Source organism: Dyadobacter flavalbus, from assembly GCF_006149045.1.
Classification (GTDB): Bacteria; Bacteroidota; Bacteroidia; order Cytophagales; family Spirosomataceae; genus Dyadobacter; species Dyadobacter flavalbus.
In genome coordinates, this window is the sequence record NZ_VBSN01000069.1 from 115,343 (window position 1) to 173,013 (window position 57,671).

Annotated in this window: 45 protein-coding genes and 1 other RNA gene (1 of these 46 cut by a window edge); 18 read left to right on the plus strand and 28 right to left on the minus strand. The window is 45.1% G+C overall.

Features of this window, described 5'->3' with window-relative positions:
• From FEM33_RS22370 to FEM33_RS22390, 5 genes are all read right to left on the minus strand, one after another.
• On the minus strand, positions 1–2,683 hold the 5' portion of the coding sequence (locus FEM33_RS22370; protein ID WP_139014203.1) for a SusC/RagA family TonB-linked outer membrane protein. The gene continues 476 nt to the left of window position 1, outside the view; 2,683 of the gene's 3,159 nt are visible here — the first part of the coding sequence; the start codon lies at positions 2,681–2,683; the stop codon falls past the left edge of the window.
• 768 nt (positions 2,684–3,451) lie between these two features.
• Complete coding sequence (locus FEM33_RS22375; protein WP_139014204.1) at positions 3,452–4,351, minus strand: carbon-nitrogen hydrolase; 900 nt, start codon at positions 4,349–4,351, stop codon at positions 3,452–3,454.
• 54 nt (positions 4,352–4,405) lie between these two features.
• A complete protein-coding gene (locus tag FEM33_RS22380) occupies positions 4,406–5,383 on the minus strand; it encodes a glycosyltransferase family 9 protein (RefSeq protein ID WP_139014205.1) in 978 nt (325 codons plus the stop codon).
• Positions 5,376–6,290 carry a lysophospholipid acyltransferase family protein gene (locus FEM33_RS22385; protein WP_139014206.1) on the minus strand — a complete coding sequence of 305 codons (915 nt, stop codon included), beginning with the start codon at positions 6,288–6,290 and terminating at the stop codon, positions 5,376–5,378. The genes FEM33_RS22380 and FEM33_RS22385 overlap by 8 nt, the downstream gene beginning before the upstream one ends.
• 83 nt (positions 6,291–6,373) lie before the next feature.
• Positions 6,374–7,291, minus strand: coding sequence for a lysophospholipid acyltransferase family protein (locus FEM33_RS22390; RefSeq protein WP_161597214.1), 918 nt, complete (start codon positions 7,289–7,291; stop codon positions 6,374–6,376).
• 105 nt (positions 7,292–7,396) lie between these two features.
• Between FEM33_RS22390 and FEM33_RS22395 the strand changes: the two genes are divergently transcribed.
• Positions 7,397–7,738 (plus strand): hypothetical protein, encoded by a 342-nt coding sequence (locus FEM33_RS22395; RefSeq protein WP_139014208.1) that lies wholly within the window; start codon positions 7,397–7,399, stop codon positions 7,736–7,738.
• Here the strand turns inward: FEM33_RS22395 and cobA are convergent.
• From cobA to FEM33_RS22465, 14 genes are all read right to left on the minus strand, one after another.
• Positions 7,735–8,508: a uroporphyrinogen-III C-methyltransferase gene (cobA, locus tag FEM33_RS22400; protein ID WP_139014209.1), complete on the minus strand. Its 774-nt coding sequence runs from the start codon at positions 8,506–8,508 to the stop codon at positions 7,735–7,737. The two genes, FEM33_RS22395 and cobA, sit on opposite strands and share 4 nt — an antisense overlap.
• Positions 8,509–8,574: 66 nt before the next feature.
• Complete coding sequence (locus FEM33_RS22405) at positions 8,575–10,800, minus strand: ferredoxin-like domain-containing protein (RefSeq protein WP_139014210.1); 2,226 nt, start codon at positions 10,798–10,800, stop codon at positions 8,575–8,577.
• Between the two features lie 99 nt (positions 10,801–10,899).
• Entirely contained in the window at positions 10,900–12,144 is a 1,245-nt protein-coding gene (locus FEM33_RS22410) for a sulfate adenylyltransferase subunit 1 (RefSeq protein ID WP_139014211.1), read from the minus strand.
• Between the two features lie 69 nt (positions 12,145–12,213).
• The gene (gene cysD, locus FEM33_RS22415; RefSeq protein ID WP_229214366.1) at positions 12,214–13,167 is read right to left on the minus strand and encodes a sulfate adenylyltransferase subunit CysD; all 954 of its coding nucleotides are present in this window, start codon (positions 13,165–13,167) and stop codon (positions 12,214–12,216) included.
• A gap of 36 nt (positions 13,168–13,203) precedes the next feature.
• A complete protein-coding gene (locus FEM33_RS22420; protein WP_139014341.1) occupies positions 13,204–13,905 on the minus strand; it encodes a phosphoadenylyl-sulfate reductase in 702 nt (233 codons plus the stop codon).
• Between the two features lie 7 nt (positions 13,906–13,912).
• Positions 13,913–14,359, minus strand: coding sequence for a type II toxin-antitoxin system VapC family toxin (locus FEM33_RS22425; RefSeq protein ID WP_139014212.1), 447 nt, complete (start codon positions 14,357–14,359; stop codon positions 13,913–13,915).
• Entirely contained in the window at positions 14,356–14,700 is a 345-nt protein-coding gene (locus FEM33_RS22430; protein WP_139014213.1) for a hypothetical protein, read from the minus strand. The genes FEM33_RS22425 and FEM33_RS22430 overlap by 4 nt, the downstream gene beginning before the upstream one ends.
• A gap of 39 nt (positions 14,701–14,739) precedes the next feature.
• Complete coding sequence (locus FEM33_RS22435) at positions 14,740–15,927, minus strand: trans-sulfuration enzyme family protein (RefSeq protein ID WP_139014214.1); 1,188 nt, start codon at positions 15,925–15,927, stop codon at positions 14,740–14,742.
• A gap of 192 nt (positions 15,928–16,119) precedes the next feature.
• On the minus strand, positions 16,120–17,286 hold the full coding sequence (locus FEM33_RS22440; RefSeq protein ID WP_139014215.1) for a sulfite exporter TauE/SafE family protein: 1,167 nt from the start codon (positions 17,284–17,286) through the stop codon (positions 16,120–16,122).
• A gap of 286 nt (positions 17,287–17,572) precedes the next feature.
• Positions 17,573–19,237: a RagB/SusD family nutrient uptake outer membrane protein gene (locus FEM33_RS22445; protein WP_139014216.1), complete on the minus strand. Its 1,665-nt coding sequence runs from the start codon at positions 19,235–19,237 to the stop codon at positions 17,573–17,575.
• A gap of 42 nt (positions 19,238–19,279) precedes the next feature.
• Entirely contained in the window at positions 19,280–22,606 is a 3,327-nt protein-coding gene (locus FEM33_RS22450; protein WP_229214367.1) for a SusC/RagA family TonB-linked outer membrane protein, read from the minus strand.
• Positions 22,607–23,385: 779 nt separating this feature from the next.
• Entirely contained in the window at positions 23,386–24,849 is a 1,464-nt protein-coding gene (locus tag FEM33_RS22455) for an alpha-L-fucosidase (RefSeq protein ID WP_139014217.1), read from the minus strand.
• A 230-nt stretch (positions 24,850–25,079) separates the two neighbouring features.
• Positions 25,080–26,501 carry an alpha-L-fucosidase gene (locus FEM33_RS22460; protein ID WP_139014218.1) on the minus strand — a complete coding sequence of 474 codons (1,422 nt, stop codon included), beginning with the start codon at positions 26,499–26,501 and terminating at the stop codon, positions 25,080–25,082.
• Positions 26,502–26,661: 160 nt separating this feature from the next.
• On the minus strand, positions 26,662–27,693 hold the full coding sequence (locus FEM33_RS22465) for an isoaspartyl peptidase/L-asparaginase family protein (RefSeq protein WP_139014219.1): 1,032 nt from the start codon (positions 27,691–27,693) through the stop codon (positions 26,662–26,664).
• Between the two features lie 323 nt (positions 27,694–28,016).
• Here FEM33_RS22465 and FEM33_RS22470 point away from each other — a divergent pair, with 323 nt between their 5' ends.
• Both FEM33_RS22470 and FEM33_RS22475 read left to right on the plus strand, forming a co-directional pair.
• Entirely contained in the window at positions 28,017–28,655 is a 639-nt protein-coding gene (locus FEM33_RS22470; protein ID WP_139014220.1) for an ABC transporter ATP-binding protein, read from the plus strand.
• Positions 28,652–29,725, plus strand: coding sequence for a hypothetical protein (locus FEM33_RS22475; protein ID WP_139014221.1), 1,074 nt, complete (start codon positions 28,652–28,654; stop codon positions 29,723–29,725). The genes FEM33_RS22470 and FEM33_RS22475 overlap by 4 nt, the downstream gene beginning before the upstream one ends.
• Positions 29,726–29,769: 44 nt before the next feature.
• Here FEM33_RS22475 and FEM33_RS22480 read toward each other — a convergent pair whose 3' ends face one another.
• On the minus strand, positions 29,770–30,483 hold the full coding sequence (locus FEM33_RS22480) for an SDR family oxidoreductase (RefSeq protein ID WP_139014222.1): 714 nt from the start codon (positions 30,481–30,483) through the stop codon (positions 29,770–29,772).
• Positions 30,484–30,862: 379 nt separating this feature from the next.
• On the opposite strand from FEM33_RS22480, the gene fabG reads away from it, so the two are divergent.
• From fabG to trmD, 10 genes are all read left to right on the plus strand, one after another.
• On the plus strand, positions 30,863–31,609 hold the full coding sequence (gene fabG, locus FEM33_RS22485) for a 3-oxoacyl-[acyl-carrier-protein] reductase (RefSeq protein ID WP_139014223.1): 747 nt from the start codon (positions 30,863–30,865) through the stop codon (positions 31,607–31,609).
• Between the two features lie 75 nt (positions 31,610–31,684).
• Positions 31,685–33,760 carry a VWA domain-containing protein gene (locus tag FEM33_RS22490; RefSeq protein WP_139014224.1) on the plus strand — a complete coding sequence of 692 codons (2,076 nt, stop codon included), beginning with the start codon at positions 31,685–31,687 and terminating at the stop codon, positions 33,758–33,760.
• Positions 33,761–33,914: 154 nt separating this feature from the next.
• On the plus strand, positions 33,915–34,703 hold the full coding sequence (locus tag FEM33_RS22495; RefSeq protein WP_229214368.1) for a DUF2279 domain-containing protein: 789 nt from the start codon (positions 33,915–33,917) through the stop codon (positions 34,701–34,703).
• Positions 34,704–34,769: 66 nt separating this feature from the next.
• A complete protein-coding gene (locus FEM33_RS22500; protein WP_139014226.1) occupies positions 34,770–35,753 on the plus strand; it encodes a Smr/MutS family protein in 984 nt (327 codons plus the stop codon).
• A gap of 94 nt (positions 35,754–35,847) precedes the next feature.
• Positions 35,848–37,188 (plus strand): DUF4403 family protein, encoded by a 1,341-nt coding sequence (locus FEM33_RS22505; RefSeq protein ID WP_139014227.1) that lies wholly within the window; start codon positions 35,848–35,850, stop codon positions 37,186–37,188.
• Positions 37,189–37,295: 107 nt separating this feature from the next.
• Positions 37,296–37,695, plus strand: an RNA gene (gene rnpB, locus FEM33_RS22510) — RNase P RNA component class A.
• A 57-nt stretch (positions 37,696–37,752) separates the two neighbouring features.
• Positions 37,753–39,261, plus strand: coding sequence for an OmpA family protein (locus FEM33_RS22515; RefSeq protein ID WP_139014228.1), 1,509 nt, complete (start codon positions 37,753–37,755; stop codon positions 39,259–39,261).
• A 142-nt stretch (positions 39,262–39,403) separates the two neighbouring features.
• Positions 39,404–39,961 (plus strand): 30S ribosomal protein S16, encoded by a 558-nt coding sequence (locus FEM33_RS22520; RefSeq protein WP_139014229.1) that lies wholly within the window; start codon positions 39,404–39,406, stop codon positions 39,959–39,961.
• Between the two features lie 87 nt (positions 39,962–40,048).
• Complete coding sequence (gene rimM / locus FEM33_RS22525) at positions 40,049–40,609, plus strand: ribosome maturation factor RimM (RefSeq protein WP_139014230.1); 561 nt, start codon at positions 40,049–40,051, stop codon at positions 40,607–40,609.
• A complete protein-coding gene (trmD, locus tag FEM33_RS22530) occupies positions 40,599–41,273 on the plus strand; it encodes a tRNA (guanosine(37)-N1)-methyltransferase TrmD (protein ID WP_139014343.1) in 675 nt (224 codons plus the stop codon). Before rimM ends, trmD begins: the two co-directional genes overlap by 11 nt.
• A 307-nt stretch (positions 41,274–41,580) precedes the next feature.
• On the opposite strand, the gene FEM33_RS22535 is transcribed toward trmD, so the two are convergent.
• Both FEM33_RS22535 and FEM33_RS22540 read right to left on the minus strand, forming a co-directional pair.
• Positions 41,581–42,024, minus strand: a complete 444-nt coding sequence (locus FEM33_RS22535) for a GNAT family N-acetyltransferase (RefSeq protein WP_138281265.1) — start codon at positions 42,022–42,024, stop codon at positions 41,581–41,583.
• Positions 42,025–42,073: 49 nt separating this feature from the next.
• Positions 42,074–43,105, minus strand: a complete 1,032-nt coding sequence (locus FEM33_RS22540) for an RluA family pseudouridine synthase (protein WP_139014231.1) — start codon at positions 43,103–43,105, stop codon at positions 42,074–42,076.
• Between the two features lie 41 nt (positions 43,106–43,146).
• Here FEM33_RS22540 and FEM33_RS22545 point away from each other — a divergent pair, with 41 nt between their 5' ends.
• On the plus strand, positions 43,147–44,043 hold the full coding sequence (locus FEM33_RS22545) for a 1-aminocyclopropane-1-carboxylate deaminase/D-cysteine desulfhydrase (protein ID WP_139014232.1): 897 nt from the start codon (positions 43,147–43,149) through the stop codon (positions 44,041–44,043).
• Here the strand turns inward: FEM33_RS22545 and FEM33_RS22550 are convergent.
• From FEM33_RS22550 to rfaD, 3 genes are all read right to left on the minus strand, one after another.
• A complete protein-coding gene (locus tag FEM33_RS22550) occupies positions 44,036–46,306 on the minus strand; it encodes a monovalent cation:proton antiporter family protein (protein WP_139014233.1) in 2,271 nt (756 codons plus the stop codon). The two genes, FEM33_RS22545 and FEM33_RS22550, sit on opposite strands and share 8 nt — an antisense overlap.
• A gap of 109 nt (positions 46,307–46,415) precedes the next feature.
• Entirely contained in the window at positions 46,416–47,861 is a 1,446-nt protein-coding gene (gene sufB, locus FEM33_RS22555; protein ID WP_138281269.1) for a Fe-S cluster assembly protein SufB, read from the minus strand.
• Positions 47,862–48,028: 167 nt separating this feature from the next.
• Entirely contained in the window at positions 48,029–48,994 is a 966-nt protein-coding gene (gene rfaD / locus FEM33_RS22560; protein ID WP_139014234.1) for an ADP-glyceromanno-heptose 6-epimerase, read from the minus strand.
• A 186-nt stretch (positions 48,995–49,180) separates the two neighbouring features.
• On the opposite strand from rfaD, the gene FEM33_RS22565 reads away from it, so the two are divergent.
• Both FEM33_RS22565 and lpxB read left to right on the plus strand, forming a co-directional pair.
• Complete coding sequence (locus tag FEM33_RS22565) at positions 49,181–49,600, plus strand: 6-pyruvoyl trahydropterin synthase family protein (RefSeq protein WP_139014235.1); 420 nt, start codon at positions 49,181–49,183, stop codon at positions 49,598–49,600.
• A 359-nt stretch (positions 49,601–49,959) separates the two neighbouring features.
• Positions 49,960–51,069, plus strand: coding sequence for a lipid-A-disaccharide synthase (gene lpxB / locus FEM33_RS22570; protein ID WP_139014236.1), 1,110 nt, complete (start codon positions 49,960–49,962; stop codon positions 51,067–51,069).
• A gap of 453 nt (positions 51,070–51,522) precedes the next feature.
• Here the strand turns inward: lpxB and FEM33_RS22575 are convergent, their stop codons facing one another.
• Positions 51,523–52,773, minus strand: a complete 1,251-nt coding sequence (locus FEM33_RS22575) for an asparagine synthetase B (protein WP_139014237.1) — start codon at positions 52,771–52,773, stop codon at positions 51,523–51,525.
• A gap of 515 nt (positions 52,774–53,288) precedes the next feature.
• Between FEM33_RS22575 and FEM33_RS26795 the strand changes: the two genes are divergently transcribed.
• Together FEM33_RS26795 and FEM33_RS26800 are read left to right on the plus strand one after the other, a co-directional pair.
• Positions 53,289–53,738: an esterase/lipase family protein gene (locus FEM33_RS26795; RefSeq protein ID WP_229214369.1), complete on the plus strand. Its 450-nt coding sequence runs from the start codon at positions 53,289–53,291 to the stop codon at positions 53,736–53,738.
• Positions 53,725–54,075 (plus strand): prolyl oligopeptidase family serine peptidase, encoded by a 351-nt coding sequence (locus tag FEM33_RS26800; RefSeq protein WP_229214370.1) that lies wholly within the window; start codon positions 53,725–53,727, stop codon positions 54,073–54,075. The genes FEM33_RS26795 and FEM33_RS26800 overlap by 14 nt, the downstream gene beginning before the upstream one ends.
• Before the next feature lie 126 nt (positions 54,076–54,201).
• On the opposite strand, the gene FEM33_RS22585 is transcribed toward FEM33_RS26800, so the two are convergent.
• Together FEM33_RS22585 and FEM33_RS22590 are read right to left on the minus strand one after the other, a co-directional pair.
• Positions 54,202–55,914, minus strand: coding sequence for a prenyltransferase/squalene oxidase repeat-containing protein (locus FEM33_RS22585; protein ID WP_139014238.1), 1,713 nt, complete (start codon positions 55,912–55,914; stop codon positions 54,202–54,204).
• A 58-nt stretch (positions 55,915–55,972) separates the two neighbouring features.
• Positions 55,973–57,571, minus strand: coding sequence for an amidase (locus FEM33_RS22590; RefSeq protein ID WP_139014239.1), 1,599 nt, complete (start codon positions 57,569–57,571; stop codon positions 55,973–55,975).
• Positions 57,572–57,671 lie beyond the last annotated feature (100 nt).

Here is a 57,671-nt window from a genome sequence, read left to right on the forward strand (position 1 = left end):
CAACCAGTGCGCTCAGTGTAAAACCTTTGTAGTTGAACGTATTGAGCATACCGCCGATCCAGTCCGGCTGAATGTTGCCGAGTTTCTGGTTGGAAACCGTTACCGGAAGTCCGTTCGCGCCGTAAACAATTTGTCCGTCCGGAGATTTCTGGAAACCTACACCGTAGAAAGTACCGTACGATTCGCCAACGCGAGCTTCTGACGACATACCTCTTTGTGTGGCAAGCGTATAGGTTGTAAGTCCTTCTGCCAGTTCAACGACTTTGTTGCGGTTGCGGGCATAGTTAAGCGAAACATCCCAGCTGAAACCATTTGAGAATTTCAAAGGTGTTCCCGAAACGGAAATCTCGACGCCTTTATTGGTTACTTTTCCGGCATTCAGGATGCGGTTGTTGTAGCCGCTTGCCTTGGAAATTTCCACACCCAGAATCTGGTCTTTCGTGGATTGTTCGTAGTAAGTTGCATCCACGCCCACTTTGCCTTTAAAGAAACGCAGGTCGGCCCCGAGTTCAAGACCGGTTGTAATTTCGGGCTTCAGGTTGGAATTGGCGATCTGGATGTTTTCGGTAAATTTAGGTACTGATCCGTTCCATGAACCGCTGGCAACGAAAGTCTGTGCAAGCTGATAAGGCGTGGCGTCGTTTCCAACCTGTGCATAGCTGGCGCGGATTTTACCGAAACTCAGGACGCTGCTTTTTACATCAAACAATTCTGTGATGACGGCACTTAAAGAAGCAGAAGGGTAGAAGTAGGATCTTGCATTGGAAGGCAAAGTGCTCGACCAGTCATTTCTGGCGGTCAGATCAAGAAAAATCGCATCTTTCCACGAAAGGTTTACCGTTCCGAACAAGCTCTGCGTTTCGGATTTCTGGATCAGACTTTCAATTGTATTGGCGCTCGGAACCGAATTGCCGGCATTGTAAAGGCCATCCACAACAAGCTCGCCTACATAAAAGTAATTTCTTTTGTAATAATTGGTCCGCTGGATTCCTCCGAACTGAACATTCAGGCCGAAGTCCGGTGAAATGTCTTTGTTGTAAGTCAGCATGAAATCCGAGTTGGTTTCTTGGCTGCGCAGTACTTCTTCGGAATAGCGGCCCGGTGTACGTACGCCGTTACGAACACGCAGGAAATTGGAAACATTCACGCGGGTATCCGTCCAGTAATCCGTTCCGCTGCGCAGCATCAGGCTCAATGAAGGCAGGATTTTGTAGTTCAGCGCAATATTTCCCAGCAAGCGGTCTTTCTCATTTCCCGAAGGCAGGTTTCTCTGGGAAAAATACGGGTTGGTAAAAAAGGTATGCTGCCAGTTTGGTGGCTCGGTATCGCCTTCGGGCTGGTTATGTACGGCGGTATAAGCTTCATAATTCCGCAGCTGATCCCAGGAAACATGGCGGTGAGACCATATGAATTCCTGTCCGCCCGCATAGCTTCTGTTGTCGGAACCGGATTTGATGTATTCGCCGGATAAAGTAATGCTGATGTTTTTGGTAAGATTATAACCGGAATTGATCCTGAAATTGTTGCGGTGAAAGTCATTGTAATACATAATTCCTTTCTGGTCCAGACGGCTTAGTCCGAGGCGGAAATAACCTTTGTCATTGCCGCCCGAAAGGGCCACGCTGTTGGTGATCGTGCGTCCGGTCTGCCAGTATTCTTCCCAGTTGTTGGGCTGAGGAGTCAGTGGTGCAACATCGTCACCAGTCCACCACTGTCTCACCAGGCGTCCGTCCATAGGAGCTCCCCAGCTTTCGTCTGTTCCCGCTGAACCCGCGGCCGGATATCTTTCATCGTAAACTGCCCTGTATTGTGCAAGTTGTGCCGGATCGGTGATCTGTGAGCTCCATCCGTCGTTGTACCAGGTGCGGTAACCGTTTCCGCCGCCGTAAGTATTCTGGAAATCAGGCTTGATCCAAGGGCGCTCAAACGTAATATTGGAATTGACTTCCACGCCAAGTCCTTTTGTTCCCTGTCCGTTTTTGGTTGTAATGAGTATAACGCCGTTTGCAGCGCGTGATCCGTACAATGCAGCCGCATTCGGGCCTTTCAGTACAGACATTTCCTTGATGTTGTCCGGGTTAACTTCTGAGATACCGCCGCCATAGGTTTTGTTGGCAGTCTGTTCCATCGGCACGCCGTCTATAACGATAAGCGGCTGGTTATTTCCTGAAACGGAAGATGCGCCTCTGATCTGGATGTTGGAACCGCTTCCGGGGCCGCCATTGGATTGCACCCTTACACCCGCAATTTTACCCGATAAAGCATTGGCCACGTTTGTGGAACGTGATTCCGTCAGTGCACTTCCTTTTACTTCCTGAACCGTGTAGCCCAATGCTTTTTTCTCGCGTTCAATCCCGAAAGCCGTTACGACTACTTCCGAAAGCTGCCGTGTGTCGGCATCCAGTTTTATATCAAATTGTGTTTGATTGCCTATAGGAATTTCCTGAATCAGAAAGCCGACATAGGATATTACAAGCGTGCCGTCGCCGGGAACAGAAAAGCTGAATTTCCCGTCTGCATCTGCATTGGTACCTACATTTGTCCCCTTGAAAATTACGGATGCGCCCGCAAGGCCCAGCCCGTCTTCGGACGCCGTTATTTTTCCGCTGATCTCACGCACCTGGGCATGAGCAAGCGAAGAACACAGGCAGGTCCATACTAATAAGAGTAAAACTTTACGCATTGGAAGTACGGTTAAATTGTTGTTAGGTTTGAACAGGCAAGTGAAGAAAGTTATGGCTGTGTGGTGTCCACGTTGCCGTGCGCCGCACACACTTTCGCGTGGACAGAACAACACAGCCATAAGCTTGTAAAACTGCTTTTCCGGAAAGCAATACCCTCTTAATCGAGGACAAACAACAACATGAAAAATGTCAATGCAAATGCAGGACAACTTCTTGTCGCTTGTCCACAGTAACAGCTACTCGTATAAAAAAAATTATATTGTATTGAAGCAAAACCGACCGGAAGGATGCAATCATGCACCTTCGGGTTATCGCTAATATTCGTTCAATACGTTCAGATATATTATTGTGCGGCTGTAATATATCTTCGGTTCAGAAGTTCAGTCATTCGTTTAATGACTTCTCAAATATACTGACAATGATAAAAAATGCAAGAGAAAAGTTTTAAAAAGTAGCAAATTTTGCAATAATAATTGGTCATTTAAAATCAGTATAAAATATTATATTACTAATTTTATAAATTATTTGATTTTAATGGTTTTTGGGCAGGATTGAGTGTTCATAAAATATTTCTACGTATTTAAATAAGATAATAGGCTAAATAATAGACCTTTATACGTCAAAATCGTGGATTTTCATGTAACAGGCAGTTACTACCGCCCCGAAATAATTATATACGTAGCTGGCACTTAAGTAAAAAAGCGGCAGGCTTCAATTTTGAAGCCTGCCGCTTTTTTACTTGGAAAAATTATATTGCTGCTGAAAACTCAGTCGATGTATCTTTTGAGAATCGGCCGGTAAGAGTCAATTCTCCTGTCTCTCAGAAACGGCCAGGTAGTCCGGTAATGATCCAGTTTCTGAAGGTCCAGTTCCTGCACATGCGTTACCTCTTCTTCATGCGGTGCCAGGTACAAAAGCCTTCCGTGCGGATTGGCAATGAACGAGCCGCCCCAGAACTGCTGGTCTGCTTCGCGCCCCACCCGGTTTACAGCCACAACGTACACTCCGTTGGCAACGGCATGTCCGCGCTGGATCGTCTGCCATGCGCCGTATTGTTCTTCATTGATCACCGGTTCTTTTTCATTGGTATCCCAGCCAATTGCAGTCGGATAAAACAGGATTTCTGCGCCCATCAGACTTGTAATCCTGGCCGCTTCCGGATACCATTGATCCCAGCAGATCAGCACACCGATTTTGGCAAATTTCGTTTCAAAAATCCGGTAACCGTCCGTATCCGAAACCTGATCGCCCTGTGCAGCGTCGCCGGGCGTAAAATAGAATTTTTCGTAATAGCCGGGATCGTCCGGAATGTGCATTTTACGGTATTTTCCAAGGTATGCGCCGTCAGCATCAAGGACTGCAGTCGTATTATGGTATAATCCATGCGCTCTTTTTTCAAAAAGCGAGGCGATGATCACAACGCCAAGTTCTTTTGCAACGGAGCCAAGCGTTTCGGTTGACGGGCCCGGAATGGCTTCTGCAAGCAGGAAATTGTGATGATCTTCGACGTCACAGAAATAGAGCGATCTGAAAAGCTCCTGAAGACAAATTATTTGGGCACCTTTTGCGGCCGCGTCGCGTATCCCGGCAATGGCTTTCTGAAAGTTAGCATCAACATCCTCAGTACAACTCATTTGTACTATACCTATGTTTACCTTTTTTGTCATGGATTATAGTTCGTGGATTTTCTTTTTACTGTAAATTTTTTAACGTTAATTTCTTCACAGTAGTTCTTTGATCGGAAATTCAAATGAAATATCGTTCATGCATCTGAAGTGTTTTTGAGGGCAGGCTTTGTAACCGATTTTGGAACATGGCCGGCAGCGGAGGTTGTTGTTTTCCAGTACTTCAAAGGAGGTTTTGTACGGGTACATGCCAAAAGCAGGAACTGTATTTCCCCAGATGGAATAAACTTTCTTTTTGAATGCCGCAGCCACATGCATCAATCCCGTATCGTGCGAAAATACGATAACGGACTTTTTGATCAGTGAAGCAGACTGATTGAAATTGTATTTTCCGCAAGCATTGAACACAAGCATGTCGCCGATTGCTGCCCTGATGGCTTCACCCGTCTCTTCATCTTCCTTTCCGCCGAGGAGTATTACCGGAAAGTTGATTTTTTGGCAGAGTTCAATCATTCTCGGCACCGGCAGTTTTTTGGTGTTATGCTGCCCGCCGATTGCATACGCTACAAAGCCTTTCCGGTGCGTTTCAGGAAGCCAGCTCAGTTCCACCTCATCTTTGTACGGAATAAAATAATCAAGCCCTTTTCCGTCATTGGTGATGCCGAAAGTTTTTACCGTTTCCAGGTATCTGTCCACAATGTGAACGTCCGGAAGGTAATTAACCTTGAAACTCGTCAAAAGCCATTTCTGTACATTAAGCTTGTCAAAGCTGAAAGACGGAACCCCCAGGGCAAGTTTGATGCGCAGGGTTCGGATGTTGGAATGAAGATCAATGATATAGTCGAACTTTTCAGCTTTCAGTGCTTTCAGGATTTCGCTGATACCGGAATTCAGGAGCCAGATCTTATCAATGTAAGGATTGTCGCGCAGCAGAAACTCGAACTTGTCTTTTGTAAAATAATGGATTTCTGCATGGCCGTGCTGTTGCTTCAGGCATCTGATGACCGGCGTAGTAAGCACAATGTCACCGATGGAAGAAAAACGCAGGACAAGGAATTTGACGGGTTTATTCACTTTTTATTTCTTGACGTTTCTGATAGGGCAGGAGGTTCTGAGGGCGCGTATGTTTCCACCGCCGATGGCTCCACAGCCAGTTGTCCGGCTGCCGGATAATGTCTTCTTCCAGAAACTCGATCTGGCTCTGAAGAATACTGTTTGCCGGCTCCTGCTTCGGATTTTCAGTGATCAGTTTAAAATAGGTCTTGTAAAAGCCTCTTTTTATTTCATCCCGCAAAATTCCCATATACAAAACCGGCGCATTGAGCCGGCGTGCAATGAGTTCGCCTCCGCGGAACACGCCCGTATCCTGATTCAGAAAACGGGTCCAGTATGCTTTCTCCGGATTGGGCGACTGATCGTTGATCAGGACAAACAGAAACGGTTTTTCGCGCGGTGCAAGCGCTTTTACCATTGCTTCTTTCATCGGTACCATTTCAGTTCCGAACTTTGTCCGCACTTTTTTAAACCAGTCTTCAAATATTTCATTGGCAAGCTCGTGATAAACGACAACAATCTGGTAGGATAATTTGGCAGAAGCAAATAAATTCAGCATTTCCCAGTTTCCAAGATGGCCGGAAACAACCACAACATTTTTCTGCTGAGCATAATAATGATCCAGTAAAACGGTTTCCAGCTCAAATCTTTCCAGCAGATCTTTTTTGGAAATAGATCTCAACTTGATTGTTTCAAAAATAATGTCGGTAAAATTCCGGTAATATTTCTTGGCAATGGACTGGATTGCAGAATCGTTGTAAGCCGGAAAGCTGTTTTGCAGATTGCCGATGATGACATTTCTTCTGTAACGGCCTATTTTAAAAATCAGAAAGCGGAAAATGTCAGAAAGTTTATATAGTTTTTTCCAGGAAAGCCTCGAAATCGCTGTCAGGATAAACAGTAATAATCGGGTGGAAAGTGTTTTCATTGAGTAAATTTCTTTTGCAATGAAAAAGCAAATCTGCAAAGGAAATAGTTCCGGAAAATGCCACTTAAATCGCCGGACCGGGCTTATAGGTCGGGTAAGCGCAGAGCGAGTGTTTGTTCCGGTTTCAGGTTCTGCGGCCTTTTATGTTTCCATCGCCTGTGGCTCCACAGCCAGTTATGCGGCTGCTGCTCAATGTCTTTTTCAAGAATCTGCAGTTGTTTTTCCAGAATGACATTGTTCTGGACTTCCCTCGGGTTTTCGGTAATGACCGAAATGGCCACTTCATAATATCCTCTTTGATTGGCAACTTTGCTGAAATCGGCATAAAGTACAGTCAGGTTATAACGGCGTGCAATGGTTTCGACGCCCCGGAAAACGCCGGTATCCTGACACAAAAACTTGGTCCAGAAAGCCGTCTTCGGATTAGGCGACTGATCATTTGCGAGTACCACGACGTAAGGTTTATCCCTCGGCTTCTGCAGTTCCTTGAAAATATTGTCCATGGGCACCAGCACGGCACCAAACCTTGTTCTCAGGTCCAGAAACCACTGATCGGAAGCCGGGTTCTGAAGCGGTCGGTACACCACAATGCATTCATGCTTGAAGCAGAGCGATGAAAACAGGTTGGCCAGTTCCCAGTTGCCTCTGTGCCCCATCAGAAAAATAATATTTGTTTTATCATGGTAAAACTTGTCCATGATGCTGATATCTCCTTGCAGCCGTTCGCGGACACATTCCGGGCTTGCGCTCCGGAATTTGATCGTTTCCACGATCAGATCGGTAAAGTGGATGCAAAAGTTCTTTTCGATACAGTTTAATTCTGCATCTGTTTTTTCAGGGAAACTGTTTCTGAGATTTTCACGGATCACCTTTTTACGGTAACCGATTACGCCGAACACAGACCAGCAAAGAAAGTCGGAAAGCCGGAAGGCATTTTTCCAGGAAAGATGCGAAACCTGATTGAGCAGCGAAAAAAGAAACTGGGAAATAGTGTGCTTCATGAAAACAATTTTTGCAATAATACGTATATATAGTATGTATATAAAATGTTGGCAATTGTTTTCAGAATTGTTAAATTCACTGTTTCTAACCAACTTCATAACGACATGCTGGCAGAATTATTGGATATAAAGAATGATCGCCGCATGAGCGTATATCTTTACCGGCTGGGCTTCGGGATGTGGCTGATGTATCTTGTGCTCGGGGCACCTGCACTGCATACCTATCATCATTACCGCCAGGATTGTGGATTGTTATCGTTCATACTGATGATTTTCGGATTCAGTGCTTCCATGGTTTATGATTATTTTCATCACCATGATCAGTATGAAATGAAAAAGAAATGGCTTTTTATCAGCTATGCTGCCCTGGCAGTAATTATTTACTTTCTTGAATTCCGGGGCAAGGAAAATTTTATTGACCTGAACTGGCTGCTGAGCCTGTTTTAATCTTCCTTCAGATTGGCTGGCTTGTTTTTTGCAATCATTTCCTGAATCTGCTCATAAGACAAATCCGGAAGCGCAGCCACTTTTCCAATGACGATGATTGCCGGTGAAGCCATTCCGCTCACTCTGGACAACGGCACAATATTGCTGATTTTTCCCGTAATCAGTTTCTGGTTTTCAAGCGTTCCGTTCTGAATAATGGAAACGGGTTCGTCCAGTTTATGGATGGCGGAATAGATGGAAACGATTTCTTCCAGTTTATGCAAGCCCATCAAAATGACAACCGTTGCCGTTGACTGTGCAGCCAGATAAAGGTCTTTGGAAAGTTCGTGTGCTTTGGTCGTGCCCGTAATGACCCAGAAACTTTCACTTATACCTCTGGAAGTAAGCGGAATGCCAGCCGAAGCAGGAGCTGCATAACTGCTGGAAATACCCGGAATGACTTCTGTTTCAATTCCATGCTGTGACGCAAAAGCAATTTCTTCGTATCCGCGACCGAATATAAACGAGTCACCGCCTTTCAACCGGACAACTTCGCCATACTTTCGGGCATTCTCAACAATAAGATCATTGATTTCATCCTGCCCGCAGCTGGTTTTGCCAAAGCGTTTTCCGACAAGAATTTTGATACAATCAGAAGGGCAGTAATCAAGAAGAGCCGGATGTGCGAGTGAATCGTATAATACAACCCGTGCATTTTGCAGGGCCTTAACTCCTTTGAGGGTTATAAGTTCCGGATCGCCCGGCCCTGCACCAATTAATGTAAGTTTCATATTTGAATGGAACCCGGCTTTCAGCAAACGGTTATCAGATTCTGTTTACTGAAAGCCGGAATTCTTTTAGCTGTCTTTTCCGAATGTCAGTTCCTGCAACACGGGCTCGCCGGTTTCGACAAGCTGGTTTTCGCGGGATTGCTGAACAAAGTTCAGGAATTCAGAAGCTGTATTGATAAAGTAAGTTGCAAACTCCTCACCCGGCTCAAACTTGTTGATACTGAATGCAAGTGAACGGAAAGGTGTCTCTGCTGAATCCGGCAAAACAAACTCCGCAGGAATTTCATACCGGAATTCTTTGCCAAAGTTGGTTTCAAAGTCATTGACAATGCCGTACTGCGTATTGGTGCTCACATCTTTGGTCATCAGCAGTGCTTTTGCACCGGTAATCAGCACATTATATGCATGGTAAATGGCGTCGGCCCAGTTTCCTGCTTCGTAGTTTTCTCTGGATAATTTCAGTTTCTCCTGCGCTTCGGTAATAGTGGTCGCCACAAGATCAATCATGACACCGGCACATTCTCCGACGCCTACCTCTGTTTTGAACAGTTCGTCATGATCCCAGTCACGGTAATCGCTGTCCTGAACATTTGTCAGATCGGCAAGCGGTTTCAGCAACTGATAAAAATAATTCTTGGTCTGACGATTGTAGTACTGGTTAAAATATTCACCGTCAAAGGCATTCTGTTCATAATCATTGAACAAGATACGCAATGCTTCGGGTCCTCTCTTTGTAGGGATCTTGATTACTTTGTCACCGATCAGACCAACGCCATCGCCGGAAAAACCACCGCCAAGCAGCACTTGCAATGCCGGAAGTACGAGTTTGCCATTCTTTATGGAACTGCCATGAAATCCGATGTTGGAAGCATTGTGCTGTCCGCAACCGTTCATGCAGCCGCTTATCTTTATTTTGATATCCTGATTGTAAATCATCTCAGGAAATTCATCCCGCATCACATCTTCCAGCGCACGGGTAATGCCGTAGCTGCTTGAAATGGCAAGGTTGCAGGTATCAGTTCCCGGGCAGGTTGTAATATCCGCCGTGCTGTCAAAACCGGGCGTTGCCAGGCCGAGACCTTTCAACCGCTGGTAAACGGCTGCAAGATCTTCGGGCTTGATAAAACGAAGCAAATAACCCTGATTTACAGTAACCCGGATATCATCCGCTGCATACGCACGAACCAGATCGGCCAGTGAACGTGCAATACTCGAGTTCATATCGCCCAGCAGAACACGCAGCTGAACGGCATACCATCCTTTTTGTTTTTGCTCAAAAACGTTTGTTTTCAGCCATTTCTGAAATTCTTCAGTTTCATCTGCTTCCAGCGTCGCACTTGCAAGACTAATGATTTCATCGTTGCTCAGTGAAGGACGATCAGCATACTCAAGACTTTCGGCAGGTTTCTGAAACAGATCCTCAGGTATGCTGAAAACTTTGTTTTTCAATGCCGTACGTTCTGCTTTTGCTTTTTCCAGCAAATCTTCCAGACCAATGTCGTTCAAAAGGAATTTCATACGGGCCTTGTGACGGCGTGTACGTTCTCCGAAGCGGTCAAAAACGCGCAATAACGATTCTATAAAAGGAATAACGTGTTCTTCTTCAAGAAATTCGTAAGCGGTTTGTGCAGAAAAAGGCTGAGCGCCCAATCCGCCGCCGATCAGTACTTTAAATCCTTTTACCTGTTCGCCTTTGTCGTTCAGTCCCCATTTGGCGATTAAGCCAACGTCATGAATGAATGCCAGTGCGGAATCTTTTTCTGAGGAAGAAACGGCAATTTTGAATTTCCGGCCCATATCCTGACAAATCGGGTTGCGCAGAAAATAGGCAAATATGGAATGCGCAATCGGCGAAACGTCAAAAGGTTCGTCCGGATCAATTCCGGCGATGGATGAAGCCGTTACGTTACGAACCGTATTTCCGCAGGCTTCTTTCAACGTAATGCCCGCATCTTCCAGGTCAGCCCAGAGCTGCGGCGAATCGGAAAGTTTTACAAAGTGTAGCTGAATATCCTGACGGGTAGTCGCATGCAGGTTTCCGGTTGCATATTTGTCCGAAGTATCTGCAATTCTCACCAGCTGATCCGCCGTAACGCGGCCATAAGGAAGTTTGATACGGATCATCTGAACGCCCGGCTGACGTTGTCCGTACACGCCGCGGGTAAGACGAAACTTGCGGAATGCTTCATCCGGCGTTTCACCGGTATTGAACGCACCGATTTTTTGCTGCAGATCAATAATATCGCGCTTTGCAACGGCGGATACTTTTTCAGAAATGATTATTTCGCTCATGTTGATATTCTTATTTGCACTGTCACGCTGAGCGAAGCCGAAGCTTATGCGACTGATTTAATGCTCTTTCGCTCAATATGACCGTTAATTATGGTCCTTTTATTCAATCATACATGCCCCGACCGTCACATTGGAAGTTTCATCGATCAGGATGGCTGCGCCGTTGGACCGGTTTCTCTGATATGCGTCGTAAGCAATCGGCTGGGCTGTTCTCAAAACAATTCTTGCAACATCATTCAGTTTCAGACTTTCTACTTCGTCCAGCTTTTCGTAGGAATTGATATCAATCTGATATTCTATGTCGCGGATGGAACAGCGGGACCTTGCAGTTCCGTGCTGTAATACGTATTTATTTCCGGGTTTAAGTTGTTTTTTGTCATCCATCCAGCAAACAAGCGCTTCGATATCCTGACTGACAATTGGCGAATTATTCAGAGAAACGATCATATCTCCGCGGCTGATGTCAATATCGTCTTCCAGCAGTATGGTAACCGATTCTAAAACAGACGCTTCTTCAATTTCGTTTCCGCCGAATTCAATTTTGGCAATTTTTGATTCCTGCTCGGAAGGAAGCACTTTGATCAGATCTCCTTTTTTGAACGTTCCGCTTTGTACACGGCCTGCATACCCGCGGTAATCGTGCAGTTCTTCTGTCTGGGGACGGATTACGTACTGAACCGAAAAACGGCTGTCTTCCAGATTTTGGTCTTTCAGCACATTTACATTTTCAAGAACGGAAAGCAATGTTTCGCCTGTATACCAAGGCATGTTTACGGATCTGTCAACAATATTGTCGCCGTTCAGTGCACTTACGGGAATAATGGTCAGGTCCTTGATCAAAAGCTTTGAAGCAAGTTCCTGATACGATTTTGCGATTTCCAGAAATGCGTCCTCTGAATTTCCTACAAGATCCATTTTGTTGATGGCCACAATGACATGCGGAATGCCGAGCATGGAGGCAATCAGCGAATGGCGGCGTGTTTGTTCCACAACGCCATGACGTGCGTCTACCAAAATAATGGCCAAATCCGCGTTGGAAGCGCCCGTAACCATATTTCTTGTATACTGAATATGGCCCGGTGCATCAATGCTGATGAATTTCCGTTTTGGTGTCTGAAAGTATTTGTACGCAACGTCAATCGTAATTCCCTGTTCCCGCTCGGAACGAAGGCCGTCCGTCAGTAATGCAAGATCGATTTCTCCAACGTTACGGCTTTTGCTCGCGCGTTCGATGGCTTCCATCTGGTCTGCAAGAATATTTTTTGTATCGTAAAGCAAGCGTCCGATCAATGTACTTTTTCCGTCATCAACGGAACCTGCTGTAATAAATCTTAATAAATCCATTTCGTCATTGAATTTGAAAACGGCCGTTCAGCCGCGAATAAACCTTTTCTTCTCCGTCTGTACTTCCGATCAGAAATAACCTCCTTTTTTACGATCTTCCATCGCTGCTTCCGTCTGCTGATCGTCGATACGTGTTTCACCACGTTCACTGATCCTCGAAACGGTAATTTCAGCAATAACCTCGTCCAAAGTAGCCGCGCTGGATTCCACAGCGGCGGTACAGGTCATATCGCCAACTGTACGGAAGCGAACCTGACGAGTCACAATCTGATCGTTTTCATCTTTTTCGATTACAGGCGTGTTGGCCAGCAAATGTCCGTCGCGCAGGATCAGTTCACGTTCGTGCGCGAAATAGATGGAAGGAAGTGCTATTTTTTCTCTTTTCAGATAAGCCCAGACGTCCAGTTCGGTCCAGTTTGAAATCGGGAAAACGCGCACGTTTTCACCTTTGTGAATACGGCCGTTGAAAAGGTTCCAGAGTTCGGGGCGCTGCCGTTTCGGGTCCCATTGCCCGAACTCGTCACGAAACGAAAATATCCGTTCTTTTGCACGTGCTTTTTCTTCGTCACGGCGTGCACCGCCTATGCAGGCGTCAAATTCAAATTCTTCAATGGTATCCAGCAAAGTAAATGTCTGAAGCCAGTTCCGGCTTGCATTTTTACCAGTCTGCTCTTTAAGTCCTTTTGCCTTGATCGTATCTTCCACATAGCGGACGATCAGCTTGGCACCCGTAAGCTGGGCAAGTTCGTCGCGGTAATTGATTGCTTCAATAAAATTGTGTCCGGTATCAACATGTACAAGCGGGAATGGAATTTTACCCGGAGCAAAGGCTTTCTGAGCAAGACGAACAAGGGTTATGGAATCTTTTCCGCCTGAAAACAACAAGGCTGGACGCTCAAACTGGCCGGCCACTTCACGCATGATATAAATAGCTTCGGCCTCTAGCTGGTCCAGATAATCGGGCGTTCTGCGTCCGGCATCCTGATCGCTGATTTCCGACACTTCTTTAACTGAAATTGACATACTCGCTTTATTATTTAACTTTCTCTTCTGATTATATTATTTGGCATGCAAGCCGCACTCTTTTTTGGATTCATCTTCCCACCACCAGCGTCCGGCGCGGAAATCCTCGCCTTCCTGAATGGCACGGGTGCACGGAGCGCAGCCAATGCTTACAAATCCTTTGTCATGCAATGGATTGTAAGGAATTCCGTTGGATTTTACATACGTTTTAACTTCCTCGAATGTCCAGTCCAGAATAGGGTGGAACTTCACAAGCTGATGCGCCTCGTCCCATTCCAGCCTTTCCATTCCCTGACGGTTTCCTGACTGTTCTGCCCGGATGCCGGTAACCCAGATTTTAGCACCTTTTAGTGCGCGGTTCAGCGGTTCCACTTTACGGATAAAGCAGCACTCTTTTCTGTTTTCCACCGATTCGTAGAAACTCAGCGGGCCTTTGGTGCTCACCAGTTCCTCAGCAGCGCTGGTCTGCGGATAGTAAACCTTGATCTTGGTGTCGTAACGGTTATTTGTCTTTTGCAGCGTCATGTAGGTTTCGCTGAACAAACGGCCGGTATCAAGGGTAAAAATGGTGATATTGATGTTATTCTTTAGAATAAGATCGGTAATTGCCTGGTCCTCGTAGCCAAGGCTGGTCGAAAAAACGACTTCACCGGGAAAAAGATCAGCCAGAATCGCCAGTGATTCAATTTCACTTTTGCCTTCAATGGCCGCGTTTAAAGAGGATAATATGGTGTTCATCATGAATTTATTTCAAATCAAAACGGGCAACCTTCAGAAACTGATTATGCAGGTGATCAAAGTCCTTGTCCGTTGTTATTATAGTTGCGTTTAAAACACTCGCTGTAGCAGCAATCCACAAGTCATTTTTACCCATGTTTCTGGCAGAAGTTTCAAGTTGTTTTTCCTGCAATCTGCCTTGACTATATGCATCAATTCTTGCATAGCGGTCAATAATTGTATTTTCAAGCGTGTTAGTAATCAATATAAACTGCCTCAGCAATTCAATTGAATGTATTCTTTTTTCACCCCAGTTATTTTGAACTGCCAGAGACTTTAACTCTCCAATGCAAACAGCTGAGGTAAAGATTAAATTCGGACTCGTTTCTAATTCAAAATACTTTTGTAAATTTTTGACAAGTGTGTGTTGCTTCAAATACGCTAAAAGTATATTGGTATCAAGAAAATAATTCATTTGGTTAACTGAGACAATAAATCTTCCAAAGGTTCCTGTATGTCCAGGTCCGAAGCAAACTTTTCAAACTCATTCTGATTAAATTCTTTGTAGTTCTGCTGTGCTTTGAGGTCTTCAATCCATTCCTCTGTTGATATATACTCTTTACCTGGTTCCAGATATTTCTTTAACGAATCACTTTCTGGTAAAGAATGATGAATCAGTTCATTCATTGTAACGCCTGCCAGATCCGTTGCCTGATTTGCCGAAAGTGCACCTTGCTGATACAATTGTGCTGAAATGGTAAGTAATACTTCCTTTTTATCAAACTGTTCAGGCAAATTAATAGTGAGTGCTTTCATATTTCTTTCCTAAAATAGCTGCCTGGAAAATTCCGGATTTTACTCCAATATATCACTTTTTACCGAGACCTCTACGGCGTTGGTAAAATCTTCGATCAGGTCTTCAATGTCTTCCAAACCAACGGATATTCTTATCAATCCTTCTGTAATGCCCAAAGCAAGTTTTTCGTCCGGTTTGAGCTTGGCATGCGTAGTCGTATACGGATTTGTTACAATCGTACGCGTATCGCCCAGATTGGAAGAAAGGGAAGCTATTTCCAGTGCATCCATAAATGCAGCTACTCTTTCAAAACCGCCTTCCAGCTCAATTGTAACTATCGCCCCGCCACCGCTCATTTGCTGTTTGGCAAGATGAAACTGCGGATGTGATTCCAGGAACGGGTATTTTACATTTTTTACATCTGCATGATTTTCAAGCGCTTTTGCCAGCTGCAAGGCATTGGCGGAATGTTTTTCCATTCTCAGGCCCAGCGTTTCAAGGCTTTTGCTTAAAACCCACGCATTGAACGGCGACATGGACGGTCCGGTCTGGCGACAGAAAAACCGCAGTTCTTTTATATATTCTTTTTTGCCGACAACAATTCCGCCCAACACGCGGCCTTGTCCGTCCATAAATTTGGTAGCGGAATGCACAACAAGGTCAGCGCCGAATTCCGCCGGATTCTGCAGGGCTGGAGAAGCAAAGCAGTTGTCAACGTTAAAAATCAAATGATGCTTTTTACATATTCTGCCGATCATGGCCAGATCAACAAGATCAAGACCGGGATTGGAAGGAGTTTCAAGGTAAATCATTCGGGTATTTGGCTGCACAGCCGCTTCCCAGTCCGATTCGCTTGCGTCTGAATCCAGATAAGTATAAGTAATGCCCCATTTGCTCAGAATTTGTGTAATGATCTGATGCGCAGAGCCGAACAACGCGCGGCTTGCCAGAATATGATCGCCGTTTTTCAGCAAAGCAGCCATACTTGCAAAAACCGCTGCCATTCCGGTGGCCGTTGCAACGCCATCTTCACAATCTTCCAGAAGACAAACCTTGTCTACAAATTCCTGAACACTCGGATTGGAAAAACGGCTGTAAATGTTTCCTTCTTCTGTTTCTTCAAAAAGCGCTTTTCCCTGTTCTGCACTCTCAAATGTGAAACTGCTGGTTAAAAAAAGCGGTGTGGAATGTTCGCGGTATTTGGTTTTGCCTGTTTGCGTGCGTATTGCTTTGGTTTGCTTTTTCATATCTGGATTGGTGGTAAGCTTTTAGCGGTTAGCTGTTGGCTTTTAGCTATCGGCTTCTGGCATTTAAAATTTAATTCTGTTTTTAATATCTGTAATTGTTCCTAATGCAATGATCAGGTATATTTTTATCAGGTTTATTCAGTTTCGGCAAGTATCGTAAAAGTAATTTTGCTTTATCTTAACAGCTAACAGCTAAAACCAAACCATATAAATAATCCTCAGACTCACAATCACAACAATGGTTCCGACCATAATCATCATGGTTTTTATCGGCAGCCTTCTTGAAAGGTTCGCTGCGATCGGGGCGGCGACCATTCCGCCCAGTATCAGGCCCAGCACGACTTTCCAATGTGAAAAACCGATGATGCTGATGAAAGTGACCGAACTTGCAAGCGACACAAAGAACTCCGCCAGGTTTACAGATCCGATCGTATATTTCGGATGACGTCCGCGCGCGATCAGTGTGGAAGTTACAATCGGGCCCCAGCCTCCGCCGCCGATTGAATCCAGCGTTCCGCCTGCCATTGCAAGCCATCCGATTTTGGTAAACGGCCTTTTTTCAATTCGTTTCTTTAACGCTTTCTGAATAATAAGAATTCCCAGAATCAGCGTATAAACTGCGACCAGCGGCTTGATGATATAAATGTAATGTTCAAGTGAAGATAAAAGATAGGCACCTGTAATGGCGCCGATCACACCCGGAAACAGGATTTTCTTGAAAAGTTTGCTGTTTACATTTCCGAATTTCAGGTGCATGTAACCTGAAACGCCGCTTGTAAATATTTCGGAAGTGTGAACGCTTGCACTTACTGCGGAAGGCGGAACGCCCAGCGTAAGCAGAAAAGTAGCTGCGGTAACACCGTAAGCCATTCCCAAAGCCCCATCGATCATTTGTGCCACAAAACCGCCAAGTACATAATAGAAGAAAGTCTCATTCAGTTCCAGCTCGTTCCACAGGACTGTAAGCCGGTCGTAAGTGAAGAAAGTGAACAGTAAATGGCCGACGATCATCAAGGCAATCGCAGAAAAAATATTGACTGCAACTTCGGTGCGGCTGCGTTTTCGGATGGTTGCTGCCCATATTTTCTGCTGGACAGTTTCCCATGTTAAAGGTGTTTTTGTTCTTGTTGCTGCTGAAATATTGTCGTTGGCAGCCGGCAGAGAAGGTGCCGAAGGCTGGCTGAAACGTACATCTGATTCCTGAGGAAGGTCCCGCAGAAAAACGATCTGCCCCTTTTCGCGGGCAAGTGCTGCCAAACGCCGGTCTTCTTCCGGATCGCCGCTTGCAATGTATGCTACCTGAAGAGATTCCCAGTCGTTCGTCTTCGTTGAGGGTGTAAAATCCGCTGCTTCCTTCAAAGTCTATGTAGTATACTAAAAATGTAGAGTAATTCACCATTAAAATAGCAAACCTCAGCTTGCTATTTTAATGACAAATTTAAGATCAAAATGTCGGTTTTCAAAGAATTTTAAATGTGTACGGTTCGCTGTTACGCATTGCTCTTCATAAAAAAAAGTACGTTCTCATCTGAAAACGTACTTTGTCAATTACTGATTATAACTACTATTTTAACTGGTACAGTTCCGTCAGATAGAAACCGGGTTAATCCAGGATTTCTGGAAAGAGCTGCTTAAATGATTTTAATTACTGATTCTGTTTAAGGACATTTGCGCCCATGATGTCAATTTGTGCCTGCGGAATAGGGAAGTACTCGCTTTTGCCTTTTACAAATGTAGCCCCGTTCAGGTAAGTTCTCTTCTTGCTTTCTTTGGCCAGATATGCATTCAGGACTTCGCTTGCAGTTCCCCAGCGGACAAGGTCGAAATGACGGTGACCTTCCAGGGCAAGTTCAACGCGGCGCTCAAAACGGACAGCCTTTCTTGCATAGTCCTTGTTAGCAAATGCAGGATAAGGTTTGATCAGGTAATTGGCAGCCGGCTTTCCGTCAGCCGCAAGAACAACTTCATTTGCAGCACGGGTTCTGATCTGGTTTACAATTGATAATGCTGTTGGCAGATCATTTTCCTCAACGGCAATTTCCGCGCGCATCAGCAGTACGTCGGCATAACGCAGATACCTGAAATTGTTAGAATTGGCACGCGGAGATTCCGCACCCGCATTTTCACCGCTGTTGGCAAAATATTTCTTGAAAGTGTAAGGTCCCGCAAAGCTCTGATCGCGGATCCAGTTTTTTCCCGGATGAATTCCCCAATTCAGGAACGGCAAACCTCTGCGTCCGACAGTCCAGTCCAGTCGTGGGTCCAGCGTTCCTTCATAAGGCGTGAAAGGATCTGCCGATGAAAGTCCTTCGTCGCTTTTTACGTCCACATCGTTGAAAGTATCCAGCAGCGGCAGGCCGTTTGCATCCGTTTTGAATGCATTTACCAGATTTTGTGAAGGCTGGAAAAAACCGCAGCAGCCGCCCGGAGCCGAACCGTAAGGAAAGTTCAGGTTGTCGCCCCAGCTTCCGTTTTCACCGCTTCCGCCGTCACCGACAGACATTTGTACTTCAAAAACAGACTCTGAATTGTTTTCAGTCGCAATCCTGAAATTGTCGTGAAAATTCGGGACAAGCGCATAAGGGCCGTTTGCGATCACATCCACCAGTAACGGTTTTGCCGCAGCATAGTCATTCTGATACATATGTACTTTGGCAAGCATGGCCTTTGCAGTCCATTTGCTTGGTCTTCCGGCCTGCGCTTTGGTTACCGAAAGGTTGTCCACGGCATACTGGAAATCAGCTTCAATGTTTGGCCAGATGTCTTTGTCATTCGGAAGATTGATGTAATCCGTTACCGTTTCATCCACATAAGGAACCATATTCCACATTTTCTTGGCTTCAAAATGATACCATCCGCGCAGGAATCTGGCTTCTGCCGAGGCTTGTGTTACTTCGGCCGGCGTCATATCCTTTGCTTTTGCAATCAGCTTGAGTGCATCGTTGGAGCGGGAAACGCCGTCGTACAGTGATACCCATTTATCATTGTAAGCGCCGATATCTGCCTGCGGAATGTAACGTTCTATGGTTGTGATCTGCGACTGGTCACCCACGTCGCTGCCTTTGTATGCATCGTCGGAAGCAACGGAACCAAAAATCCAGTTACTGACAGACGAAGTAAAGTTGAAGCCGGAACCCACGCCGTCCAGCAAGCTGTATGCACCGATCAGTACTGCATTGACACCCGTTTTATTGGAAAGCATTTCTTCATTTCCTACACCAAGCGGCGTAGTTTCCAGAAATTCTTCCTTACAGGCAGTGATCATTCCCATGCAAACCAATGCCGTAAATATTAAGACTTTCTTTTTCATCGTTTTTTGATATATATGAATCTTTACTGGTTTGTTTTACTGTTAAAATCCGAAATTGATACCGATCTGATACATTTTTGATCTTGGATAATTACCCTGATCAACACCCAGTACGGTGCTTCCGGGCGTTGAACCGACCGAAGTAACTTCCGGATCTATACCGCTGTAATTGGTAATTGTGAAAAGGTTTTGTCCCTGAAGATAAATGCGTGCGCTGGTCAGACCGATTTTGGACAAAACGGTATTCGGCAGCGTATAACCGATGGTCAGGTTTTTCATTCTGAAATAAGAGCCGTCTTCTATGAAATAGCTGGAAGGCTGCTGACTTCTGCTGTCGTTGGCATCCAGGATCGGAAGGACGGCGTCAGGATTCTGCGGAGTCCAGGAATCGTTCAGCATGCGAAGGCTTCTGTTACCGGCCTGATTGTTGAAATCAACCCAGCGTTTTACCATATTGATCAGCTGGTTTCCCTGTACGCCCTGGAAGAATGCAGAAACGTCAAACCCTTTGTAACCCACGTTCAGGTTGATGCCGTATGTGAAGTCAGGGTGCGGGTTTCCGATAAATTTCCTGTCAGCATCCGTAATGGTTCCGTCGCCGTTCGTATCATGGTATTTGTACTTGCCGACTGCCGCATATCCCGGATATTTCACACCATTGTCCACTTCGCCCTGATTCTGGTAAATTCCGTCGATCTGCAGACCGTAGAATGAATACAGCGGCATTCCGGCTACCGAACGCGTCCACGTATAGCTGCGGATGGCTGGTCCCAAAAGCACGGCCGATGCGCTGTTGTTTAGTTTTTCAACATTGTTTTTGTAAGCTGAAATGTTACCGCTTACAGAATAAGTAAGGTCGCCGTTCAGTGCTTTGTTGTTGAAATCAATCGAAAGGTCAAAACCTTTGTTGTTCATGGAGCCTACGTTTACAAAAGGAATCGTTGCAACACCCTGCGTTGCCGGCAAGCTAACCTGATAAAGCATATCCGAAGTTGTACGGGTATAAACATCAATACCGAGGCCAAACATCCCTTTCAGGAAAGTAGCGTCCAATCCAAGGTTGGTCTGCGTGGTGGTTTCCCATTTCGCATCCTGGTTTCCGAATGCCTGCGTATCAAAGCCGGGCTGTACCGAGTTGTTCGAACCGTCAATGGCGTAAGACGACTGGTTCAGCGTGGAGCGGTACGTACTGAAGCCGTTGTAATTTCCGATTTCCTGGTTACCTGTTTGTCCCCAGCCGCCTCTCAGTTTCAAATCATCCAGCCAGGTCAGGTTTTTCATAAACTCCTCTTCCGAAACCCGCCATCCCGCGCTGAATGCAGGGAAAGTTCCGTAACGGTTGTTTTGTCCGAAACGCGATGATCCGTCACGTCTTACCGTTGCTTCCAGCAGATATCGGTCTTTAAGCGCATAATTGATCTTGCCGAAAATCGAGAACAGTTCCCATTCGTAGCCTGCACCCGAGTTGTTGATCCCCGCCGTACCCGAGCTCAGGTACATATATAAAGGATCTTCGGAGAAAAACGTCGTACGCGTTGCCGTGATGTCACGGCCTGTTCCTTTGATCGCTTCTGTTCCGAGCAGTGCATTCAGCTTGTGGATACTTCCGAATGTTTTACTGTAATTCAGCGTGTTGGACCATGTCCAGTTTACATCGTAAGCATACGCATTGGTCAAAGCATTGTTCGATTCGATTTCAGCTTCTTCCAGATCCAGCAAAGTATAGGCAACGCGGTTGGAATTGGTAAAGTCCACACCAATGCTTGATTTCGCAACCAGATCTTTCAAAATGTCCACTTCTGCATAGGCATTTCCGAATACCCGGAAGCTGTTTGTCTGATTGTTCCTCGTTCTGTACAGCTGAGCAACCGGATTGGTAGCAGGCCCCAAACCGGCAGCACGCGTGGCCGCAAAATTGCCCATGATGTCGTAAACCGGAATGATCGAAGGAATGCGGTATCCGTTTCCGATCGGGTTTCCATCCTGGTTGTTTGCTGAGCTGGCCGTACCGTTATTGTTGTAATAGCCTTTGTTTTCCGTATAACTTACTTCCAGGTTTTCACCAAAACGGATTTTCTTTTTAAACTGGAATTCTGTATTGGAACGAAGCGAATAACGGTTAAAGGATGTATTTAGCAGCACGCCGTCCTGTTTGAAATAATTCAGCGAAAGCGCATATCTTCCCGTTTCCGTTCCGCCCGTTGCGCCGATATTGTATTCCTGAATGGCAGCCGGACGCAGGATTTCCTTGTGCCAGTCGGTGCCTTGCTTGTTTGCTTCTACGATCTGGTAAAAACCCGTACGGTTATAATTGTAAAGCGCAGGGTTTACCAATGCAGCCGCAGGATCATTCGGATTGCTCGGGTCCAGCGTAATACCATAATTGGAACCTGCAAGAATGTAATCCGGAACCACGGCATTCGTGCCGTTACCGTATTGCGGATGCGATGGATTACCGCCGGTCAGCAAGCCTGCATTTCTGCGCTGCGTCCATAGCAGATCGCCGAATTGCTGCGGATCTTTGATCAGGCCCAAATCCACTTTTCCTTTCTGCACACCGAAACGGCTGTTGAAAGTAAACTGCGGAGCACCGGCTTTTCCTTTTTTCGTTGTAATAATAATAACGCCGTTTGCAGCACGCGAACCGTAAATAGAAGCCGAAGAAGCATCTTTCAGCACCTGCATGGATTCAATGTTGTTCGGGTTGATGCTGTTCAGCCCGCCTTTGGTCGGAACGCCATCAATTACATAAAGCGGATCGTTGTTGTTGATCGTACCAAAGCCGCGGATACGAACGGTTGCTTCGCCGCCCGGCGTGTTGTTGGTCGTAACGGTAACGCCGGGAACTCTTCCCTGTAACTGCTGCGCTACGTTCGGTGCAGCCACTTTGGTCAGTTCCACGGGATCAACGGTGGATACGGAGCCGGTAATATCTCTTTTGGACTGCGAAGAATAACCGGTAACAACCACTTCGCTCAGTGATTTTACGTCGGATAAAAGCGTAATGTCGATCTGCGTTTTGTTTCCGATTGCAACTTCCTGCGTCAGAAAGCCGATGGAAGAAACAACCAGCGTAGTGCTGCCGTCGGGTACATTGAGAGAAAACTGGCCTTCGGAATCCGTTGTGGTTCCTACAGAGCTGCTTCCTTTCAGTACGACAGTCGCGCCCGGAATGACGCCGCCGGCTGCATCCAATACTTTTCCTTTTATAGATATATCCGCAGATTGACTTGCATTTAAGGTAATTGAAAAGCTGTTTTCAGCCGGCCCGACAGCCGCTTCTGCGATCTGCCCGACACTTAGTAACAGAATAACGCTGCCCTGCATCAGTTTAAGCAGGTCATTCCCTCGGTAGAATGTTTTTTTCATGAAAGGTTTGGTTAAAGGTTATAAAATAGTAGATGTTAATTCCATTGCTACGGGCAGTATGTTCGCTGCGGGCAATGATTTCCAGGCCGGGGCAATGTTGCTGTAAGAATTGCCTTTTCTGTTTTTCTTCAAATTGTTTCAGGTTTAGTTTAAGGATTTAACAATCAATTTCAATCGGGTTTAAAGGGAATTTCAGCGTTGAGTATGTTTTGAAAGCAGATCAGAAAACAGACCGCAAGCCCGAAGATTATGCCCGCGTTTGTAATTCCAGTCCGAAATTTCAGGAAAGACTGGTTTCAATCCTGCTATGTCATCAATCAGTGGCAAAGTGTACAAATTGTCATTCACCGGCCGCAGAAAGTTCCACAGAGCAGAATGTCTGTTATCTATTATCAGAAATGCCAAATGTAAGTAAATCAAAAGGTACTGATCTGGTCAAAAATAGGTAATGAATATATTATATAAAATAGTATATCGTAGAATATTGGAATAACAAAATTTTATTCTTGTATTTTAATAAATGAGGAGTTGGGATAGTTGTTGTAACCCTTTGTGATTGAACTTAATAATCAGATCAGGCTTGCCGAGTCGGTTGTAATTTACTTTGTAGAACTTATTGGAAAAAGTAAATATCCGGTTACAAAATACTTCCGGAAGATATACATGGAAGAAGCCGATTTGGAGTAAAGCAGAAAATCCGGTACAAACACGGCCTGCGCAAAAGCACAGTTCCCGTTTGTACCGGATTTAAAAGATGTTATTTTAAACTGACTCTGAAACTATTCTGAATCCTTGTAAAGTCCGAATTCACTAATGGCCACGCTGACCGGCGATTTGGTGATTCTCAGCCGCATTTTCTGAGCAGTTACCGGAACTTCCAGCTTTACAATTCTTTTGGCGCCAATGCTGGTTCCTCTATGGATTTCTTTCCAGTTGTTGTTTTCCCAGACATCCACTGCAAATTCCTCCACTCTTTGTCCAAGTTTGATAAATTCCTGAATGCAGATGATATCAAACGTAACCGGCTGGCCCAGGTCAATTGTAACTTCCGGGGTTTTGAAGTCGTCGTCCGTAGCCCAGTATGTATCCGCTTTTCCGTCCAGTATGTTTTTTGCGCTGTAAATGGAATTATATCCGCGTACATTTACGGCTCTTGAGCTTGCGCGTGCAATGAGGTTAACGGCAAATGTCTTTTTAACATGATCGCCGAAAGCTTTCAGGCTTGCTACATCATCATCGTGCAATTGTCCTCTCGTGTCGGGAGCAAGCCCAAGGTCAAGCGCCGCACCGCGACCGACACTTTTAAGATACAGGTCAAACAGTTTTTCAGGTGTTTTGGGTTTTTCTGCCGGATGATAAAACCAGCCTTTGCGCAGCGGAACGTCGCATTCCGCCGGAATCCAGAACTTTCCGTTTCTGGTTCCGCCCGGGTTCTCCGTTGCATTGGCCTGTCCCGGAACTGCCACATTTTTTCCTTCCGAAGGTTTTGGCGTCAGTGTTGCCCAAGAAGTTTCGTTCACACTTCCGTCCTCATTTCCGGCCCAGCGCACATCCCAGCCAATATCGCTGAATATGTTTGCCGAAGGCTGAAGCTTGCGCGTCAGATTGGTCCAGGTGGAATCCCACTGGTAATAAGTCGTATTGTCAATGGAACGCTTTTCCTTTGCGCCGCCATAATAGCCGTCACCGCCGTTGGCACCGTCGTGCCATGACATGAACAGCTCGCCGTAATTGGTGTAAAGTTCCCGAAGCTGTTCCCTGTAAATCTTTATATATTCCGGCGTTCCGTAACTGGCATTGTTGCGGTCCCAGGGCGAGCAGTAAACGCCGAATTTCAGCCCGTGTTTTCTGGCAGCATCGGCCACTTCTTTCACCAGATCGCCTTTTCCACCGCGAAACGGACTTTTTGTAATGTTATATTCCGTGGTTTTGGTCGGCCATAACGCAAAGCCGTCATGGTGTTTTGCAACCAGTACGATTCCTTTCAGCCCGCCGGCTTTTGCAGCCAGGATTATTTGTTCAGCGTTGAAATCGGAAGGGTTGAAAGTCTTCGGATCGGCATCGCCAAAACCCCATTCCTTATTCTCGAATGTAGTCGGGGTAAAATGCATGATGCCGTAAACTTCGGTTTCGTGCCAGGCAATCTGCCGGGGAGCGGGCAGTGCGCCGTAAGGTTTGGGTGGTGTCTGGGCAAAAGAATGAAGTGCCGTTAACAGAAAAAGGAAGGATAGGGGTTTTATCATTTGAAAAAAGGTTTCTTTGTTAATGCAAGCAGCATTGTCTGTTGTTAATCATTGCCGGAACTGGTTCCTTCAAAAAAGTTTTCAGCGTATTCCTGCCACTTTCGGATTTGTTCAATTTTACGGATCCAGGGAACCAAATGGCACGCCAATGTATCAAATTTTTTATTGTAAAACCGTGTTCAGTGCAATTTGTTAAGCAATCCGGTTTAGTTGAACTTGCCAGCCAGTTTCTAGTTAATTACAAAAAGGTACGCAGGCTGCTCACCGATTTCAGCCATATCTTTCGACGCAATCTGAATGGAACCATCTTTTACTTTAAGCGTTTTTTTCTTTCCTGCCAATGAAATCCTGGCATTTGGTGCAAGCGTTAATCCTTCCGGTTTCAGGCTTGCAGGGATTTTCTCGCCGGACTCCGCCAGATAAAAAGCGTACGTTGTATTTCCTTTTTTGGTATAGGCCCATTTTCCCTGGCGGTAAGGCGCAAGCGGCTTGGTTTCATAAATGCCGATCCCGTTCACATTCATCCATTTCCCCATTTCTTCCAGTCGGCCGTATGCTTCTTCATGCCATTCTCCGTCCGGGCCCGGCGCGATATTCAGCAGCAGGTTTCCGCCTTTGGCAACGATATCCACCAGCGTATGCACGAGTTTTTGGGTGGATTTGAAATTTTCTTTCGGAATATAAGACCATGAATCGCCCATTGTCATGCACGACTCCCACGGAATGGACATATAGTGATCCGGGATGGACTGTTCGGGCGTTACATAATTTTCAAATTCACCTGTAACCGTCCGGTCTACAACCAGCAGGCCGGGCTGATGCGACCGGGCCATTTTGGCAATTCTGGGCATATCGATATCCTGATCGTACGGAATGCTTTTCTGCCAGCTGATATTCGGATCAATCGTGCTGAACGGACGCACCCAGCCGCCATCCAGCCACAAAATATCCACAGAGCCGTAATCAGACATCAGTTCTTCGATCTGGTTATAAGTGAAATCCTTGAATTTCTGCCACATTTCGGGCCTTTTCTTCGGATCATAGGAAACATTGCGGTCTTTGGGAGGAAAGTACGGCCACCAGTAAGAATCCGTGTTCCAGTCCGGTTTGGAAAAGTAAGTTCCGGTCATGAATCCCTGATTTCTGAATGCCGAGAGAACTTCTTTCGTCACATTGCTTTTCGGGTTGGATTTGAAAGGTGTATTGGTGATTTTGTAATCCGTGTATTTGGAATCGAACATGGCAAATCCGTCATGATGCTTTGTAGTAAAAACCACATATTTCATGCCGGCATTTTTTGCAGCCTGCGCCCATCTTTCCGGGTTGAATTTTACAGGATTAAAGGTTTGCGGAATAGCCTCATAGGCTTTTTTGTACTCATACCAGTCATGCGAATGCGGTCCTCTGCGCTCGCACCAGCCTTCATCCTCCGGGCAAAGCGACCAGGATTCCACAATTCCCCACTGGCTATACGTTCCCCAGTGCATCAGCAACCCGAATTTCACATCCTGCCATTTGCTTAATTTCTGCTGTACAAGCGGGTCAGTCGGTGCAACGTATTTGGAATGATCCTGTTCGGCATGCTGCTGGGCATATAAACTGTTTTTGAATAATAAACCTGCAAGCAGGAAAACGGTAAATTTGAAGTTCATTGTAACGGGTTAATGAGTGGCTTGGAGTAATTGGCTGTTAGCTTTTGGCTGTTAGCTATTAGCGATTTAAAATCGGATATTATGTAAAAAGTAAATTTTGAAACCTGTGATTTCAACTGATTTCAGGCAAGTACTTTCAAATGCTTGTTTGTCTTTTTAATCAGGCAAAATAGCTTTTGGCATTGATGACTTTGCCTTTTCCGCCTTGTTCCGTAACAGTGTAATTGAAGCCTTTCTGAACGGAATAAGCGCCTACTTCGCCTTGTTTGTTAACGGCTATAAAACCCACCTGAAAAGTTTTTGCACGTTCCGGATTCGGCTTTACAATGCGTTCAACGGCTTTTTTGCACGCTTCTTCCGGAGAAAGTCCCGAACGCATGAATTCCACAACCAGATGGGTGCCGCAAACCCGGATTACTTCTTCACCCTGACCGGAAGACGTAGCCGCACCGATTTCATTGTCCACAAAAAGGCCGGCGCCGATTATCGGGGAATCGCCGACTCTGCCGCGCATTTTGAATCCCATGCCGCTTGTCGTGCACATACCTGAAAGATCGCCGTTTGCATCCAGTGCAAGCGTTCCCATGGTGTCGTGGTTAAAAGAGCCGTCTTCCAGCCTTGCCGGCGCAAACGGTCCGTGTCCTTTCGGGTGCGACTGCTGGTGTTCAATGTTGATAACGGGCTTGTATTCCGCTTTGATCAGCCATTGTTTATACGACTTTTCAGCATCGGGCGAAAGCTTGTCCGGTTCCAGCTTGAAGCCGTTCGCCAATGCAAACTGTTGTGCGCCAACGCCCGCCAGAAAAACATGCGGCGTGGTTTCCATCAGTTTTCTTGCAACCGACACCGGATGTTTGATCCTTTCCAGAAAAGCCACCGAACCGCAGTTTGCCTTTTCATCCATAATGCAGGCATCCAGCGTAACATGCCCGTCGCGGTCCGGATTTCCGCCGAGGCCTACGCAGCAGTTTACATCGTTTTCAATAGCTATGGCTGCCTGTTCCACTGCATCCAGTGCTTTTCCGCCTTTTTCAAGTACGGGCCATGCTGCGCCGTTGGCAATTTGCCCGCTGTCCCAGGTGGAAATGACAAGCGGTTTTTTTACAGCAGATTTTGCAAATAAGCTGCTGATCCGGGAAAATGGAAGAGCAACAGCAGACAAGCGCAGGAAGGAGCGGCGAGATGATGTCATTGGATTGATATTAATATTTTTTAAAAAGTCTTATTCGACTTTAAAATTTTTTCAAATATACAGTTATAAGCACTACTTGCCAATAAGGTAATAATATTTTGTTGAACGTTAAAATGATGAGATTTTAGGTAAGTATTTCGTAATTAATTTAGAATAAAGTACTTAATGCAAAGACTTGTATAACGATGCAAGGCAGTTGAAATAACAGGCAGAAATTTGTCAGGCATGTTTTAATAATCCGGGTTTGTCAAAAGACCTCATCCTTCATTTATTAAAAACAAAAAGCTTTATTTAGCAAAAAGTACCCAATCTCTTGCATTCACATGATTCTTAAAATACGGGATTTACAACAGAAATACGGAGCACTGGAAATTCTGAACATTCCGTCCTGGGAAATAGAAAAAGGCATTTACTGGATTCAGGGCGAGAACGGAGCGGGCAAATCGACGCTTTTCAGAACGCTTTCGGGAATGCTCCCGTATACCGGTTCCATTGTGCTTGACGGCAAATTTGATCTGAGAAAAAATCCGGTTGAGTACAGGCTGCGCCTGAACCTTGGAGAAGCCGAGCCGTTATATCCTTCCTTTCTGACACCTGCTGATCTGATTGCATTTGTTGCGGAATCCAAAAAAAGTCCCGAAAGTCAGGCCGAAATGCTGATTGAAGCCTTCGGGATCAATTATCTTTCGAATCCGTTCGGAAGCTGTTCCAGCGGCATGGTCAAAAAGGTTTCGCTTTTGCTGGCATTTCTTGGGAATCCGTCCGTAATTATTCTGGATGAGCCTTTGATCACGATTGATCGGGAAGCGCGGGCTTCATTGTTCGGGCTTATAAAAGCATATTATCTGAAAAATGTGACTTTTCTGCTTTCTTCCCATCAGCCGTTCGAGCATGAAGGTTTGCCGGTTTCACAAAGTTTCGCCTTGAAAAACAAAACGCTTGTCCCGGTTTCCGCTTTATGAAAGCACTGGTCTTATCGACAGTTTCCGAATTTTTCAGAATACGGGCCGGGTTGTTTCTGGTGCTGATCGGTATTGTTTTCGGGTTTCTGAGCGGTGCGGAGCATCATGCATTCGCAGTTTTCTTTCTGACCGCCTCTTTCGGGAAATTATACCTTTTTCTGATCTGGCTGTTTTATGCGCTTTTCTGCGTTCAGTCATTGTTGCAGCAATTGCAGCAGCCGGAATACGGTTTCATTTACCTGACAAGACTTTGGCCGGCACCCGTCAGAATTTACCGCTTGTTGATTGTTGCGCTTGGCTTGCTTCAGCCCATTCTTTATTATGGCATTTACCTGACCGTTATTGCTGTTCAGGACAAAATACTTCCGAACATATGGCCGGTACTCCTGTTTTACCCTGTACTCGCATTGCTGGTTGCCGCCAGTTTGGAATGGAAAATCCGCCGGCCAGCAGCATTTATCAAAAGGAAAAGTAAAAGCATTATTAAACTACGGTTCAAAAGGCCTGTTTCGCTAACTTACTGGAAACTGGAATGGCTTTTAAGGGAAAAAGGAATCACATTGTTGATCGGAAAAGCAGGTTCTGTTCTGGTTACGCTTGGAACGCTGCTTTATTTTTCAACCGGCGATTACGACCTGCGCCTGCCTGCAATCGGCATGTCGTTTGCCTACTTGCTGAATACCGGCATTTCCTATGAAATATATAGGTGGGAAAGTGAAATCTGGATGTGGGGCCGTACGCTTCCGGCTTCTGTTTTCAGGCAAATCGGGCAAATCGTAAAAATCCATGCAATGATTATTCTGCCTGAAACGCTGATTTTGCTGCGGGACGGATTACTGACTTTTTCTCAGACCGTTCAGTTGTACATTTTAGGATTATCCCTGACTTTTTTGTTGCATCTGTTTTTTTACAAGAAAGAAGGAATTCCGGAGGATTCTGCCCAAACTGTTTTTCTGGGCTTTATTTTACTGACTTTCCTGATTCTCTACAAAATTCCGGTTTTGCTGATCGCCGGAATGCTTTTCCTGTTTTCAATCCTTGTATATCCGAAGTGGTGTAAAATGCACTGATCACAGATTTGACATCAGAAAGCAAATCTGTGATCAGTGAAGAGTTACTTCGCCGGCATGGTCGGCCTTACTTCCACTTTGCTCGGAAGCGTGCGGGCCGGCATTTTAATGAGGTCGGCAACAATTTGTCCGATATCTTCCGGCTGGATTTTCCATGCATCCTTTTCGGAAGGCTGGTGATTGTTGAACTCGGTCGCCACGGAACCCGGCATAATGGTGGTAACTTTGATTCCGGCATCTCTTACGTCCATCATCATGGCCTGTGAAAAACCGACAACGCCGAATTTGCTTGCATTGTAAGCGCTGCCGCCGGCAAAAAAGTTGGTTCCTGCAAGGCTGGAAATCGTAATAAAATAACCTTTTGTTTCTGTCAGAGCCTTTACAGCTGCTTTGGCGCTGAAAAATACGCCGGTAAGGTTTATGTCAATCGTTTCATGCCATTGCTCTGCAGTCAGTTCGGAAACGGGTGCAAAATGCCCGACGCCTGCATTGGCAATCAGGTAATCCAGCCGTCCCCATCTTGCAATGACGGCATCAACTGCTTTCTGCTGCGATTCCAGGTTTCTGACATCAGACTGGATTCCGATTGCGGCTCCTTCCCTGATTTTATTGAGTGAAGCCGCGGCCTCGTCTGCACTTTCCTGCGAGCGGCTTGTTACGGCCACATTAATGCCTTCTCTGATCAGCACTTCTGCCACGCCGTATCCGATTCCTTTTGAGCCGCCTGTAATTAATGCGGTTTTGTTTTGGTCTGCCATTATTCCGGGTTTTAGTAAATGAAAATTTTAAGAATAATAAAGTAACAGTGCCAAAACAAAGAAGGTTTGGTTTGGAAAATGTTATTTCAGTTATGCAATCCGGAATTTTGCATACCTTTTGTATTTGATTTAAGTAAATGCTTGAAATTGATTGACGTTCTTAAAGGTTCATTTTCTAAAAGCTAAAAGCTAAAAGCTGAAAGCTATTTGCCAATAGCAGCATGCAATAAAATATACTGGACTTGTCAGGTTAATTTTACTGAATACGGTCTTTTATCAATAAAGTCACGCAAACAGGATGCATTTTCTTTTTTGACCGTCTCTGACCAATCACCTATTTTTGCCAACCTTAAATTATTTTGACAGATTTAACTCATCTATGAAAATTGTAGAAAATAAAGTCGCCTTGGTTACCGGCGCTTCCCGGGGTATTGGCCGTTCCATTGCATTGCGTCTTGCTCAGGAAGGTGCCGATGTTGCATTTACCTATTTGTCCAGCGTGGAAAAAGGCGAAGCGCTTGCAAAAGAACTGGAAGAATTCGGTATCAAGGCAAAAGGGTACCGCTCGGATGCGTCCGATTTTAAAGCGGCTGATCAGCTTGTGACCGACGTGCTGGCAGATTTCGGCAAACTGGATATCCTGATCAACAATGCCGGTGTAACACGTGACGGTTTGCTGATGCGCATGAGTGAGGAACAGTGGGATACGGTGATCAACATCAATTTAAAATCGGTTTTTAACCTGACAAAGGCAGCCATAAAAAGCATGATGCGTGCAAAAAGCGGTTCCATCATCAACATTACGTCAGTAGTAGGAATACGCGGAAACGCCGGTCAGTCCAATTATGCGGCTTCCAAAGCAGGCATTATCGGTTTTACCAAATCCATTGCGCTGGAACTCGGTTCACGGAATATCCGCTCCAACGCAGTAGCACCGGGCTTTATAGAAACAGAAATGACCGATGCCATTGATGCCAAAGCGGTGGAGGACTGGAAGCAGTCTATTCCGATGAAAAGAGGCGGCCAGCCGGAAGAAGTTGCGGACGCCTGCGTGTTTCTGGCCTCGGACCTTTCACGTTATATTACCGGACAGGTTATTCAGGTGGACGGTGGTATGTTAACATAGTCTCTTTCTTCGTTAGTAAATAGCTGGCAGTTTCGTTGTATATTGTACCGCTGCCAAGCTATTGACATTTCACTCATGCGGTCTGAACTGATTTTCCAAACTCCTTACTGGTTTATTATCTTTTGCCTGCTGGCAGGAGCGCTGTATGCATATCTGCTGTATCAGCCTCAGCCTTCGTGGGGAAAAAGACTGAATTATCTGCTTGCATTCTTCCGCGGCCTTTCGGTAGCACTGATCTGCTTTCTGCTGTTAAGCCCTCTGGTGAGGAAAACGGAAACTTCAGTGGATAAAGCCAAGATCGTTTTTGCCATCGACAACTCGGAATCCGTCAAACCATATGGCGAAACGCTGATGTCGCAGATAGCCGCTGCCACAAAAGACCTGGAAGAATCGGGATTTGAAGTAAGTGTTCAGACGCTTGACAAAACAGTTAAATCGGCATCCGCGGATTCCATACGTTTCAATCAGAACAAAACGGATCTTTCCGGCATGCTGCAGAATGTCAAAAGCAACTTTGAAGGACGCAACCTGACGGACGTTGTTCTGCTTTCGGACGGGATCGTCAATCAGGGAATTTCGCCGGCATACAACCGTTTTCCGTTTAAAATCAATACGCTTGCAGTAGGGGATACGGTTCCCGATCTGGATATCCGCATCAAGGATGTCATCAGCAACCGCATTGCGTATCTTGAAAATGAATTTCCCGTTCGTGCCGAAATTGTTGCCAACGGCCTTGCGGGAAAATCCACAACCGTGACTTTAAAGCAGAACGGACGCGTCATTGCCAGCCAGAACATCGTTATTGACCGCCCCGATTTTTACAAAGCTGTTGATTTCAAGGCCTCTTCCAGCCAGAAAGGCGTGCAGCATTATACAGTGGAACTTGGTGCAGTTTCCGGTGAAACTTCTGCAAGAAACAATAAAAGAGATATTTACATGGATATCATTGACGGCCGTCAGCGGATTCTGCTGCTGGCGCTTGCCCCGCATCCGGACATTAAAAGCATCCGCAGCATGATCGAGGCCAATGATAATTACGAACTGGATATCAGCATCCTTTCGATTTCGAATAATCTGCCGCCTTCTGCGAAGCCGTACGATCTTGTGATTTTGCATCAGGTTCCGAACGTTTTGGGCCTTGGCAATGCGCAGATCCGGAAATTTATGGAAGCCAAAACGCCTGTTTTTTATATTCTGGGAAACCAGTCGGCCGTTCCGCTGGCCAATACGATGAACCGATCATTGATCATCAATGCTTCCAATAACCAGATTGATAAAGTAACGGCGCGGTTCAATCCTTCTTTTCAGCAAATGAATTTTGATGCGGAAAGCCTTAAGCTGCTCGAACGCCTTCCGCCGTTATCCGTGCCTTTCGGTGAGTACAATATTTCTTCGGGAACGGAAACGATCCTTTTTCAGAAAGTAGGAACGCTGAATACGAGTAAGCCTTTGCTGGTGCTGAACACAAACGGCGAGCAGAAAATAGCCGTTCTGGCGGGTGAAGGAATCTGGCAGTGGCGGCAGGAAGAATTTGCGCAGACAAGCAAGCAGGAAGTGGTGGACAATTTGTTCCAGAAAGTAATTCAGGTGCTTTCCGTACGGGAAGACAAACGCAAGTTCCGCGTGTATCCGCTGCGCAATGAGTTTGAGGCCGGCGAACAGGTCGTATTTCAGACGGAAATTTACAACGATATTTATGAACCCGTTTTTGGTCAGGAAGTAAAACTGAGCGTAGCGGACGAAAAAGGAGCAACCAAGCAGTTTACTTATACCCATTCGAAGGAAAATCCTTCTTTTAATGTAACGGGGCTTTCAGAAGGTGTTTACCGTTACGTTGCCTCGGCTTCACTACGCAACGGGCAGGAAAAAGCAAGCGGACAATTTGTGATCCGGAATGCGGACCTGGAAGCCAATAATACAACGGCGGATTTCGGCATGCTGCGCGAGCTGGCGAACCGTTCGGGCGGAACGTTTATGACTGCTTCTGCCTTGCCTGATTTTATACGCAAGATAAAAGAAAACCGACCTTCCGATCGGCTTGACAGCAGCGAGGAAATGGTTGAACTGATTTACCTGAAGTGGCTGTTTTTTCTGCTGGTTGTACTTCTGGGCGTTGAATGGGGACTAAGAAAGTACCATGGCGGATATTGAAAGAAAACCTTGTTTGCTGTTTGCCGGATTTTTGCCCAGGATTTTTTTAGTATGTTTTATATTTAAAAGTACCGCTTCCTTCGCTTTTCAGCCTGCTGTTGAAACAGACAGCGTCAGTACCGATTCCGTCAGCCGTATAAAACCGGATTATAAAATGCTGCGCGGCATATTCGCCGTCCAGTCTGCATTGTATTTGGGCACTATTTACGGATTAAGTAAATCCTGGTACAAAAATCCGCTCACCAAGTTCAGCATTAAAGACGATACACACGAGTGGCTCCAAATGGACAAACTGGGGCACGTTTACACATCGTACCAGATTGCGCGCCATACCGCGGCTATTTACAGGAAAACGGGTATTTCCAAAAAACAGATGCTTATTTACGGGGCAATTTCAGGGGTTATTTTCCAGACACCGATTGAAATTCTGGACGGATTTTCTCCCGATTACGGATTTTCTCCCGGCGATATGGTTGCAAATGTAACCGGCTCGGCCATTTACCTCGGACAAATCGCCTTATGGGACGAAGTTCGTATTCAGCCTAAATTTTCCTTTCATTATACTTCATTGTCGCGGGTTAGGCCCGAGCTGCTCGGCAGCAGCCGTACGGAAAGCTGGCTGAAAGATTACAACGGGCAGACTTACTGGCTTTCATTTAGTCCCGGAAGCTTTTTTAAAGGAAGTGGCTGGCCATTATGGTTATGTTTTTCAGCCGGTTACGGAATGCATAACATGGTTTCGGCAGAAAAGTCAAGAAGTATAGAAATGGGTTACATTCCTTATCGTCAGTATTATCTGTCGCTGGATATTGACATGACTAAGATCAAAAGCAGGAAAAAATTTGTTCGTACGATCGGGTTTCTGGTGAATTCGATCAAAATCCCGGCACCGTCATTGCAGTTCAGCAAAAAAGGCGTTTCGTTCAAGCCTTTTTACTTCTGATTGAATGATTGTAAAAGTACTGGAATGAATATGCCTGAAAAAATATCAGGATTTAAATTAAAAAAAATGAATATAGGAGATAAAGTTAGGCTTGTACACGGAAGGGAAGAAGGTGTTATTTATGCTTTTCTGCCCGGAAATGTGGTAGAAATAGAAATAGAAGACGGTTTCCGGATTCCGGTTCTGAAAAATGAAATTGTAACCATCTCGCCTGTAGAATCGCAGCGGCTGATCAAAAATGCGGATTCCAAAAAAATAGGATCTCAACAGGACGCCATTGTTCCAAGATCGGCACCTTTTGCGGAAAAAGGAATTTACCTTGCCTTTGTGGCTGTGAATGATAAAGCCGTAACCATGCATGTCATCAACAATTCAGACTGGACGCTTCCGTTTACGGCTGCTGCTGTCCATGAGTCGGTTAGTACGGGATTGACGGCAGGCGTGCTGCTGCCGCGTACTTCGCAGAAGCTGACGGAACTGCTCATGAAAGATTTCGAAAGCTGGCCGGTTTTTGAATTTAAAATTCTTTATTACCGTAGCGGAAATTACAGCCTGCCGCAGGCTTTGCATAAAAGGATCAAATGCCGCGCGCAGTCTTTTTATAAAAACAAAAGGAAAGCACCGGTACTTGAAAAAGAAGCATTTATTTATCAGCTGGACGAAGAAAACCTGAAAAAGGAAGTGCAGCCATATGCTGAAAATCTGTCGGAAGAGCTGAAAAACAGCATGCTCGGCGGAACAGAATCAAAGCCGGCGCCGATTGAAAAGCCGCAGGCCATTGTAGACTTGCACATTGAGAAACTTGCCGTTAACACAGCAGGGATTTCGAAAGATAACATGCTGAAAACACAGCTTGCCGCTTTTGAAAGTAACCTCGAACTGGCCATTGCCAACGGAATGGATGAAATCACGTTTATTCACGGCGCAGGAAGCGGAGTGCTCAGAGAAGAGCTGCATCGCCGACTGGGTAAAAACCCGCATGTCAATTATTTCAAGGATGCTCAGAAAGAAAAATTCGGATACGGTGCAACCCTCGTCAAGATCAAATAAGTGGCTTTATAAATGCTTGTACCTGTTCATTATAGCCGGTATAACGCTGATCCTGTGGCAGTGCAGTTCAAAAAAAACCTCTCCAAAAGCGCCTATGGAAGAATATAAATATTCTGATAAAGAGATTCAGAACGAAAAGCATTTGTCTGTTATCAACGTTCCCGTGGAAATACCTGTTTCGGAACTTGAAAATCAGATCAATATGAAGATCAAAGGGCTTATATATGAAGACAACAGCTACGAAGATGACAATAACGACAATCTGAAAGCGAAAGTCTGGAAAATAAGTCCGATCAAGGTCGTTGCCATTGATTCTTCCTTTTTGTTTGAGGTTCCTTTGAAGATATGGGTGAGCGCAGGTTATAGAATTAGTCCGCTGGGCATAAAAATGTCCGGATTCAAGGATACGGAATTTTCAATCAGAATCCGTCTGATTTCCAAACTGGGTATTTTACCGAACTGGAAAATAAAGTCGGAAACATACGTAGACAGTTACGACTGGATTACAGATCCGAATGTGAAGGTTGCCGGCATCAACATTCCGATCAAAAGCATGGCCAGCCGGCTTCTGAACAAAAACTTTGACAAGATTACGGCAGCAATCGATGAGCAGGTTTCTTCAAATATCGAGCTTAAAAAAAGTGCTGAAATGGCGTGGGAAATGGCCCGCCAGCCGATTATGCTAGCAAAGGAATTTGATACATGGCTTGTTGTCGCCCCTTCAAAAGTCGTCATGACGCCGTTACTGGCCAAAAATAATATTCTTCGTGCCGTTATCGGCATCAATGCTTATACCCAAACCATTACTTCGGTAGTCAAGCCTGTGGTTGCGGCAGTTCACAAGCTTCCGGATCTGGAAATTGTTAACCATGTAACCGAGGATTTCAAGATCGGATTGATCAGCCTTGTTTCCTATGAAGATGCAGCCCGGCTTGCAACGGCAAAGCTGAAAGGTGAAACGTTCTCGTTTTTGAACGGCCAGTATAAAGTAGAAGTTACATCCGTTGAAATGTACGGGCAAAATGACAGGCTTGTTATAAAGGCTGTTATGAAAGGTAGTATAAATGGTACGATTTATTTAAAAGGTATTCCGGATTACAACCCTGTAAACCAGCAATTATCTCTAAAAAACCTGGACTACGATCTTGACACGAGAAACGCAATAGTTCGAACGGCCGGATGGCTGCTGCAGGGGCAGTTCAGCAGAATGATGGAGAAGAAAATGGTGTTTCCCGTAGGTCAGCAGATCGTTGATGCCAAGGCAACGATCCAGAAAGCGCTGCAGAATTATAAAGTTACCGACGGTGTCATTTTGAAGGGCAACCTTTCAGATATTGTTCCAGACAAGGTTTATCTGACTCCGAAACATATTTATTCTGTTGTATTTGCGCATGGAAAGGTTAATTTGCGGGTAGACGGGCTAAAAGGAATTTGAGATATAATTTGTACAATAGTAAGCTTGTTTACCATATTTTTTTACTTTTAATAGTATATTAACTGCTGATCAAAAGAAAGTATTTCTTAGCTTTGTGGCCAGAGGAAAGGATAAGCTGTCCTACCGCCACGGTTTTTGCCGGGGAGGAAAGTCCGGGCAGCACAGAGTACCGTACTTCCTAATGGGAAGGCAGCAGACCGGAGACGATTTGCTGACAGCAAGTGCCACAGAAAAGATACCGCCTTGGCATGTTTTTTATATATCAGGGTAAGGGTGAAATGGTGGAGTAAGAGCCCACCGCTCTCTGGGTAACCATAGAGGCAGGGTAAACCTTACGGGCTGAAAGATCAAATAGGTGTCGGTTTGCGGAGTTACTCGCTCCCGTTTTTTTAAACGCTGGCACGGGTAGATCGTTAGAGGTTTCGGGTGACCGGAATCCCGGATAAATGGTAGGAACCTTTTAGTTTATAAAAGATACAGAACCCGGCTTACAGGCTTGTCCTTTTTTCTGTTTTGAATTAATTAAATACAGTGAATAATTGAATCACATAACTGGTGTTTCCCATGAAGAAAAAGAATCTTTACGTTGCTTTAATTTGTTTGTCCCTGCTGAGCTTGAATACGTTTGCTCAAAACAGAACGTATGACGGGCCCAATAAAATGAATACCTGGTCCATAACAGGATATGGAGGGATCACAAAATTCTTCGGAGATTTAACGCAGTACGATGGCTTCAAACGCGGAGACAATGAAAAACTGACAGGCGGCTGGGGATTATCCGTAAACAAACAGCTTTCACCTATATTCGGTCTTCAGATCGTTGGCTATAACGGACGTCTTCAGGGTTCCAAAGATTCGCATGTCAGCTCTTTAACCGGTGATGTTTACAGTGCTACATTCAACAGCCCGTCATTTGTTCAGGTTTCTTTGGACGGAACTGCCAACATCAGCCGTTTGCTGTTCGGATATAAAAAACTTCGCAGATGGAAAGTCGATGCACATCTTGGAGCCGGTATCATTTATTATCACACCGATGTAGACTATGTTAACATAACCAAAGGTCTAAGCGGCAGCTTCTCAACCAATACGGACAACAGTTCCAAAACAGCTGGTGAGTGGGAGCGTAACGGTTCTACTTATACCCGGGAATGGGTAGTTCCAACAGGATTGGCTGTACATTATGAACTGTCTTCACGTTTTGACCTTGGTATCGACTACACGCACAATTTTGTAAATACAGAAAAGCTCGATGCAACAGTTGGCGGTCTGAGCGATTATACTTCACAGCAAGGAATCTGGACGTTTGCAAGAGGTGAATCCAGAAACGATTCCTACGGTATGCTGAATCTTGCATTGACTTACAAACTGGGCAAAAATGCAGTAAGAGCGAAAGGCGGCAAATACGATGCAGCAAGCGGCCGTTATCACCTGCGCTGGACCAATCCGCAATCTCTGATCCCGGTTCCTTACAACCCGACCATGAGCGATGCAGATTCGATAGCGAAAGCAGTAATGCCTGATCCGGTTGATCCGCGTCTTTATACCGATTCTGACGGTGACAGCGTTGCCGATCTTTTTGACAAGGAGCCAAATACGCCAAGCGGAAGCGTTGTTTCAGGTGGCGGAGTTGCAATGGATCTTGATAAAATCATCAGAGATGCAATCAAAAATAACCTGCCGAAAGATGAATGTGAAGCATTGTTCAGCAACATCGAATTCGATACGGACAAAGCGATTATCCGTGATCCTTCAAAAGAGACATTGAGCAAAGTGGTTGAGCTTTTGAACATGCGTACAAACTGCCGCATCGTTCTGGTAGGACATACAGATGCACGTGCTTCTGACAGCTACAACGTAGGTCTTTCACGCCGCCGTGTTGATGCAGCCAAAAGATTCCTTATCCGTGCCGGTATCACTGATCCAAGCCGTATCCTGACCGAATATTATGGTGAGTATCGTCCGATTGCCGAAAACACTACTGTGGAAGGCTTGCAGTCTAACCGTCGTGTGGAAATCAAGATTCTTCCTAACAATACATTGCGTTCTACATATCCTGCCGGTTTCCGCCGCTAGGTTTCAGAAAATACTTTTGCAAAAGGAAGGCGTCACATGCCTTCCTTTTTTTGTGCATTGATAACAGTGGAATCAGGAAATTAACTTACCTTTGCACCCTGTTTAATTAAGGGACGAGTTCCCGATCATAACAAATTCAATAATGGCAGTTAAAATAAGGTTAGCGCGTCGTGGACGCAAAAAGAAAGCGATCTATGATATCGTAGTCGCAGATGCCAGAGCACCACGTGATGGTCGCTTCATCGAAAAATTGGGTGTTTACAACCCTGGAACAAATCCTGCTTTCATCGTTCTGGAATCAGACAAAGCTGTTGACTGGCTTCTTAAAGGCGCTCAGCCTACAGATACAGCCCGTTCCATTCTGCAGCATGAAGGCATCATGCTTCGCAAGCACCTTCAGGTTGGTGTAATCAAAGGTGCAATCACGCAGGAAGTTGCTGATTCACGTTTTGAAGAATGGAAAGGTTCAAAAGCAGACCGCAAGGCTACTGCTGCCGATACTTTGACTCAGAAGAAAGATGCTGAGAAACTAGCCAAGCTTGAAGCTGAGCGTAAGGTAAATCAGGCCCGTGCCGAAGCGATTGCAAAGAAAAACACACCTCCTGCTGAGGAAACTCCTGCTGGCGACGATGCAGAAGTTACAGACGAAGTTTCTGATGAGGCTGCAGCAAGTGCACCGGCAGAAGAATCTGCTGAGTAATTTGCCTGGAAATACATTTTTTATGGGTCTGTCGGTTTGCCGAACAGACTCATATTGTTTATATACCATATTAAACATTCCATTTTTGTGACACAGGATAATTGTTATTTGCTGGGTTATATCGTAAGAACACACGGAACCTCGGGCAATGTTGTTATATTTCTGGATGTGGATTATCCGGAAGATTATGAAGATCTTGATGCAGTTTACGTTGAGATCAAAGGAGAACTGGTTCCTTATTTTATCCAGAATTTCAATCTGCAGAAGCAGGGAAATGCAATTGTAAGCTTTGAAGATGTCAATACAATTGAAAAAGCGCAGGCACTTGTCGGAACTTCGCTTTATCTGTCTCTGGATGAACTGGAAGAGCTTGATAATGAAGAATTTTACTATCATGAAATCAAAGGCTTCACGGTTGTGGATGAAAATAAAGGTGAACTCGGGATTGTAAGAGAAGTATATTCGCTGAACGGACAGGATCTGATTGCTATGGATTATCAGGGAAGTGAAGTGCTGATACCCACTGCGGAAGATATTGTATTAAGGGCAGACAAGGCAAAGCAGCAGCTGCTTGTTAACTTGCCGGAAGGCCTTCTGGAAGTTTATCTTGACAACAATTCAGATAATACCCCGGATGATGCGGATTGATATTGTTACTTGCGTTCCAAGCCTGCTTGACAGCTTTTTTGCACATTCGATTCTGAAAAGAGCACAGCAGGGCGGGTTCGTGGAAGTTGTGATTCATGATATCAGAGACTATTCTGTAAACAAGCACCGTACTATCGACGACTATGCATTTGGCGGCGGTGCCGGTATGGTGCTGCAGATTGAGCCAATTGCACGATGCATCAGAAAATTGCAGAGCGAGCGGCAATACGATGAAGTTATTTATCTGACGCCTGATGGCGAGCTGATGCAGCAAAGAATGGTTAACCAGCTATCCTTGAAAGGCAATCTGATCCTGCTTTGCGGCCATTACAAAGGTGTTGATCAGCGCGTTCGTGACTTGTTTGTGACCAAGGAAGTGAGTATCGGAGATTATGTGCTTTCCGGTGGCGAACTTGCGGCAGCCGTACTTGCTGACGCCATTATACGACTATTGCCGGGCGTTTTGAACGATGAAACTTCTGCATTGACGGACTCTTTTCAGGACAATTTGCTTGCCCCGCCTGTTTACACCAGACCTGCGGATTTTGAAGGAAACAAAGTGCCTGAAATCCTGATGTCCGGACATGAAGCCAAGATCGAATCCTGGCGGTACGAGCAATCTCTCCGGCGGACAAAAGAAAGAAGACCGGACTTGCTGGAATGAAAAGCTATTAGCGATCAGCTCTTGGTTTTTAGCTAATAGCCGTTAACTAATATTTAAGCTGATTCAAACTTAAAGCAATAGATGAAATAACAATAAAAAAGGCTTATAAGGCCAGCAATCAACTAGAAGTGACGATAAATGACTTTCCTCTCAAAGCTAACGGTCAAAAGCTAACAGCTAACAGCAACAAATGACCATCAATGACAACAAATAGCCATCAATGACTTCCCGCCAAAAGCTAACAGCAATAAATGACCATCAATGACAACAAATAACCATCAATGACTTCCCGCCAAAAGCCAACACCCTAAAAATCCAGACTACAGTTAATCCATTCATTATCAAAGTTCGTCCCGTACTTTCTGTAAAAGCCTACAGCGGAAGTGTTCCAGTCGAGTACCTGCCATAACATGCCCGTACAGCCTGTTTGCTTTGCCGCTTTTACGGTTGCATCAAAAAGTATCTTGCCGATTCCGTTACCGCGCATGCTTTCGGTAACAATGATGTCTTCCATGTACAATCTTTTTCCTTTCCAGGTAGAATAGCGAAAGTAATAAAGCGACAGTCCGACAATCTTTGAATCTGCTTCTGCTACAAAGAAATCGTATAATTTCTCGTTGTAGTCACGGGTCATTTTCTCAACGTTATTGGAAACCTGATTCAGTGCTTTTTCATAAGTCGCCAGTTCTTTCACCAGTTCAAAAACGGAGGGTATATCTTCAGTTGTTCCTTGTCGGGTTGAAATTGTCATAAGCCATTTTTATAATTAAAACCGGTAAAAGCCTGAAATATACTACTTGCTACTGATGATTTACATAGTTTTCCCACTTGTCAAGAATAGTCTGAAAGTTTTCGGGGAGTTCTGTATCAAACTGCATCCATTCCTTTGTTGTCGGATGGACAAAACCCAGCGATTTGGCATGCAGCGCCTGACTTGGAAGCAAGCTGAAACAGTTTTCAACCATTGCCTTGTAACTTCCGCTTGCTGCGCCGCGCAGGATTTTGTTTCCGCCGTAAGTGGTGTCATTGAAAATCGGATGACCAATATATTTCATATGAACCCGGATCTGGTGCGTACGGCCCGTTTCCAGCTTGCATTGAATCAAAGAGACATCACGCAGCCGTTTTAAAACTTCATAATGCGTTACGGCATGTCTTCCATGACTGCCATCCGGAAATATATCCATCACTTTTCGGTCTTTAAGATTTCTTCCGATATGACCGGTAACCGTTCCTTTGTCACTTTTCGGTTCGCCCCAGATGATGGCATTGTATGTTCGTTCTATGGAATGGTCGGAAAACTGTTTTGCCAGAAATGACATGGCAAATTCCGTTTTGGCAATCACCAGCAATCCCGATGTATCCTTGTCGATCCGGTGAACAAGCCCCGGCCTGATGTCGCCGTTTGTTCCCGTCGGCAATTGCTTGAAATGAAAAGCCAGTGCATGTATCAGCGTTCCCGACCAATGCCCGAAAGCCGGATGTACAACCATTCCGGTCGGTTTGTTAACGATCAGCAGCGCGTCATCCTCGTAAAGGATGTTTAACGGAATGTCTTCCGGAATAATTTCGGTATCACGCGGCGGCTCGGGAAGGGAAAGCGTGATGATATCATACGGCTTTACTTTATAACTGGCTTTTTTGGCCTGCCCGTTTACACGTACGGCCTCAGCTTCAATACCGTTTTGTATTTTTGTGCGTGAAGCTTTCGCAACATGAATGCTAAGATATTTGTCCAGCCTGATTGCACTCTGACCTTTGTCAATAACGATTCGGTAATGTTCAAACAAATCATCTTCTTCAGAGGTAATTTCAACGTTATCTTCGGACATTTTTCTATTTTAATTTACTATTGGCAAAATTATCAAATTTCGTGGATTTACTTGGTCCTATAACGCCTACTCCTTTGCAGGAACTTTCCGGCAAGTTCATTGAAGAGGCAGGAATCCGATTGTTTATCAAACGCGATGACCTTATTCATCCAACCGTTTCGGGCAATAAATGGCGAAAACTCAAATACAATTTATTAAAGGCAAAAGCGGAAAATAAAAGCACTTTGCTGACATTCGGAGGTGCTTATTCCAATCATCTGTATGCAACGGCAGCTGCCGGAAATGCACTCGGATTCAAGACAATCGGAATTGTAAGAGGTGAGGAACTGGCTGAAAAAGAAACGCCAACGCTGGAATTCTGCCGTGAACAGCATATGCAACTGCATTTCGTTTCCAGACAGGAATACAGGCAAAAACATTCGGAGGAATATTTGTTACAGCTATCCGGACAGTTTGACTTTCCTTTTATCATTCCGGAAGGCGGAACTTCGGACCTTGCGTTAAAAGGAGTTGCTGAAATGGTTACGGAAGTACGCCGTCAGCTGGAATCTGCGCCGGATTTTTTTGCAGTGGCTGCGGGAACCGGCGGTACGGCTGCGGGGATACTTTCTGCCAACGCGAATGTTCTTGCATTTCCGGCATTGAAAGGCGGTGATTTCCTTGAAAACGATATCAACGGGCTGCTGAACAATTTTGAAAATATAGGCAAACTGAAATTATTCACCGATTATCATTTTGGAGGCTATGCCAAATGGAAGCCGGAACTTCTGAGTTTTATAGAAAGCTTTAAAAACGATTACGGAATTCAGCTCGAACAGGTTTACACCGGCAAGCTGTTTTTCGGCCTGTTTGAGCTTATCCGTAACGGTTACTTTGCAAAAGGAACCGTAATTGTTGCCGTTCATACGGGCGGTTTACAGGGATTGCTGATCAGATAACGACTGAAACTTCGTCATTGCTGTTTGCCATTTTTGTATTTACAAATTCTTTGATGAGTTCTTTTTGTCCTGCAACCCACAAAACGTCTCCGTCTTCAATAATCATCGAAGCATCGGGATTAAGGATCCGTTCGCTGTTTCTTTCCAGTCCGACGATCATTCCATGCGTTTTTTCCCGGATAAGGCTGTTACGAATGCTTTTGCCGCGGATGTTGTATTCATTTTTAACAACAATGCGCGCAAGTGCAACGCTTTCTTCATTTGCCAGATATTTGTTTCCGTCAATACTGATTTCCACATGGCCCCGGAAAGAATCCAGCTGCTCGTCCGTTCCGATTACCTCGATGCGGTCGCATGGATAAAGCACTTCGGTTGGTTTGGGCAAGTAAATGGTTTTGCTTCCGCGCTCAATCAGAACTACATTGATACCGAATTTCTCCCTGATTTTTAATTCCTGCAGACTTTTTCCGATCAGGTTGGAATCCGCGCTTACTTCCAGAAATGCAAAATGCGCATCCCACGGCAGAAGGATTTTCTTGGATTTGCCGCTTCCTTCCAGCTGGCGCGCATTGAGGTTTTGTAAAAACCGGTCTTCAATTTTATGGTAAAATACCTGAAGTCTCTGATAAAAAATGCCCATACCCAGAATCATGATGCCCGCTGCAAAGCTCAGGGCCGTAATCGTTGCAAAAAATGAATTAAGCAGAAATCCCATGAGCAGAATCGCAATGAGCACTCTTGAAAATTCCAGTAAAAGCAGCGGCCCGCGGCTGTATTTGCGGCTCAGCCAGATTGCGGAATATGCTTTGCGGTTGGATCTTTTAAATACCAATGCCCATAAAAAGGGAGAAATCAGCAGAAATGTAATTGAAAACAGAACCGCATTCGTGATAAAAGTTTCAGGAATGCGCGTGTGAAGCTGATCTGCAAGCTGCCGTGAAGCCGCCAGTATGATGCCGATAATCACGACGGCATTGAGGATTACGGTTTGAGAATACGACTTTAAAATCTGGTTCCAGTGCGTTGTTTGCCCGATTGTATCCGTACTTGTGCTGTAACGGTTCAGGTACAACTTCCATTTTTCCGGCAATCTTTTTTCCAGCCATTCGGAAAGCGGTTCGGAAGCTTTCATCATGTATGGCGTAGTAAAAGTCGTAATTACCGATACGCCGACCGCAATGGGATAAAGAAATTCACTGGTGACTTTTAACGACAGTCCGAGATTGGCAATGATAAAAGAAAATTCACCGATCTGCGACAAACTCATTCCCGACTGCATGGATTTTTTAAGCGGCTGACCGGATATAATGGCCCCGAGCGATACGAATGTGGTTTTGCCTAAAATGACAACAAAAACCAGAATGGCCGTCGGAACCGCATATTCGGCAAGCAGGCTCGGATTGATCAGCATGCCGACCGAAATAAAGAATATGGCGCCGAAAAGGTCTTTTACAGGTTTCAGCAAATGTTCAATCTTTTCTGCATGCGTGGTTTCTGCCAGAATAGAACCCATGATAAATGCGCCGAGTGCAGCCGAAAACCCGGCTTGCGTCACCAGAAAAACCATTCCGAAACAGAGCGCAATGGAAGTGATCAGTACACTTTCGTCATTCATCAGATTGCTGTAACGGCGGAGCAGCGTCGGGAAAATAAAGATTCCGCCCAGAAACCAGATCGTAAGAAAGAAAAACAGTTTCAGAATGGATTGCAGCAGTTCATAGCCCGCGAATTGCTGGCTTATGGATAACGTTGACAGCAGAACCATCAGCAAAACGGCTGTTAAATCCTCAATGACCAGAATGCCGAGTACGACTCTTGTAAACTGCTGTGTTTTGATCCTGAGTTCATCAAATGCCCTGAAAATGATTGTTGTAGAAGAGATGGCGATGATGCCGCCCAAAAAAAGGCTGTCCGTTTTGCTCCATCCCAGAAGCTGGCCCGTTACGAAGCCGGTGACAAGCATCATGGAAACTTCAAAAAGCCCGGTAATAGCGGCAGTATTTCCAACCTTGACCAGTTTTTTAAAACTGAATTCCAGACCGAGATTGAACAGCAGGAATATAACCCCGATTTCAGCCCATATTTCAATGGTTTTAATGTCGGTTATGGTCGGAAACAAGTGAAAATTAGGTCCTACAAGTAATCCGGCCAGTATATAACCAAGCACAATAGGCTGTTTCAATTTCTTGAAAATAAGGGTGATGATACCCGCTATTGTGAGTATTAAAGAAAGGTCAACAATTAGTTGCGGAACGTGTGTCATGAAGATATAATGTGAGTGGATAAATTATTGGAATCAATAAAATACAAAAAGCCTTTGACGAATCAAAGGCTTTTCAGATATAAAGCTGTAAAAAAGTGTTTCTGTTATCTTAACCTACACTGCCTTCCAGACTGATTTCCAGTAACTTCTGTGCTTCCACCGCAAATTCCATCGGAAGCTGGTTTAAAACTTCTTTTGCATATCCGTTTACGATCAGTGCAACAGCCTGTTCAGTAGGAATGCCGCGCTGGTTGCAGTAAAAGAGAATATCTTCACCGATTTTTGAAGTCGTGGCTTCGTGTTCCACAGTAGCGGAAGGATTGCTTACTTCAATATACGGGAAAGTATGCGCGCCGCATTTGTCACCAAGCAACAGGGAGTCGCACTGGGAAAAGTTACGTGCTTTCTCGGCTTTCTTGAAAACCTGAACCAGACCACGGTAAGAGTTCTGGCTTTTTCCTGCGGAAATACCTTTTGAAACGATCCGGCTTTTGGTATTTTTCCCGATGTGGATCATTTTCGTTCCGGTATCCGCCTGCTGCATGTTGTTGGTAACAGCAACAGAGTAGAATTCACCGATCGAATTATCGCCTTTCAGGATGACGGAAGGATACTTCCATGTAATGGCAGAACCGGTTTCGACCTGCGTCCATGAAATTTTGGAATTGGCACCGTCACAAAGACCGCGTTTTGTCACAAAGTTGTAAATACCGCCTTTTCCATCCTTATCGCCCGGATACCAGTTCTGTACGGTTGAATATTTAACGTTCGCATTTTCATGTGCGAAAATTTCAACAACTGCCGCGTGCAGCTGGTTTTCATCGCGCATCGGAGCTGTACAACCTTCAAGGTAACTTACGTGGCTGTCTTCGTCGGCAACAATCAGTGTACGCTCAAACTGTCCGGTACCGGCTGCATTGATCCGGAAATAAGTGGAAAGTTCCATCGGGCAACGCACGCCTTTCGGAATGTATACAAAGGAACCGTCGGAAAAAACGGCAGAATTCAGTGCTGCGTAATAATTGTCTTTAGGCGGAACAACCGAACCCAGGTATTTTTTAACCAGTTCAGGATGCTCGCGGATTGCTTCGCTGATGGAACAGAAAATGATTCCTTTTTCCTTAAGCGATTCTTTGAACGTTGTAAACACCGATTCCGAATCCATCACAGCATCCACGGCAATACCGGAAATCCTTTTTTGTTCATTCAGGGAAATTCCAAGTCTTTCAAACGTGTCGCGCAGCTCGGGATCAATATCTTCAATGCTTTCTACGGCTTTCTTTTTCTTGGGAGCCGAATAATATTTTATAGCCTGAAAATTAACTTCGGGATAATGCACGTTAGGCCATTTCGGTTCATTCATGGTCAGCCACAAATGATACGCTTTCAAACGCCACGCAAGCATCCATTCCGGTTCATTTTTCTTGGCCGAGATAAATCTGACTATATCGTCATTCAGCCCCATAGGAGCTTCATCTGCTTCTATATCAGTTACAAAACCATATTTGTATTCCGAACTGGTGATCTCCTCCAACAATTCTTCTTCTTTGCTCATAGTCATATAATTATCGCCATGTGTCTCTATTAACTGTAACACACGGAAACAGGATAGAGTTTATTGATAGTATCAAAAATACAGAAAAAAGCGGATTTATCTGCGATTTTCCTATAAATCCGCAATCACGGCCCAATGCAACTGAAAACCGCCGCAGCATAAAATGATCAGAGATATGCTCCTGTGGAAAGGTAATTTTTTACATAATCAAGAACGCCGTCTTCCAGAGAAGTAAATGGCTGCGTAAACCCGATTGAGCGCAGTTTGCTCATATTTGCTTCTGTAAAATACTGGTATTTGTCGCGGATATCTTCAGGCGTATCGATGTAGGAAATGTCCGGCGTTTTTTCCATTGCAAGAAACGTACTGGTGACCAGGTCTTTGAAGGTCCTTGCACGGCCGCTTCCGAGGTTGTAAATGCCGGAGTTTTTGCGGTGATGCATTAAAAATATACATACATCCAACAGATCTTTCACATAAATAAAATCCCGCATTTGCTCGCCGTCTTTGAAATCCGGATGATGCGAGCGGAAAAGCTTCATTTTTTCCGTGGCTTTGATCTGGTTATAAGCATGAAAAACAACCGAAGCCATGCGGCCTTTGTGATATTCGTTAGGACCGTAAACATTAAAAAATTTCAGTCCGGCCCAGAAAAACGGTTTTTTCTCCTGCTGCAAAGCCCAGATGTCAAATTCATTCTTGGAATCTCCATACGGATTCAATGGTTTTAAGGCAGGAATGGACGATTCATCGTCGTCATAACCGTTTTCGCCCAATCCGTAAGTAGCCGCGGAAGATGCGTACACAAGCGGAATCTGGTAAGCAACGCATTTTTCCCAGATCTGTTTGGAATAGGAAACATTCAGTTCGTCAAAGATATTCTTGTCAAATTCGGTTGTATCCGTCCGTGCGCCGATATGAAATATGAATTCAACATCACGGTTGTTCCTGTCAAGCCATTCAAAAAGTGCATTCCGCTCTACTTTTTCTCCGATCGTTTTTCCTTCCAGATTTTCCGCTTTTTCAATTTTGGAAAAATCATCGACTGCAATGATGTTTTTAAAACCATCCTGATTAAGCCGGCTGATGAGCCCGCTGCCGATAAATCCGGCTGCACCTGTTACGATAATCATGCGAGAAATGATATGTTTAATGAGGTTAATATGGAAAAAAATGCCTGATAAGAACGACCGGAAACGCTGATCTGTTCTTAAACTTTCTGCTGAAATAGGATTTTTTTTAGTTATCCTCTTGTTGAACTGCAAAACTACGGATACAAGATGTAATTTTGTACTCTATTTATCAAGTGAAGAAGATTTATGATTTACGTAACAAGAAAAGAGCATTTTAATGCGGCCCACCGGCTTTTCAACCCGGCATGGTCAGAAGAGAAAAACCAGGAAGTATTCGGTCCGTGTGCGAATAACAACTGGCACGGACATAATTTTGAGCTGATTGTTACGGTAAAAGGAAAACCGGATCCGGATACAGGATTTGTAATTGATCTGAAAGTGCTGGGAAATCTGGTCAAGGAAATGATCGTGGATAAAGTAGACCATAAAAACCTGAACCTTGATGTGGATTTTATGCAGGGCAAAATGGCTTCATGTGAAATTTTCGTAACTGAAATCTGGAATATACTGGCACCCGCAATCGCCGAAGCAGCTCCCGGAGCAAAGCTTCATTATATCAAGCTTGTGGAAACGCCGAAGAATTTTGTTGAATATTACGGGGAGTAGGGTTGGATTGTAGTTAAGTGTACATGACTTGTGAGGATTTGTATTTAAGTCATGGTTGGTCCTTATGAGTCATGTTTAGTTATTATGAGTCATGGTTAGTCATTGATTGAAAGCAAATGGTTTTTTCATTACTTTCCAGCAACTTGATTTGATCCATTATGAATCATGATTTGTTTGGCAATTTGTTTTTGTTACTGGTTGTTAACATTTGGCTATTAGAACGTTAATTTTCCATCCGGAATTGATCATAAAACAGCACTTAGCCACTTGCTTGCAGACTTGCTGCTGACAGCTAAAAGCCAATAGTTACTAGCTAACTACGCGCAGCTTACTACCAACGGCCATCAAAATTAATCAGAATGAAATACTACCTTGTTGCCGGCGAGCGTTCGGGCGATTTGCATGGTTCCAATCTTATCAAGGGAATCAGGGAAAATGATCCGGATGCACAGTTCAGAGGCTGGGGCGGAGACATGATGGAAGCCGAAGGCCTGGAACTGGTGAAGCACTACAAGGATACCGCTTACATGGGCTTTCTGGAAGTAATTCTCAACCTTCATAAAATTTCCGGATTTCTGAAAGAGTGCAAAACGGACATCCTGAATTACAAACCCGATGCGCTCATTTTAATAGATTACCCCGGTTTTAACCTTCGGATTGCTGCATTTGCCAGGAAAAAAGGTCTGAAAGTATTCTATTACATTTCTCCGAAAGTCTGGGCATGGAATCAGAAGCGTGCCCTCAGGATCAAGGAAAACGTAGATCATATGTTTGTGATCTTTCCTTTTGAGACTGAATTTTATTCAAAATACGATTACAAAGTAGATTATGTAGGCAACCCGCTCATGGATGCGATTGCATCGTTCCGGCCTGATCCGGACTTCAGAAGTAAAAATCAGATTCCGGCTGACAAGCCGGTTATTGCCTTGCTACCCGGAAGCCGGCAGCAGGAAATAACGGGAATGCTGGACATGATGCTGCGTACTCAGCCGCATTTCCCGGATCATCAGTTTGTGATTGCCGGTGTAAGCAATCTTCCGGCTTCTTTATATCAAAGATATGTTTCGGCTCACAATGCCATTATTGTTTACGAGTCAACTTACGATTTACTTGCCATTGCAGAGGCTGCCTTGGTGACATCAGGAACTGCAACATTGGAAACAGCCCTTTTTAATGTCCCGGAAGTTGTATGTTACAAAACGAGCGGTTTGTCTTATGTGATTGCAAAGCAACTTATCCGTGTACCTTATATTTCCTTGGTTAACCTGATTATGAAAAAAGAAACCGTGAGAGAACTGATTCAGAGTGAGCTGAACGAAGCAAATCTGGTGAATGAGCTGAAACAGATTTTACCGGGCGGATCAAAACATCAGGCGCAGATGAATGATTATGGTGTTTTGAGGGAGTTGGTTGGTGAATCCGGTGCTTCTGTAAAAGCAGGAAGGTTAATGGTTGAATATTTGAAATAAAAGGTAGTTTCGAGCCGCCCCGGAGGGGCGCCCTGTTTGTAGCCAAGGATGTAGGATGTAAATTTCGCCCCGAAGGGGCACCCTGTTTGTAGCAAAGGTTGTCGGATGTAATTTTTGCCCCGGAGGGGCATCCTGTTTGTAGCAAAGGTTGTCGGATGTAATTTTTGCCCCGGAGGGGCATCCTGTTTGTAGCAAAGGTTGTCGGATGTAATTTTTGCCCCGGAGGGGCATCCTGTTTGTAGCAAAGGTTGTCGGATGTAATTTTTGCCCCGGAGGGGCGCCCTGTTTGTAGCATAAGGTTGCGAGATGTAAGTTTTGCCCCAGAGGGACATCCTGTTTGTAGATTATAAGTTATTTAACATCAGGGGGCTCCTCCGGAGCCGCTCTTTGTGATGCCTTTAATTCTGGACTAGAAACAGAGGGCTCCTCCGGAGCCTGCCTGATTGCCAAATCTCAGGTTTTACGTTTTTTCTTTCTTGCAGATGGAAACAGAATGTTATTCAGTATTAACCTGTAACCTGGTGAATTAGGATACAAGTTAAGATCCGTAGGCATGCGGTGACTGCCGCCCCGGCCTTCCGGATCATGGCCGCCGTAGAATGTCCATTGCCCGCGGCCCAATTCCCCGTAAATGTACCGGTCGGAAGAACTGCTGGTTCCCATTACCAAAACGCCCGGTTTAATAATGCTCTTTGTAAATGCAGTCGTCTGACCCATAAATTCCCGGATCAGGTTTTCATGATTCTGTACGAGCATGGCAGGAATTACGTCCCATTTGGCAGAGAAATCGAACAGTGAGAAGTAGGCATCGCTTTCACCCCAGTTCCGGTATCGACCGGAAGAAGAATTAATATCCGAAAAATTCATTCCATCATACTCATCCAGTTGTAATTTGAAATTCTGGAAGGCAAAGGTTTTTTCAAAATCAAGCTTGGATTGTGCGTCCGGGTCGATGCCGTCACCGTCCATATTATCAACAATGTCTACTCCTTCGGCTGCCAGTGCAATGTCGAATGTTTCGGCACCGGAACACATGGCAAACAGGAAGCCGCCACCTGCACAGAATTCCTTGATCGATTTGGCAACGGCCAGTTTCATTTGTGATACTTTGGTAAATCCAAAACGGCTTGCAATGGCTTCCTGCGCTTTTATGTCCGCCTGAGTGGTCCTTCGGAGGTTTTTTCCAAACTGTCCTGTAAAATCTTCATGATGCAAGTGCAGCCAGTCATATTTGGGCAGATCGCCTTTCAGGATTTCTTCGTCGTAGATGACGTCAAACGGAATTTCGGCATATTTCAGAACCAGCAGGACAGCATCTGTATTCTCGAATTCGGCAGGACTGATCTTGATCGGGGAATAAACGGCTATTTTCGCAGCCTTATGCAATTTTACCACATCCATATTTACATCCGGATTGCTGATCTGGCTGATGATCTGCTGGCTTGCAGCTTCTGAAAGGATTTCGTAGGAAATAGCGCGGAGCTTGCATTCATTTTCAACCGATTTGGTGTACTGTATCATGAAACTCCCGCCGCGGTAATTCAGCAGCCAGTCCACGTCCGTTTCACCTTTCAGCAGCACATATGCAAGACCGTATGCTTTCAGGTGGTTGGTCTGCGATTTATCCATCGGAATGAAAATCTGGTTGGCAACGCAAACCTCTGCTGCAAGAACCAATATAAAGATTGTAACGCTTCTGAGCATGATTGTAGATGTTTAAAAATCCGTAGCGTCATGTAAGGAGAGGAGAGTAATCAAATTTAATGAATATTAGTAATATTAGGTCGCTGACATTGAGGGATTTCAATGTATTTTTAAATAAATATATTCAGTACCCTGAAAAGTATTCAAGAACGTAAAAACAGCGTCACCAAATGATTCTGATTTACAAGTTGAGTAAGGAAGAATTGTAACTGTTACCGATTATTTTTAAATTTAAGACTTCTGAAATCCTTTCTTTCAACTGAATGCGGTATTGCAATGTGCTGAATGAAAGCATTACAGATTCTTGTCTTTTCACACTGTTTTAAACTTTCCATAAAGTAAGATTACATTCATTTCCGCTGTTCAGGAAATTAAATGCTGCCGTGCCCGCAAATGCCGGGTAAGCAACGATTTTGACACAGGTTGAAGTCGCTGCCGCAGATACTGCCGGGTTTTGTCATGTTCAAATTGCCAGTTTCAACACGCATCAAAATTCCATTCAAATAACTCTATTTATGAAAAGCAGTAGCACAAAAACCATCGTATTTGTAACAGGAGCCTTTGTGAGTAACAGCGGCTGGGACAGCTGGAGAACGTATTTTGAAAGCAAAGGTTACACAACCTATGCGCCGCCATGGCCTTACAAGGATGCCTCCGCTGCCGAGCTGAGGGACAGACAGCCGCATGACACGCAGCTCGCATTGCTGACGTTGGACGAACTTGTCAACTCCTATGCAGATTTTGTTAAAAGCCTGCCCGAAAAGCCAATCATCATCGGACATTCGCTGGGTGGGCTCATTACTCAGATTCTTCTTAACAGAGATCTTGCCGCTGCCGCGGTTGCCATTCATTCCGTACCGCCGCAGGGAATCATACCTTACGAATTTTCTTTTCTGAGAGCCGGCTGGAAGGCGCTTGGTTTTTTTTACACCTGTCAAAAAAACGTACCTCATGTCATTGTCTGACTGGCAGTACGCCTTTACCAACGGTATGACGCTGGAAGAACAAAAGAAAACCTATTATGAAAATACAATTCCTGAATCCAAAACAGTAGTAAGGAACGGACTGACTTCCGCTGCAAAAGTTGATTTTAATAAACCACATGCGCCGCTACTGCTTACATCCGGCGACAAGGATCATATTATGCCCGCATCGCTGAACTTGCGGAATTTCAAAGCTTACAAGCAAAATGGCTCGGTAACAGAGTACAAGGAGTTTGCCGGGCGCAACCATTTTGTGCTTGGGCTTCCTACCTGGAAGGAAGACGCCGATTACATTCTGGAATGGCTGGATAAAAATTAATTTGAACAGCCTTTGTTACTTGATTATATTAATCCAGTGAAATAAGCAGGCCATAAATGTGAGCGTTTTGTATCGACAGCATGCCGGCACCTGTGACGGCATGCCTGTGAATTTACGTGTTGGTTTTCAGGAAAAACGGATGATGTGCCGGAAAGGAGTGAAGCCGGTAAGGTAAACGGTCGGTGCGTCCATGGCAGGCAATGCGCCGCGTAAGGCAATGTTTTTATGTAAGCCTGTTCCCGGCCCGAAAGTGATTGTGTCGTTACTGAATTTGTAATTTCCGGTTCCGCTTTTCAGAAGCCATGAATCTTTAGTGTTTTCAATTTTTGAAATTCCGGTAAATGTCCCGCCCGGCCGGAATATCAGTTCAAGGGCAACCGGCACGCGCTGCGTTCCCGAGGTTGTTATTTCTACTTCCATCCCGTTTTCTGTTTCCATGATCATAACCTTTGTTTCCAAAATCTGAATTTCACTTTGCGGCCTGGCATTTCGGGGCATTTTGTCCCAGTCGCCGTCATCCGGAAGCTGTTCTTTGGGATATGGCTGAAAGTACGGTCCTTCCAGTTGCTGTGTCATTTCCCATTTATTTCCATTCTGAACTATTTTTTCAGTCTGAAACTGGCCTTTTCCGAAAAATGACGATGCAAACCGCATTCCTTGTAAAACGGCGTTGCCTTTCATGAATGTAAACCATACGGGATTGTTGGCAATCAATGTACAATCCCGCTCATTTCTTCTGATTCTGACAAGTCCGGAATTCGGAAAAGTGCGTACGTAGTTCAATGGCAGCGGCTTTGCAGCCGGAATTTCATTCCATAAGAAAGTGTCTGAAAGGAAATAGTCCAGAAATCCGCCAATTTTGGGTCCGGCTGTTTTTTCAATCATTTCGCACATGGCCGCATATGCTCCGTTCTGATCTTTCAGAGCTAAATAGCGATATGGATAATAGTAATTTTCGAGCGTACCGACAACGGCTTTATCCTGCCTTCCGGAAGCGTCCGTTACAATTTCTCCATTCGAATGAACATAATACATCGTCATGTCCAGGTTTTTACGGACTGCATCCAGCAATTCGGGTTTGTTCAGACCTTTGGCAATGGTAATCAGCAGCCGGTCGGTCAGCGAGGAATAGATAAAAGTGCTTTTTTCATTGTACTGTCCATCCTTGTCAATATCGATTTTTTCAGCAAGCCATTGTTCTGCCCTTGCCGTGTACGCGGGATTGGGCCAGCGTTCGTTCAGTTTGGTCAGTGCAGCAGTTACAACCCAGCGGTGATTGGGCGTATGAATTCCGCCAACACTCAAGGCTTTGCCTGCGCGGAGCAGAAAAGTTTTCAGGTTTGCCAGCACTTTTTCCATATCCGCCGTTCCTGACTTTTCCAGCAGCGTATAGGCCATTACAAGCCTTTTAACCAGAAAACCGGTGTCGGGCGTAGAATGAAAATTGGTTGAAAGCAGATCAATCGTTCCGTCCTCATGCTGCGTTCTGACCAGATACAGAACAGCCGCATTTATATTATCAAGCAGCTGCGGTGATTGATAAAAACGGGATGAGGAAGAAAAAAGCGCGCAGGCTCCCCATTGTACCAAAGCAGCCGTGCTATGCGGGTTCAGAATGTCATATGCATCCTTAACACCGCCAAATTCACTGCTTCCGGAATCTTCAATCTGCAGAGACCGCAGCGATTCAACGCCGTGATCGTTCTGCTGAATCAATGCTTTTAACCAGGGAGGTACTTTTTTATCAATTATTTTTACAGGTACAAAACCTTTTGCCGGAAACACCGGCAACATACAAAGTACGGCTGTGCTGCTTTTAACAAATCCTCTTCTGTCCATGAAAGTTTTTGATTGCTTTCATCACAAAAGGATTTTATAGAGACTGCATACTAATTGTTCACTGAACCGTTTTGATAAAGCGCGGCACCCTGCGGTTTCCGGAAACCTGTTCGTAAGCATAAGCCATGCTGATCAGCGAAGGCTCACTGTACGCTTTTCCCAGAAATGAAATCCCGACAGGCAGTTCGCCGATGCTGCCCATGGGTACCGTTATGGACGGAAAACCGGAAAGTGCCGCCGGACCGTAAGACCCGTATCCTGTCCAGAAATCGCCGTTTACCGGATCTATACACCACGACGCGCCGGTTGCCGGGCCGCATAAGGCATCCAGCTTGTTGGTTTCAAGTTCCTTGTTCAACAAATCCCTTACTTTAATGATTTTGGCCAGTGCATCCTTGTATTCCTTTGATTCAAGATCGCCTTTTGACTGCGAAACTTCAAACAGTTCCTGCTTAAAATCGGGCATAACCTTTTCTTCATTGGCTTTGTTGAAAGCAATCAGTCCTTCCAGCGATCTGATTTTTGCATTGGAAGCGGAAAGGTATTTATTTACCCCGTCCTTGAATTCATATTGCAGCACCGCTGATTCTGCACCGTCCACATCGCCGGTTTTCATAAATTCCACTTCTACAATCGTTGCACCCTGACTTTTCATCTGGTCCAGTGCCTTTTTTAGCAAAGAATCAATTCCTTCATGCTGTTTCAGAAAGCCTTTTTCAACGCCAATGCGCTTTCCTTCCAATCCTTTCGGAAGCAGAAAAGCCGTATAATCCGGGACTTTCTCACGATAGCTGTTTTCTGCTGCATCCTGCTCGTCAAAACCCGCCATGGCTCCAAGCAGAACCGCCGCATCTGCAACGGTTCTGGCCATTGGTCCGGCTGTATCCTGTGTTCTGGAAATCGGGATAATACCGGAACGGCTCACCAGGCCAACCGTGGGCTTGATGCCAACAACGCCGTTCATTGATGCCGGACATGCAATGGAGCCGTTGGTTTCGGTACCGACGGCAACGGCACACAGATTGGCCGCCACAGCAACGCCTGAACCCGAACTCGAACCACACGGAGAACGGTCGAGCACGTATGGATTGTGCGTTTGGCCGCCGCGGCTGCTCCAGCCGCTCGACGACCTTGTGGAACGGAAGTTGGCCCATTCGCTCAGATTGGTTTTGCCCAGAATCACAGCGCCGGCTTCACGCAGTTGTTTTACCACAAAGGCATCCGTCCCGGCAATATTTCCTTCCAGTGCAAGCGATCCGGCAGTTGTCTGCATTTTGTCTGCGGTATTGATATTATCCTTGATCAGGACGGGAATGCCATGCATGGCGCCTCTTGTTTTACCGCTTTTCCTTTCCTTGTCCATGGCATCGGCAATGCTGAGCGCATCCGGGTTCAGTTCAATGACCGAATTCAGCTTGGGACCGTTGCGGTCGTATTTTTCTATCTGTTCCAGGTAATGCTGCGTGAGCGAACGGGAAGTAAGTGCGCCGTCCTGCATTTTCTTCTGCATGTCGGCAATAGTCATTTCAGAAATTTTAGAAGACTCAAGTTTCTCGTTTCCGCTGTTCTTGTCATTCTTGCTGCAACCGGTAAAACTGAATGCAACAGAAGACAAGCCTGCTGCCGAGACGATATGAATAAACGCTCTTCTTTTCATAGGAGTAAATGCACATGGAAGTTTAATGTGCAATATAAAAGACTGTAAATCCAGAATCGGTTTCCGGCTGTGATTTAATCAGACTTTTTCTTTATCCGGA

What these genes read in the sequence shown, in the direction of transcription:
- FEM33_RS22375 (WP_139014204.1), bottom strand. Translation starts at nt 4,351, where the DNA reads ATGACAAAAAAGGTAAACATAGGTATAGTACAAATGAGTTGTACTGAG.
- FEM33_RS22385 (WP_139014206.1), bottom strand. Translation starts at nt 6,290, where the DNA reads ATGAAAACACTTTCCACCCGATTATTACTGTTTATCCTGACAGCGATT.
- FEM33_RS22390 (WP_161597214.1), bottom strand. Translation starts at nt 7,291, where the DNA reads ATGAAGCACACTATTTCCCAGTTTCTTTTTTCGCTGCTCAATCAGGTT.
- FEM33_RS22395 (WP_139014208.1), top strand. Translation starts at nt 7,397, where the DNA reads ATGCTGGCAGAATTATTGGATATAAAGAATGATCGCCGCATGAGCGTA.
- cobA (WP_139014209.1), bottom strand. Translation starts at nt 8,508, where the DNA reads ATGAAACTTACATTAATTGGTGCAGGGCCGGGCGATCCGGAACTTATA.
- FEM33_RS22405 (WP_139014210.1), bottom strand. Translation starts at nt 10,800, where the DNA reads ATGAGCGAAATAATCATTTCTGAAAAAGTATCCGCCGTTGCAAAGCGC.
- FEM33_RS22410 (WP_139014211.1), bottom strand. Translation starts at nt 12,144, where the DNA reads ATGGATTTATTAAGATTTATTACAGCAGGTTCCGTTGATGACGGAAAA.
- cysD (WP_229214366.1), bottom strand. Translation starts at nt 13,167, where the DNA reads ATGTCAATTTCAGTTAAAGAAGTGTCGGAAATCAGCGATCAGGATGCC.
- FEM33_RS22420 (WP_139014341.1), bottom strand. Translation starts at nt 13,905, where the DNA reads ATGAACACCATATTATCCTCTTTAAACGCGGCCATTGAAGGCAAAAGT.
- FEM33_RS22425 (WP_139014212.1), bottom strand. Translation starts at nt 14,359, where the DNA reads ATGAATTATTTTCTTGATACCAATATACTTTTAGCGTATTTGAAGCAA.
- FEM33_RS22430 (WP_139014213.1), bottom strand. Translation starts at nt 14,700, where the DNA reads ATGAAAGCACTCACTATTAATTTGCCTGAACAGTTTGATAAAAAGGAA.
- FEM33_RS22435 (WP_139014214.1), bottom strand. Translation starts at nt 15,927, where the DNA reads ATGAAAAAGCAAACCAAAGCAATACGCACGCAAACAGGCAAAACCAAA.
- FEM33_RS22445 (WP_139014216.1), bottom strand. Translation starts at nt 19,237, where the DNA reads ATGAAAAAGAAAGTCTTAATATTTACGGCATTGGTTTGCATGGGAATG.
- FEM33_RS22450 (WP_229214367.1), bottom strand. Translation starts at nt 22,606, where the DNA reads ATGAAAAAAACATTCTACCGAGGGAATGACCTGCTTAAACTGATGCAG.
- FEM33_RS22455 (WP_139014217.1), bottom strand. Translation starts at nt 24,849, where the DNA reads ATGATAAAACCCCTATCCTTCCTTTTTCTGTTAACGGCACTTCATTCT.
- FEM33_RS22460 (WP_139014218.1), bottom strand. Translation starts at nt 26,501, where the DNA reads ATGAACTTCAAATTTACCGTTTTCCTGCTTGCAGGTTTATTATTCAAA.
- FEM33_RS22465 (WP_139014219.1), bottom strand. Translation starts at nt 27,693, where the DNA reads ATGACATCATCTCGCCGCTCCTTCCTGCGCTTGTCTGCTGTTGCTCTT.
- FEM33_RS22470 (WP_139014220.1), top strand. Translation starts at nt 28,017, where the DNA reads ATGATTCTTAAAATACGGGATTTACAACAGAAATACGGAGCACTGGAA.
- FEM33_RS22475 (WP_139014221.1), top strand. Translation starts at nt 28,652, where the DNA reads ATGAAAGCACTGGTCTTATCGACAGTTTCCGAATTTTTCAGAATACGG.
- FEM33_RS22480 (WP_139014222.1), bottom strand. Translation starts at nt 30,483, where the DNA reads ATGGCAGACCAAAACAAAACCGCATTAATTACAGGCGGCTCAAAAGGA.
- fabG (WP_139014223.1), top strand. Translation starts at nt 30,863, where the DNA reads ATGAAAATTGTAGAAAATAAAGTCGCCTTGGTTACCGGCGCTTCCCGG.
- FEM33_RS22490 (WP_139014224.1), top strand. Translation starts at nt 31,685, where the DNA reads ATGCGGTCTGAACTGATTTTCCAAACTCCTTACTGGTTTATTATCTTT.
- FEM33_RS22495 (WP_229214368.1), top strand. Translation starts at nt 33,915, where the DNA reads ATGCTGCGCGGCATATTCGCCGTCCAGTCTGCATTGTATTTGGGCACT.
- FEM33_RS22500 (WP_139014226.1), top strand. Translation starts at nt 34,770, where the DNA reads ATGAATATAGGAGATAAAGTTAGGCTTGTACACGGAAGGGAAGAAGGT.
- FEM33_RS22505 (WP_139014227.1), top strand. Translation starts at nt 35,848, where the DNA reads ATGGAAGAATATAAATATTCTGATAAAGAGATTCAGAACGAAAAGCAT.
- FEM33_RS22515 (WP_139014228.1), top strand. Translation starts at nt 37,753, where the DNA reads ATGAAGAAAAAGAATCTTTACGTTGCTTTAATTTGTTTGTCCCTGCTG.
- FEM33_RS22520 (WP_139014229.1), top strand. Translation starts at nt 39,404, where the DNA reads ATGGCAGTTAAAATAAGGTTAGCGCGTCGTGGACGCAAAAAGAAAGCG.
- trmD (WP_139014343.1), top strand. Translation starts at nt 40,599, where the DNA reads ATGCGGATTGATATTGTTACTTGCGTTCCAAGCCTGCTTGACAGCTTT.
- FEM33_RS22535 (WP_138281265.1), bottom strand. Translation starts at nt 42,024, where the DNA reads ATGACAATTTCAACCCGACAAGGAACAACTGAAGATATACCCTCCGTT.
- FEM33_RS22540 (WP_139014231.1), bottom strand. Translation starts at nt 43,105, where the DNA reads ATGTCCGAAGATAACGTTGAAATTACCTCTGAAGAAGATGATTTGTTT.
- FEM33_RS22550 (WP_139014233.1), bottom strand. Translation starts at nt 46,306, where the DNA reads ATGACACACGTTCCGCAACTAATTGTTGACCTTTCTTTAATACTCACA.
- sufB (WP_138281269.1), bottom strand. Translation starts at nt 47,861, where the DNA reads ATGAGCAAAGAAGAAGAATTGTTGGAGGAGATCACCAGTTCGGAATAC.
- rfaD (WP_139014234.1), bottom strand. Translation starts at nt 48,994, where the DNA reads ATGATTATCGTAACAGGTGCAGCCGGATTTATCGGCAGCGGGCTCATC.
- FEM33_RS22565 (WP_139014235.1), top strand. Translation starts at nt 49,181, where the DNA reads ATGATTTACGTAACAAGAAAAGAGCATTTTAATGCGGCCCACCGGCTT.
- lpxB (WP_139014236.1), top strand. Translation starts at nt 49,960, where the DNA reads ATGAAATACTACCTTGTTGCCGGCGAGCGTTCGGGCGATTTGCATGGT.
- FEM33_RS22575 (WP_139014237.1), bottom strand. Translation starts at nt 52,773, where the DNA reads ATGCTCAGAAGCGTTACAATCTTTATATTGGTTCTTGCAGCAGAGGTT.
- FEM33_RS26795 (WP_229214369.1), top strand. Translation starts at nt 53,289, where the DNA reads ATGAAAAGCAGTAGCACAAAAACCATCGTATTTGTAACAGGAGCCTTT.
- FEM33_RS26800 (WP_229214370.1), top strand. Translation starts at nt 53,725, where the DNA reads ATGTCATTGTCTGACTGGCAGTACGCCTTTACCAACGGTATGACGCTG.
- FEM33_RS22585 (WP_139014238.1), bottom strand. Translation starts at nt 55,914, where the DNA reads ATGGACAGAAGAGGATTTGTTAAAAGCAGCACAGCCGTACTTTGTATG.
- FEM33_RS22590 (WP_139014239.1), bottom strand. Translation starts at nt 57,571, where the DNA reads ATGAAAAGAAGAGCGTTTATTCATATCGTCTCGGCAGCAGGCTTGTCT.